At 62.4% G+C, this 57317-nt stretch carries 54 protein-coding genes and 1 pseudogene (2 of these 55 running past the window's edge); 30 read left to right on the plus strand and 25 right to left on the minus strand.

All coding sequences use genetic code 11. From position 1 onward, the window contains the following. A protein-coding gene (locus BW940_RS06330) for a PAS domain S-box protein (protein WP_076608351.1) crosses the window boundary here: on the minus strand, window positions 1-254 show its start. Its footprint begins 3238 nt before the window's first position; the window shows 254 of its 3492 coding nt (coding positions 1-254); the start codon lies at window positions 252-254; its stop codon lies off the left edge, out of view. A 182-nt stretch (window positions 255-436) separates the two neighbouring features. Here BW940_RS06330 and BW940_RS06335 point away from each other — a divergent pair, with 182 nt between their 5' ends. Next, window positions 437-1372, plus strand: coding sequence for a J domain-containing protein (locus BW940_RS06335; RefSeq protein WP_328586620.1), 936 nt, complete (start codon window positions 437-439; stop codon window positions 1370-1372). A gap of 3 nt (window positions 1373-1375) precedes the next feature. Here BW940_RS06335 and menD read toward each other — a convergent pair whose 3' ends face one another. The 3 genes from menD to BW940_RS06350 are packed head-to-tail and all read right to left on the minus strand — an operon-like array spanning window position 1376 to window position 5222. Then, a complete protein-coding gene (gene menD, locus BW940_RS06340; RefSeq protein WP_076608352.1) occupies window positions 1376-3181 on the minus strand; it encodes a 2-succinyl-5-enolpyruvyl-6-hydroxy-3-cyclohexene-1-carboxylic-acid synthase in 1806 nt (601 codons plus the stop codon). 4 nt (window positions 3182-3185) lie between these two features. After that, a complete protein-coding gene (locus BW940_RS06345; RefSeq protein WP_076608353.1) occupies window positions 3186-4535 on the minus strand; it encodes an isochorismate synthase in 1350 nt (449 codons plus the stop codon). Between the two features lie 48 nt (window positions 4536-4583). Then, complete coding sequence (locus tag BW940_RS06350; RefSeq protein WP_076608354.1) at window positions 4584-5222, minus strand: sulfite oxidase-like oxidoreductase; 639 nt, start codon at window positions 5220-5222, stop codon at window positions 4584-4586. A gap of 220 nt (window positions 5223-5442) precedes the next feature. Here BW940_RS06350 and BW940_RS06355 point away from each other — a divergent pair, with 220 nt between their 5' ends. Next, entirely contained in the window at window positions 5443-5742 is a 300-nt protein-coding gene (locus BW940_RS06355) for a hypothetical protein (RefSeq protein ID WP_076608355.1), read from the plus strand. A gap of 212 nt (window positions 5743-5954) precedes the next feature. Continuing rightward, complete coding sequence (locus tag BW940_RS06360; RefSeq protein ID WP_076608356.1) at window positions 5955-6176, plus strand: ribbon-helix-helix domain-containing protein; 222 nt, start codon at window positions 5955-5957, stop codon at window positions 6174-6176. A gap of 30 nt (window positions 6177-6206) precedes the next feature. Here the strand turns inward: BW940_RS06360 and BW940_RS21720 are convergent, their stop codons facing one another. Beyond that, on the minus strand, window positions 6207-6368 hold the full coding sequence (locus BW940_RS21720; protein ID WP_173834852.1) for a DUF7550 family protein: 162 nt from the start codon (window positions 6366-6368) through the stop codon (window positions 6207-6209). A 144-nt stretch (window positions 6369-6512) separates the two neighbouring features. Here BW940_RS21720 and hisF point away from each other — a divergent pair, with 144 nt between their 5' ends. Together hisF and BW940_RS06375 are read left to right on the plus strand one after the other, a co-directional pair. Then, a complete protein-coding gene (gene hisF / locus BW940_RS06370; RefSeq protein WP_076608358.1) occupies window positions 6513-7328 on the plus strand; it encodes an imidazole glycerol phosphate synthase subunit HisF in 816 nt (271 codons plus the stop codon). A gap of 93 nt (window positions 7329-7421) precedes the next feature. Further along, window positions 7422-8249 carry a hypothetical protein gene (locus BW940_RS06375; RefSeq protein ID WP_076608359.1) on the plus strand — a complete coding sequence of 276 codons (828 nt, stop codon included), beginning with the start codon at window positions 7422-7424 and terminating at the stop codon, window positions 8247-8249. A 116-nt stretch (window positions 8250-8365) separates the two neighbouring features. On the opposite strand, the gene BW940_RS06380 is transcribed toward BW940_RS06375, so the two are convergent. Next, window positions 8366-8650, minus strand: a complete 285-nt coding sequence (locus BW940_RS06380) for a DNA-directed RNA polymerase subunit L (protein WP_076608360.1) — start codon at window positions 8648-8650, stop codon at window positions 8366-8368. A 114-nt stretch (window positions 8651-8764) separates the two neighbouring features. Here BW940_RS06380 and BW940_RS06385 point away from each other — a divergent pair, with 114 nt between their 5' ends. From BW940_RS06385 to BW940_RS06400, 4 genes are all read left to right on the plus strand, one after another. Continuing rightward, window positions 8765-10591, plus strand: coding sequence for a rhomboid family intramembrane serine protease (locus BW940_RS06385; protein WP_076608361.1), 1827 nt, complete (start codon window positions 8765-8767; stop codon window positions 10589-10591). 331 nt (window positions 10592-10922) lie between these two features. Continuing rightward, window positions 10923-11666 (plus strand): ABC transporter ATP-binding protein, encoded by a 744-nt coding sequence (locus BW940_RS06390; protein ID WP_076608362.1) that lies wholly within the window; start codon window positions 10923-10925, stop codon window positions 11664-11666. Next, a complete protein-coding gene (locus BW940_RS06395; RefSeq protein WP_076608363.1) occupies window positions 11656-12933 on the plus strand; it encodes an ABC transporter permease in 1278 nt (425 codons plus the stop codon). The genes BW940_RS06390 and BW940_RS06395 overlap by 11 nt, the downstream gene beginning before the upstream one ends. Further along, window positions 12930-14177: an ABC transporter permease gene (locus BW940_RS06400; RefSeq protein ID WP_076608364.1), complete on the plus strand. Its 1248-nt coding sequence runs from the start codon at window positions 12930-12932 to the stop codon at window positions 14175-14177. Before BW940_RS06395 ends, BW940_RS06400 begins: the two co-directional genes overlap by 4 nt. Here BW940_RS06400 and BW940_RS06405 read toward each other — a convergent pair. Further along, window positions 14174-14803, minus strand: a complete 630-nt coding sequence (locus BW940_RS06405; RefSeq protein WP_076608365.1) for an METTL5 family protein — start codon at window positions 14801-14803, stop codon at window positions 14174-14176. The genes BW940_RS06400 and BW940_RS06405 overlap by 4 nt on opposite strands. A 135-nt stretch (window positions 14804-14938) precedes the next feature. On the opposite strand from BW940_RS06405, the gene BW940_RS06410 reads away from it, so the two are divergent. Continuing rightward, window positions 14939-15136: a TFIIB-type zinc ribbon-containing protein gene (locus tag BW940_RS06410; RefSeq protein WP_076608366.1), complete on the plus strand. Its 198-nt coding sequence runs from the start codon at window positions 14939-14941 to the stop codon at window positions 15134-15136. A gap of 60 nt (window positions 15137-15196) precedes the next feature. On the opposite strand, the gene BW940_RS06415 is transcribed toward BW940_RS06410, so the two are convergent. After that, the gene (locus BW940_RS06415) at window positions 15197-16228 is read right to left on the minus strand and encodes a disk-shape morphogenesis protein volactin (protein ID WP_076608367.1); all 1032 of its coding nucleotides are present in this window, start codon (window positions 16226-16228) and stop codon (window positions 15197-15199) included. A gap of 96 nt (window positions 16229-16324) precedes the next feature. After that, on the minus strand, window positions 16325-17230 hold the full coding sequence (locus BW940_RS06420) for a cell division protein CdpA domain-containing protein (protein WP_076608368.1): 906 nt from the start codon (window positions 17228-17230) through the stop codon (window positions 16325-16327). A gap of 274 nt (window positions 17231-17504) precedes the next feature. On the opposite strand from BW940_RS06420, the gene dph2 reads away from it, so the two are divergent. The 5 genes from dph2 (at window position 17505) to BW940_RS06445 (ending at window position 23276) form a co-directional block, all read left to right on the plus strand. After that, on the plus strand, window positions 17505-18554 hold the full coding sequence (gene dph2, locus BW940_RS06425; RefSeq protein ID WP_076608369.1) for a diphthamide biosynthesis enzyme Dph2: 1050 nt from the start codon (window positions 17505-17507) through the stop codon (window positions 18552-18554). Window positions 18555-18834: 280 nt separating this feature from the next. After that, window positions 18835-19581 carry a DUF7344 domain-containing protein gene (locus BW940_RS06430; RefSeq protein WP_076608370.1) on the plus strand — a complete coding sequence of 249 codons (747 nt, stop codon included), beginning with the start codon at window positions 18835-18837 and terminating at the stop codon, window positions 19579-19581. Between the two features lie 76 nt (window positions 19582-19657). Next, window positions 19658-20491 (plus strand): MBL fold metallo-hydrolase, encoded by an 834-nt coding sequence (locus BW940_RS06435; protein WP_076608371.1) that lies wholly within the window; start codon window positions 19658-19660, stop codon window positions 20489-20491. 70 nt (window positions 20492-20561) lie between these two features. Further along, window positions 20562-22280, plus strand: coding sequence for an AAA family ATPase (locus tag BW940_RS06440; RefSeq protein WP_076608372.1), 1719 nt, complete (start codon window positions 20562-20564; stop codon window positions 22278-22280). A gap of 57 nt (window positions 22281-22337) precedes the next feature. Then, complete coding sequence (locus BW940_RS06445; protein WP_076608373.1) at window positions 22338-23276, plus strand: hypothetical protein; 939 nt, start codon at window positions 22338-22340, stop codon at window positions 23274-23276. Between the two features lie 293 nt (window positions 23277-23569). Here BW940_RS06445 and BW940_RS06450 read toward each other — a convergent pair whose 3' ends face one another. From BW940_RS06450 to BW940_RS06495, 8 genes and pseudogenes are all read right to left on the minus strand, one after another. Beyond that, window positions 23570-24607, minus strand: coding sequence for a tyrosine-type recombinase/integrase (locus tag BW940_RS06450; protein ID WP_076608374.1), 1038 nt, complete (start codon window positions 24605-24607; stop codon window positions 23570-23572). Beyond that, window positions 24600-24989, minus strand: coding sequence for a DUF5805 domain-containing protein (locus BW940_RS06455; protein WP_076608375.1), 390 nt, complete (start codon window positions 24987-24989; stop codon window positions 24600-24602). The genes BW940_RS06450 and BW940_RS06455 overlap by 8 nt, the downstream gene beginning before the upstream one ends. Before the next feature lie 1413 nt (window positions 24990-26402). Then, window positions 26403-28217 (minus strand): annotated as a pseudogene (locus tag BW940_RS06465) (transposase). Between the two features lie 1591 nt (window positions 28218-29808). Next, complete coding sequence (locus BW940_RS06475; RefSeq protein ID WP_076608378.1) at window positions 29809-30042, minus strand: transcriptional regulator; 234 nt, start codon at window positions 30040-30042, stop codon at window positions 29809-29811. 275 nt (window positions 30043-30317) lie between these two features. Next, complete coding sequence (locus tag BW940_RS06480; RefSeq protein WP_076608379.1) at window positions 30318-31736, minus strand: class II fumarate hydratase; 1419 nt, start codon at window positions 31734-31736, stop codon at window positions 30318-30320. 54 nt (window positions 31737-31790) lie between these two features. Beyond that, entirely contained in the window at window positions 31791-33431 is a 1641-nt protein-coding gene (locus tag BW940_RS06485) for a PH domain-containing protein (protein ID WP_076608380.1), read from the minus strand. 8 nt (window positions 33432-33439) lie between these two features. Beyond that, window positions 33440-33901, minus strand: coding sequence for a PH domain-containing protein (locus BW940_RS06490; RefSeq protein ID WP_076608381.1), 462 nt, complete (start codon window positions 33899-33901; stop codon window positions 33440-33442). A 71-nt stretch (window positions 33902-33972) separates the two neighbouring features. After that, window positions 33973-34218 (minus strand): BolA family protein, encoded by a 246-nt coding sequence (locus BW940_RS06495; RefSeq protein ID WP_076608382.1) that lies wholly within the window; start codon window positions 34216-34218, stop codon window positions 33973-33975. 123 nt (window positions 34219-34341) lie between these two features. Here BW940_RS06495 and BW940_RS06500 point away from each other — a divergent pair, with 123 nt between their 5' ends. From BW940_RS06500 to BW940_RS06510, 3 genes are all read left to right on the plus strand, one after another. Next, window positions 34342-34833: a DUF7523 family protein gene (locus BW940_RS06500; RefSeq protein WP_076608383.1), complete on the plus strand. Its 492-nt coding sequence runs from the start codon at window positions 34342-34344 to the stop codon at window positions 34831-34833. A gap of 85 nt (window positions 34834-34918) precedes the next feature. After that, entirely contained in the window at window positions 34919-35779 is an 861-nt protein-coding gene (locus BW940_RS06505) for an SDR family oxidoreductase (protein WP_076608384.1), read from the plus strand. Beyond that, the gene (locus BW940_RS06510) at window positions 35772-36797 is read left to right on the plus strand and encodes a patatin-like phospholipase family protein (protein ID WP_076608385.1); all 1026 of its coding nucleotides are present in this window, start codon (window positions 35772-35774) and stop codon (window positions 36795-36797) included. The genes BW940_RS06505 and BW940_RS06510 overlap by 8 nt, the downstream gene beginning before the upstream one ends. A gap of 18 nt (window positions 36798-36815) precedes the next feature. On the opposite strand, the gene BW940_RS06515 is transcribed toward BW940_RS06510, so the two are convergent. Beyond that, window positions 36816-37067, minus strand: a complete 252-nt coding sequence (locus tag BW940_RS06515; protein WP_076608386.1) for a DUF7861 family protein — start codon at window positions 37065-37067, stop codon at window positions 36816-36818. 130 nt (window positions 37068-37197) lie between these two features. Between BW940_RS06515 and cysS the strand changes: the two genes are divergently transcribed. From cysS to BW940_RS06530, 3 genes are all read left to right on the plus strand, one after another. Beyond that, the gene (gene cysS / locus BW940_RS06520; RefSeq protein ID WP_076608387.1) at window positions 37198-38691 is read left to right on the plus strand and encodes a cysteine--tRNA ligase; all 1494 of its coding nucleotides are present in this window, start codon (window positions 37198-37200) and stop codon (window positions 38689-38691) included. Between the two features lie 82 nt (window positions 38692-38773). Then, window positions 38774-39919, plus strand: a complete 1146-nt coding sequence (locus BW940_RS06525; protein WP_076608388.1) for a PAS domain-containing sensor histidine kinase — start codon at window positions 38774-38776, stop codon at window positions 39917-39919. 113 nt (window positions 39920-40032) lie between these two features. Continuing rightward, window positions 40033-40824 (plus strand): DUF6517 family protein, encoded by a 792-nt coding sequence (locus tag BW940_RS06530; RefSeq protein WP_235847775.1) that lies wholly within the window; start codon window positions 40033-40035, stop codon window positions 40822-40824. Between the two features lie 31 nt (window positions 40825-40855). On the opposite strand, the gene BW940_RS06535 is transcribed toward BW940_RS06530, so the two are convergent. The 4 genes from BW940_RS06535 to BW940_RS06550 form a co-directional block, all read right to left on the minus strand. Continuing rightward, on the minus strand, window positions 40856-41908 hold the full coding sequence (locus BW940_RS06535; RefSeq protein WP_076608389.1) for a presenilin family intramembrane aspartyl protease PSH: 1053 nt from the start codon (window positions 41906-41908) through the stop codon (window positions 40856-40858). 75 nt (window positions 41909-41983) lie between these two features. Next, the gene (locus tag BW940_RS06540; protein WP_076608390.1) at window positions 41984-42235 is read right to left on the minus strand and encodes an H/ACA ribonucleoprotein complex subunit GAR1; all 252 of its coding nucleotides are present in this window, start codon (window positions 42233-42235) and stop codon (window positions 41984-41986) included. Between the two features lies 1 nt (window position 42236). Further along, window positions 42237-42518, minus strand: a complete 282-nt coding sequence (gene srp19 / locus BW940_RS06545) for a signal recognition particle subunit SRP19 (RefSeq protein ID WP_076608391.1) — start codon at window positions 42516-42518, stop codon at window positions 42237-42239. Between the two features lie 62 nt (window positions 42519-42580). Beyond that, complete coding sequence (locus tag BW940_RS06550; RefSeq protein WP_076608392.1) at window positions 42581-43648, minus strand: PGF-CTERM-anchored ABC transporter substrate-binding protein; 1068 nt, start codon at window positions 43646-43648, stop codon at window positions 42581-42583. 60 nt (window positions 43649-43708) lie between these two features. Between BW940_RS06550 and btuC the strand changes: the two genes are divergently transcribed. From btuC to gatE, 4 genes are all read left to right on the plus strand, one after another. Next, complete coding sequence (btuC, locus tag BW940_RS06555) at window positions 43709-44806, plus strand: vitamin B12 ABC transporter permease BtuC (protein ID WP_076608393.1); 1098 nt, start codon at window positions 43709-43711, stop codon at window positions 44804-44806. Beyond that, complete coding sequence (locus BW940_RS06560) at window positions 44803-46200, plus strand: heme ABC transporter ATP-binding protein (RefSeq protein WP_076608394.1); 1398 nt, start codon at window positions 44803-44805, stop codon at window positions 46198-46200. The genes btuC and BW940_RS06560 overlap by 4 nt, the downstream gene beginning before the upstream one ends. A gap of 182 nt (window positions 46201-46382) precedes the next feature. Beyond that, the gene (locus tag BW940_RS06565) at window positions 46383-46934 is read left to right on the plus strand and encodes a cupredoxin domain-containing protein (RefSeq protein ID WP_076608395.1); all 552 of its coding nucleotides are present in this window, start codon (window positions 46383-46385) and stop codon (window positions 46932-46934) included. Window positions 46935-46997: 63 nt separating this feature from the next. Further along, window positions 46998-48866 carry a Glu-tRNA(Gln) amidotransferase subunit GatE gene (gene gatE / locus BW940_RS06570; RefSeq protein ID WP_076608396.1) on the plus strand — a complete coding sequence of 623 codons (1869 nt, stop codon included), beginning with the start codon at window positions 46998-47000 and terminating at the stop codon, window positions 48864-48866. Window positions 48867-48984: 118 nt separating this feature from the next. On the opposite strand, the gene BW940_RS06575 is transcribed toward gatE, so the two are convergent. Continuing rightward, complete coding sequence (locus BW940_RS06575) at window positions 48985-49467, minus strand: Lrp/AsnC family transcriptional regulator (protein WP_076608397.1); 483 nt, start codon at window positions 49465-49467, stop codon at window positions 48985-48987. A 181-nt stretch (window positions 49468-49648) separates the two neighbouring features. Here BW940_RS06575 and BW940_RS06580 point away from each other — a divergent pair, with 181 nt between their 5' ends. After that, window positions 49649-50704 carry a DMT family transporter gene (locus BW940_RS06580; protein WP_173834853.1) on the plus strand — a complete coding sequence of 352 codons (1056 nt, stop codon included), beginning with the start codon at window positions 49649-49651 and terminating at the stop codon, window positions 50702-50704. Window positions 50705-50809: 105 nt separating this feature from the next. After that, a complete protein-coding gene (locus BW940_RS06585; protein ID WP_076608398.1) occupies window positions 50810-51466 on the plus strand; it encodes an HTH domain-containing protein in 657 nt (218 codons plus the stop codon). Between the two features lie 53 nt (window positions 51467-51519). Here the strand turns inward: BW940_RS06585 and BW940_RS06590 are convergent, their stop codons facing one another. Together BW940_RS06590 and BW940_RS06595 are read right to left on the minus strand one after the other, a co-directional pair. After that, the gene (locus tag BW940_RS06590; RefSeq protein WP_076608399.1) at window positions 51520-52527 is read right to left on the minus strand and encodes a hypothetical protein; all 1008 of its coding nucleotides are present in this window, start codon (window positions 52525-52527) and stop codon (window positions 51520-51522) included. 104 nt (window positions 52528-52631) lie between these two features. Further along, window positions 52632-53405 (minus strand): RNA methyltransferase, encoded by a 774-nt coding sequence (locus BW940_RS06595; RefSeq protein WP_076608400.1) that lies wholly within the window; start codon window positions 53403-53405, stop codon window positions 52632-52634. Window positions 53406-54498: 1093 nt separating this feature from the next. On the opposite strand from BW940_RS06595, the gene BW940_RS06600 reads away from it, so the two are divergent. From BW940_RS06600 to folP, 3 genes are all read left to right on the plus strand, one after another. Continuing rightward, window positions 54499-55737, plus strand: coding sequence for a Cdc6/Cdc18 family protein (locus BW940_RS06600; protein WP_076608401.1), 1239 nt, complete (start codon window positions 54499-54501; stop codon window positions 55735-55737). A gap of 99 nt (window positions 55738-55836) precedes the next feature. Then, a complete protein-coding gene (locus tag BW940_RS06605) occupies window positions 55837-57018 on the plus strand; it encodes a class I adenylate-forming enzyme family protein (RefSeq protein ID WP_076608402.1) in 1182 nt (393 codons plus the stop codon). A 75-nt stretch (window positions 57019-57093) separates the two neighbouring features. After that, window positions 57094-57317, plus strand: the 5' end (the start) of a protein-coding gene (gene folP / locus BW940_RS06610; RefSeq protein ID WP_076608403.1) for a dihydropteroate synthase. Its footprint extends 970 nt past the window's final position; only the first 224 of its 1194 coding nucleotides appear in the window; it begins with the start codon at window positions 57094-57096; its stop codon lies off the right edge, out of view.

The following is a 57317-nucleotide window of genomic DNA, read 5'->3' on the forward strand; positions in this document are numbered from 1 at the left end:
GTATAGAGGATAAACGGGCACGTCGGCTGGTGCTCACGCACGCTGGTCAGCAGTTCGAGTCCGTCCGTCCCGTCCATTCGGTAGGCCGAAACGACCCAATCGATCGCCCCGTCCTCGAGGACGTCGAGGGCCACAGCAGGGTCCGACGTCGAGCGGACGGTCAATCGATCATCCATGGACTCGAGTCGGGCGGCAGTCCGTTCTAGCCGGCCGACGTCGTCGTCGACATGGAGAATCCGAACGTCAGCGGTCATTGTAGGGCATACCGACCGTTGCCAATTGAATCTAGTGTTTCAGCGACTGTCTCGAAATTCGGAGAGAACGAAATTCTGTATTGCGATTATTGATTTATCTGTCGCCGTTCCACCGGTAGCACAGACGCTGGAATACGTCCACGTTCGACAGGTCACTGTGACAAGACTTTCCCCGTCGCCGAGTGACGGCACTCGTGTCGATGGGCGAGACGTACTACGACGTTCTCGAGGTGGGTTCCGATGCCACACGAGACGAGATTCAGGCGGCGTATCGCGAGCGCGTCCTCGAGACCCATCCCGACCACAACGACGCCCCCGACGCGGCCGCACAGTTCAAGCGGGTCGCAAGGGCGAAATCGGTGCTCACCGACGGCGACGAACGAGCCAGATACGATCGCCTCGACCACGACGCCTACGTCCGACTCGCCCAGCAGTCGACCGCCTCGAGTGAGGCGAAAACGACGGACGAGGCGAACGAGAGTCACCGAGACGACGGTCGGACACGGACCGAAACTGACCGAACACGCTCGCGGACGGCGTCGGACCGAACCGATCGGGCTGCGAGCCATCACGCGCGTCACCGGCGTCAGCGACAGCGAAGGCAGGCCCGCACACAGGCGACAGATGAGTGGCCGTTCGACCGCGACGAGGCAGCCACGGCCACGGGTCACACGCATGCGACGGCCAACGATACCGAGCCATCGAGAGCGAGCGAGTCACCCGCAGACTCGACGGCCGACTTCCGGTATGCCGTCCACGATTGGGACGGCAACATCGACCTCGAGTGGGACGGCCGGCTGATCGATCACACGACGGCGGTGACACTCGGCTGTCTCTGGCTCCTGTATCCGATCCTCGTCGCGGCGACTCTCACCCCGCTGTTCCCGACGGTCGTCAACGGTATCGTCGCCGCGTGTACGCTGGTGCTTGTCGGGGCGGTCCTCACGAAACCCTGGATCGCGACCGCGTTGTTCGGGTTCTGGAGTCTCGTGTTCCCGCTCGTGATGCTCCGGAGCACCGTCGTCGAATCGGTGTCAGTTACCGGACTGCTCGCGCTCGGATTCGTCTGGGTGCCGTTTGGCTACGCGCTCGGACTCTGGTGGGCACTCCGGCCGTGAACGCTACGGACGTCCCGCGCCGATTTCGTCACGGACCCGCTCCCGAAGCGCGTCCCGTCGCCGGTGGTTCGCGTCCGACTCGAAGTCGACAGCGAGCACTTGAGTCCCCTCGGACTCGAGCGATTGACGGTACGCGGAGACAAACTCCACGGGAGCGACGCGCTCGAACTCGAGGCCATACAGGTCGCCCAGTGGCTCGAACTCGAGGCCGTGGGGCGTTTTGAACTGGTCGGTAAACGGCGGCTCGAACTCTTCGATCGGCAGTTTATGGAAAATGCCGCCGCCGTCGTTGTCCAGCAGAACGATCGTCGCATCGACGTCACAACGGTCGACGGCGAGCAGGCCGTTCGAGTCGTGATAGAAGGCCAGATCCCCGGTGACGAGAACGAGCGGCTCGTCAGTCGCGCTGCCAGCGCCCAGTGCTGTGCTCGTGATGCCGTCGATACCGCTTGCGCCACGGTTCCCGAGCACCGTGAGATCGGTCGATTGTGGCCGACCGAACCGATCTGCGTCCCGAATCGGCATACTGTTCGAGACGAAGACGGTCGCCGGATTCGGTGCGTTCTCGAGGACCGAAGCGAGGATCGCCCCCTCGAACGGGTCGGCCTCGAGCGTCTTCGGCGCGAGTGCGTCGTCACGAACGCGCCAGTGAGCGCGTTCGGCGGCGTCGAATCGGGCTCGCCACTCGCGTTCGTCAGCGTCCGTTTCGGTCGTTGCTCCGTTGTCGAGCGCCTCACACAGCCTCTCGAACACGGGGCCGGGAGCGGCCGCGAGCAGTTCCGTCGCGGTGAACGTCGCCTCGCGCCACGCCCCGGCGGGGTCGAGCAGGAACTGGCGGGCATCGCTGTCACGTAGTGCGTGGCGCAGCGGCTTCGAGGTCGGCGAGGCACCGAATCGGACGACGACGTCCGGTTCCGGCAGCTCGCTGATGTAGCCGTCGTAGCCGCCGTAGACGCGGCGTTCGTCGGCGTCGGTCCCGACGTGAGGGCCGAATCGAAGGTTCGAGAGCGGATCGGCGAGGATCGGTGCGCCGATGTGGTCGGCCACCGCGACGACGTCGGCTGGCTCGAGCCCTGATAGCGCTGCTGGGTCAGCCGGTCCAGCCACGATCAGCGGGCGTTCGGTGTCTGCGAGCGCGTCAAGGAGCGGTCGAAGCTGGTCGACCTCGAGCGTCACTGAACCGGTCGTGGTCTCGACGAATGCTCCCTCCCGCCCTGTGCCGGCCAGCGTCTCCGAAAACACCTCGGGAACGTCTCCCGGAACCTCGAGTGGCTCGAGCGGCTTGCGGAACGGACAGTTCAGGTGGACGGGACCAGGATCAGGACCGCCGGTTTCGGCGAGTGCCCGTGCGGCGGTCGTCCGGAGGCTCCGTACCTTGCGCTCGTCGGCTTCGGGGTCGGGGAGTTCCGCATACCACCGAACCGTGTCACCGTATAGTTTGACCTGATCGACCGTCTGGTTCGCGCCGCTGTCGCGGAGTTCGGCAGGGCGGTCGGCCGTCAACACGAGCAGCGGCACGCGGGCCTGATCGGCCTCCATTACAGCAGGATGAAAGTTCGCCGCCGCCGTCCCCGAGGTGCAGACCAGTGCCGTCGGCTCGCCGGTCCGGCGTGCGCGCCCGAGCGTGAAAAAGGCCGCCGAGCGCTCGTCGAGATGCGAGTAGACGTCGACCTCAGGATGGGCGGCGAAGGCGACCGTCAGCGGCGTCGAGCGACTGCCAGGGGCGATGCAGACGGCCTCGAGGCCGCCCGTTGCGAGTTCGTCGACGAGGACGCGACCCCACAGCGTCGCGCGATTTGGTGCACTCATCGGATCACCGCAGTTCGTCGAGGATCGGTCGGAACTTGAGCTGTACCTCGTCCCACTCGTCGTCGGGGTCGCTGTCGGCGACGATGCCGCTGCCGGCAAAGAGCGTCACCGTGTCGTCGCTTGCGACCCCGGAACGGAGGCCGACCGCGAACTCGCCGTCACCGGCGGCGTCGAACCAGCCGACGGGCGCGGCGTACCAGCCACGATCGAATGTCTCCGTATCGCGGATCGTTTCCCAGGCCGCTGCGGGCGGCACGCCACCAACGGCGGGCGTCGGATGCAGGGCTTCGACGAGTTCGAGGACGTGTCGATCCGCCTCGAGGGTCGCCGTAATCGGTGTCTGCAAGTGCTGAATCGTCGCGAGCCGTCTGATCGTCTGCTCGGCGACGGCGAGTTCGGACGCGAGTGGCTCGAGTTGGTCGCGAATCGCCTCGACGACGAGGCCGTGTTCGCGCTGGACCTTCTCGCTGTCGCGCATCTCTTCGGCGTGGGCGTCGTCTTCTTCCGGCATGTCGCCGCGTGGCACGGAGCCGGCAAGTGCCTCCGTCTCGACGCGGTCGCCGCGTTTCGAGACGAGGCGTTCGGGTGGCGCACCGAAGAAGGTCTCGTCGGCGTCGGGGCCGATCAGGAACCGATAACAGTTCGGATACTGCCGGCGCAGGCGCTCGAGCGTGCCGGGAACGTCGATTGACTCCTCGAGGCTGACCGACAGCGATTGGGCGAGGACGACCTTCGTGATCGTCCCTCGGTCGATGCGCTCGAGGGCGGCTTCGACCTGCTCGGTCCAGGCCGCCTGCGAGGTCGTCCGCTGTGTCGATTCGACGCCGGGGCCGGTGCCACTCGGCTGCATCGCCGGGAGGTCGGCCAGCCGGTCGTACCAGCGCTCGAGGCGTTCGGTCGCCGTCTCGGCATCGGTTGCAACGGCCGTCAACCAGGTTCCCTCCTCGCTGCGGACGACGAGCGTCCGTGGGATCACGAACGAAGCCGCGTCGAAGCCGGTCCAGGGTGGTCCCGGCTCGTGCTCATCGTGAAACGAAAACCCGCCGAACGCTCGCGGCCGAGCCACGCGCGGCCCGCTATGGTCTACTCCGGCAAACGTTCGATCGGCAGCCGCTCGAATGCGGTCGAACCGGTCCGGCCCGCGAGCGGATAGTCGTGCGGCGATGCCCCGTCCGACGACCTCGAGGCCGTCGGGGGTGGCCCACAGAACTCGAGACTCGTGTTCGGCATCGACGATCGCGCCGAACGACACGTCCTCGAGTTCGCGGCTATAACTAACGAGATCGGTCGGTTCGTCGGCTGGCGGTGACTCCGTCTCAGCCGTCAGTCGACGCCCACCCGACGATCCATCCATTGATCGCATCTCAGGACTGCCGCGTCTTCAGCCTAACTATTCCGGGTGCTAGCTGTACCGTTCTTCCTGCCACGGGTTTGCCGTCCGGGAGTAACCACGCCGCTCCCAGTAGCCGCGTTCAGGCTCCGTCAGGAACTCGATGCCGTCGACCCACTTTGCGCCCTTGTAGGCGTATCGATGCGGGGTGACGACCCGCAGTGGGCCGCCGTGGTCGGCCGGCAGCGGCTCGCCGTCGTACCCCCACGCGAACAACACCCCCTCACGCAGACAGTCCTCGAGCGGGAGGTCGGTCGTGTAGCCGTCGAGTGCCGAGAACATGACGTGGACGGCCTGCCCCGAGTCCGTCGGGTTGCCCGTCGACCGTCGCTCGTCGACGTCGTCGATGACCCCCGCACGCTCGGCGAGCTCGAGGAACGGAACACCGGTAAACGCACAGTCGAACATGCTCCAGCCGGTGACGCAGTGAAAGTCCTGTTGCTGAGTCTCGCTCGGCAGATCCTGAAACTCGTCCCACGAAAACGTGAGTTCGTTTTCGACGGCCCCGGTGACAGTAAATTCCCACGTCTCTGGGTCCCACTCCGGCGTGGGCCCTTTCGAGAGGACCGGAAACGCCTCGGTTTCGCGCTGTCCCGGTGGAAGCCGCTCGTCGCCGAACTCCTCGTAGAGTTCCGTGACGTCCTTGTGCATACCCGTTCGTTCGTGTCGACGACTGTAGCTGTGACGCCTCCAGTCGACATAAGAGCGCACGATCGCCCCGAGTGAGACGACTGGCAGAACCAAGACCGGATTTCCGGGACGGCACCGTGATCGAAACGGATCGAAACGGTTCGTTTGACGACACACTTCGCGCCCTTTCTTGTGAAACCCTCGCCACCTCTTAGTACCGTCTCGCCGATACTCGTCCCGTATGGCGAGCAAACAGCAGCTCACGGAACGAGACGTCTCCGGACAGATGGTAGAAGAAGCTGGCGAGCAGGCCCTCGGCCCGGCAGCCCTCGCGTCGGCCGCATCGGTCGGACTGTCGTTGTACTACTTCTTCGTCCGCGGGGACCGCCAGCTCGGCGCGTTCGTCGGCCTCTGGCCGCCGACCATCCTCGCGTTCGCGAGTTACTTCAACCAGCGGAAGATGCGCCGACAACTCGACTCGATCACCCAGCCGGGGACGACGCTGAAGAACGCGCTCGATTCGATGATGGGGAATAAATAAGCTGACCGCAACACCCACGACGAGCGCGCCGATCGCCGTCCTGAAACCGGTCTCACGATCGATTTCGCCTGGTTTTCCGTCAGCGAATTACTCGAGGGAGAGACAGTGACGGCTATGAGACGCTACTCCATTGATCTCACCGTGACTGATTCGCTCACGCAGTGTGGTGTCCCCGTCAAACCTAAATACCCCCTCGCCGAAAGCCGAATCAGATGCCGAAAGTAGAGATCACCATACCGGAGCACCTCGAGATGCAGATCGCCCAGATGGTCGAACGCGGCGAGTTCGTCAACCGGGAGGAAGCGATCGAGGATCTCCTGTCGACGGGCATTAAGGCCTACAAGACCAGTGGACCGATGGACGAAGAAGAGGGTACAGGTACCGGCCTCGAGGACGACGGCATGATGGGCCACGACGACGAGTACGTCTTCTAATTCCTGCGTTTCGCGGTGACGATCGTTGTTTTATAGTGCAATCGTTAGGAGCGGGATCCCGAACGCGATTGCCACGCCGATCGCCGTGACGACAAACCCGATGCCGACCGCGCTCGAGGAGTAATCGCTCATCGGTGCCGTCGTTCGTTCGGCCGAGTCCTGAGCCGCCGTCTGGTCCGTGTCGGCTGTCATATGAGCGTGTTGTCCACTCGCCACAATAAAGACATCCATCATCGGCACTGACGGCCGTGTCCGATCGATCGCACGAGCGGGGGAGCGATTGCTCGATCCAGACGGCTTTACTACCCGGGGTGCAAACCCTCGCGTAACAACCACATGACGCTGACCAAACGAATCATCCCGTGTATCGACGTCGACCTGGACGAAGATGGGAACCCGGCGGTCTACACTGGCGTTCACTTCGAGGATCTCAAGTACACCGGCGATCCGGTCGAGATGGCCCGCGCGTACAACGAACTGGGGGCCGACGAGTTCGTCTTCCTCGATATCACCGCCTCAGCGGAGGGGCGTGAGACGATGCTCCACGTCGTCGAACAGGTCGCCGACGAGGTGTTCATCCCGCTGACCGTCGGCGGCGGCATCCGCACCACAGACGACATCAAAGAGACTCTGCGCGCTGGCGCGGACAAGGTCTCGATCACGACAGGCGCACTCGAGCGCCCCGAACTGGTCAACGAGGGTGCGAAAGCCTTTGGCAGCCAGTGTATCGTCATCAGCGTCGACGCCCGACGCCGCTACGACGAGCAGGGTGAGAACTACATCGAGATCGACGGCGAATCCTGCTGGTTCGAATGTACCAAGAAAGGCGGCCGCGAAGGGACGGGAATCGACGTCCTCGAGTGGGCCACAGAGGCCGAGTCCCGCGGTGCGGGCGAACTGTTCGTCAACTCGATCGACAAAGACGGAACGAAAGACGGCTACGACATCCCGCTGACGACGGCCGTCACCGAGACCGTCGATACGCCAGTCATCGCCTCCTCGGGCTGTGGCGGCCCAGAGGATATGTACGAGGTGTTCACCGAGGCCGACGCCGATGCCGGACTCGCCGCGTCGATCTTCCACTTCGACGAACACTCGATCAAGGATGTCAAACAGTATCTCGACGAACGGGACGTTCCAGTCCGGCTTTAGGCCGCACGCGAACACGGCGATACGAGACGTCTTGACTGCTTTTCGTTCCGATTTCCAACACGCTTATACCGACACAGTTGTGCTCTACAACCAGTGAAATGGCGGTGTACGTGGTGTGGCAAACCACACGCGGAAAACGACCCACCCTGTGACAACTGCGGGCACAACACCTTCGAAGAAGCCGTCGTCCGCGAGGGAGACGAGCCGACGGTTTCGCCGACCGAAACGGTCGATACCGGGACGACGTACGTCTGGCAGTGTCCGAACTGTGGTCGCCAGCACGTCAGGAACAACCCACCCTGTTCGCGCTGTGGCAATCCCGACCTCAAGAAGACCGAGCAGACCTACGACGACGTTGCTCGCGACCTCGAGACCCCGAGTTGGCTCGAAGTAGCCAGACCCTACGCCCCGATCCTCGTCGTCTTCGCGGTGGTCGCTGCACTGTTTGCGACCGGCATCGTCCCGCTATCGATCATTCCCGGCGTCGGCGCGCCGTCGCCACCCGACGCACCCGGCGAGGGCACCGAGGCGGCCGGGATCGACCTCGAGGCGACCGAACGCGAGGTTCACGAGCGACTCGAGGCCGACCGCGCTGCAGACGAGTCACGAACGTACGACAACGACCTCGCGGCGTACGCCGAATACCTGAATCGCGCGCTCGTGGCGATCGAATACGACGATGCGAGTCCGGCACAGGTAACGCCGAGCGATTTCGGTGTCGACTGCCAGCGTGATCCGATCGTCGGGCAAGCGGAACCGACGCTCACGCTCTCTGACTACGATGATGAAGCCGCGCTCGCCGATGCGGTGGCCGACGCCTTACAGTCGAGCGACAGTCTCGGTGGGGCAGACCGCACCGCCGAAGGAATCGACATCCACGTCGTCGACGAGTCAGTCTACGTGTTCTACGCGGCGTGCTAGTGGGCCGGTTTTGAATGATCACGAAACTGGTCGCTGACCGTGGCAAGCCGGACTCGAGCGTCGAGTCCGAAATCGAAGAAACGAGAGAATCGGGGCTCGGCCCGGGGCTGTCGCGTTTATGCGGCTGCTTCGAACGCGTCCCGGAACGAGGTCGCTTTCTCACGAACGTCGACTGCAGCCTCCTCGAGTGCCTCGAGGGGGTCGACGCCGGCTTCGGTTTTGATCGTCAGGATCGGTTCCGTCTGGCCACCTGACTGTTCGGGATTCACGTCGTAGGTGGCAGCGCTTACGTCGTCGTGCTCGAGCAGTGCGCCCTTGAGGACGTTCATAAAGGTGTGGTCCTCGCCGGTGATTTCGATCGAGAGTTCGTTCTCGCTGCTCTCGGTGACCCGCAGTTCCATAGTCTCGTTTCCGTTCGTCGGCTGCTTGTACCTTTCCTTTCGGTCGAGTTCGGTCCGGGTGAGTACCCGAATGGGAGAGGAAATCCATATACAGTCTCGCCCGAACCAGAGGATATGGTCCCGACTGGGGCGCTTTTGGAGACGATGCTGCCGCTGCTGACGGTGCTGGCGCTGCTCGTCTCGGTGGCGACCGTCAGGCGACTCCACCGCCCCGAGCGTCGATGGGGAGACGTCGCTCGCTCGCGCCTCGTGATGGGGGTGCCCTGGGGCTCGCTGGTCGTGATTGGACTCGTCTGTGGTGTCTATCTCCTCGTTCAGGATGGACTCACGGCGTTCGACGACCCGGTGACGATCCCCTACCGGGCGTACTCGTACTTCTATCCGCTCGGAATGTTGACGGCGTCGTTTTCCCACGCTGGGCCGAATCACCTCATCGGCAATCTCTCCGGAACGATCGTCGTCGCTCCCATCGCGGAGTACGCGTGGGGTCATTATCCGACCGGACGGGACGAGGCATCGTCCGGCTCGTGGCGCACCGATCCGTGGGTGCGGGCGCTGGTGATCTTCCCGCTCGCCGTCGTTGGGATCGGGACGCTGACGAGTCTGTTCGCACTCGGCCCCGTCATCGGCTTTTCGGGCGTCGTCTTCGCGTTCGCTGCGTTTGCACTCGTCCACTACCCGATCGCCACCATCGTCGGCGTCCTCGGCATACAGGGCGTCCTCGTGACACTCTACCGCGCGCTTCAGACACCCATCGGCGTCTACGTCGCCGAGTCGAGCCCGCCCACAGCGCCGTCGTGGGCCGGAATCGCCATTCAGGGCCACGCGCTCGGCTTCCTGATCGGGCTCGTTCTCGGGATCGCCGTGCTCCGCAAACGTGGGCTCCAACCCGATCCGCTCAAATTCTGGCTCGCAACCTTGCTGTATGGCTTCGCACAGGGGCTATGGCAGATCTACTGGTTCGGCAGCGAGGACACCTTCATTCTGTTTCAGGGACCCGGTGTCCTCATCGTCACCGCGCTTGCGCTCGTGATCACACTCGCGGTCACGGCCTCACGAAGGCCCGTCGCCCCACGGCGGCTCGAGGGCCTGCTCGCTCGAGTCCGTCGAAAACGCTCCAAATCGTCCGTCGAGCGCTCGCTCGAGATCGCTCACGCTGCCGGCAACCGGGCGACGGCGACGACATCGCGACTCGAGCGCATCAGCGCACTCGCATCGGCGGAGCGATCGCGCGGGTCGGGCCGGCTCTCGGCCGTCGACCAGCAACGGGCCGCGTCCGTGGTCGTGCTCCTCGTGCTCGCGATCGTCGCCGGAATGGCGATCCCGGTCAATCTCTTCGTGCTCGCAGACACCACCACGACCGCCGACACCGCGATCGAGATCGAGGATTACACGGTCCACTACGCCGAGGGCGTCGAAAACGAGCTGACGGCCCCGGTCAGAGTGGGGCCGCTCGAGGACGCCGTGTCGATCGAATCGAGCGGCGTGATCGTCGCCAGCGAGCGGCGCCAGCTCTGGCTAGAGTCCGTACCGGCCCGGCAACTCGCGTTCACGGGCGAGGAGTCCGTCGTCGTCGGCGGTCCCGGCTGGCGCGAGACCGTCCACGTCGAGCGGACCGGGTGGGAGCCAGTCGGCAACGACACCGTCTATCGGATCGACCTCTGGGCCGACGGCGACGACCGCCAGCTCGCCCACGAGTCCAACGGGTCACGCGCCGACGTCCGCATCGATAATCGGACCGTAACGATCACGGTCGAGGACGGGACGTTCATCCTCGAGGTCGAATCGCTCGAGACCGACACCGTCGAGACGACGGCGATGCCCGAAGACGGGGAATCGACGGCTGCCGGTGGGCTGACGTTCGACCGCGACGAGGGGACGGTCTACGCGCGTTCGGATGGGACCCGGGTCGCCGTTGCAAGTGCGGAGACGTACGACTGAGACGGTCTGCTGTACCGATCACCAGCGGCAGGAGTCGGTAATCGGCGGTCAGTGACGACAGCAGTCCGTATGAATGCTGTCACCGCTCGGACGCCGGCAACGTGTATCGAAAACAGAGCGTCATCAGTACGTGTACGTTTCACCCACGCCGACGCTGGTTGTCGGTGCCAAACACGTTGCTGTACAGGACGGTCGCAACTCGCGTACAGTAGCGGCTGCAAACCAGTTCGTTGCACACGGGCAACGAAGTTAACGGCGTCCTTGCTGTGGGAAGCCGGAGAGAAACAATGGCCGGCTGTGCCATCGGTCCGAGCGAGTTGAATCCGGACAGATGAGCAACCACGCACTGGAGCAGGCGACCGCCTCGAGCGGCCAGCGGAGTACCGACGCCGAATCGACGGCAGCCGTTCGCCTCGAACGCGTCACCCACGAGTACGGCTCGAGCGGCGACCGGGCAGTGACGGCGCTCCGGAACGTCTCCGTCACGGTGCAGACGGGCGAAATCGTCGGCCTCGAGGGCCCAAGCGGGAGCGGCAAGTCGACGATTCTCCACGCGGTCACCGGGCTGTTGGTCCCGATTGACGGCACCGTCGAACTGCTCGGAACTGATCTCACTGGACTCTCAGATCGGAAGCGGACGCGACTGCGGCGACAGCACATCGGCATCGTCTTCCAGCGGTTCCATCTCCTGCCGTCGCTGTCGGCGCGGGCGAACGTCGCGTTGCCCCTCGTGCAGGCAGGGGTTCCGACGGCGACGCGACGCGAGCGCGCCGAGACATTACTCGAGCGAGTTGGACTCGCAGATCGCACGGGTCACCTGCCGGGCGAGCTCAGCGGTGGCGAACGCCAGCGCGTCGCCATCGCGCGGGCGCTCGTGACCGATCCCGACGTCATCGTCGCCGACGAGCCGACGGGTGAACTCGACACGGCGACCGGCGCGGACGTGCTCGACCTGTTGACGGACATCGGCCGCAACCGGGCCGTCCTCGTTGCCTCACACGACGACGCGACGCTGTCGGTCGCCGACCGCGTGGTCGGGCTGCGCGATGGACGGGTGGTCACGGATGGGCGGTGACGACGAGTTCGACGTGAGTTCGGGCGGCACACGCCGCGCTCGCTGGCGCGGGCTCGTCGGCATCTCGGTGATCCGGCTGTGGAAACGCATGGTCACGACCAGATCCGGCCGCCTTGTGGCGACGATCGGTGCCGTCGCGCTGACGATCGCGCTGCTGGTGGTCGTCACGGGTATCGCACTGGGGCTTGCCGACGGTGGTGCAGTCGCCGATGACGACGCTGACGTTCGGATCGCCCCCGAAGAGAGCGCCACGCTGTCGGCCGTCGACGGCGTCGAAGGGCCACGGCTCGGCGCGACGAACGACCGCGCCGAAACGATCCGCGCCGAGGACGGCGTCGCACACGCCTCGCCAGTCCTCGTCGAACCCGTCCAGCTCGAGTCGACCGACGGCGACCCACGGACACTGCTGCTCGTCGGTGTCGTCCCCGACGACGAGCCGCGGACCGTCGGCGGACTCTCGACCGAATCGCTCGAGTCGGGCGGTCCCCGCGACGCGGACGACTCGTCCGACGGGCCACCGGCGGGCGAGATCGTCCTCTCGGCGACTGCTGCGGATCGCCTCGAGGCGGACGCCGAGGAGACTCTCACGGTCACTGGACCACACCGATCGGACGAACGACCGGCACCGTCGTTTACCGCGAGCGCTGTCGAAACGGCCGGCGACGATGACCTCGAAACGCCGATCGCGCTCGTGCACCTGCGAGATCTCCAGACGGTCGCCGGCGCTGACGGCGGCCAGCTCGCCGACCATGTCCTGATCTGGGGCGACGCCGACGCGGCGACGGCGGCTGCCGCCGAGGCGTATCCCGACGCGACGGTCCAGGCGACCGACGGCACCGATCCGTCCGCGCTGTTCGGCGACGGGCTGGCGTTTGCGACGAGCCTGCTCGCGCTGATCGTCGGCGTGACGATCTGTGCATCGTTCGTCGCGACGACAGCCGGGATGACGGTTAACGAGGATCGGCGAACCCTCGCCGTCCTCGAGTCGGTCGGCTACCCAACGCACAGTCGCCTCACGATCATCGCGGTCTCGACGCTGCTCACCACACTCTGTGGGGCGCTACTGGGGATCATCCTCGGCGTGGGTGGCATCCATGCGCTCAATACTGTCGCCAGCGCGACCGTCGCCCCTGGAGCCGTCGCAGCGGTGCACCCGGTGTTTGTCCCCTACGCTATCGTCGTCGCGCTCGTCTCGGGGCTCGTCGCCGTGCCCTACCCGCTCGCGGTCGCCGCTCGCACGTCCGTCCTCGCGGAGGTGGGCCGATGAGTCTGCAGCGCATCGCCGTTCGAACGCGAGCCGTCGTCGGCCTCGCGCTCGCACAACTCCGCCGTGCACCCGGCCGGACCGCACTCACCGTCGTCGCCGTCATGCTTGCCGTCCTCTCGGTGACGCTGCTTGCCAGCCTCGGCGTCGGCGTCGTCCAGACGGGCGAGGACGGCCTCGAGAACGCCAATCGAGATATCTGGATCTCGAGCGATCCGATCGATCCCGCCGCCAGCGGGACGGCAAACCCGATCGTCGGGTCGCACGGTGTGTCGGCCGATATCACCGAGCGCGACGACATCAGCTCCGCCTCGCCGATCGCGATGCACGAGGTCTATATCGGGACCGAATCCGGCGACCTCGAGCGGACGTCGGCCGTCGGCGTTCACGAAACCCACGACGGGTTCGACTTCGAGGCCGGTGGCGGGTTCGAAACCGTGCTGAACGTCTCGGCGGGCGAGCATCTCGAGCACCAACGTACTGGCGAGCCGACGAACGAGGAGATCGTGCTCGATCCCAACACGGCCGAGACACTCGACGTTTCGGTCGGAGACACGGTCTTTCTCGGGACCAGTCGAGAGACAGCGCAGGATCACGAGTTTACCGTCGTCGGGATCGCGGCGTACTACTCGCAGTATCTGGGGTCGGACGCGGAAGCCGTCCCGCTGACCGACCTGCAGGCCGTCGCCGGGACCGCTGGCACGGATCGAGCGACGTTTATCACCGCAAGCGTCGAGGACGGGGCCGATCGGGACGCCGTCAGCGACGACCTCGCTGCCGAGTATCCGGCCTACGACGTCCGCACCAGCGACGAGCAGGTCGGCGCGATGTTCGAAGAACGATCGCTCGTACTCGCCAGCGGGGCGACGCTGGTCGGCCTCGCCCTCGTCGGCGGCATCGTCCTCACGATCAACCTGTTCGCGCTCGTCGCCTACCAGCAACGGGACGAACTCGCGGCGCTCCGGGCGATCGGCCTCTCACGATGGGTGCTCGCGGGCACGATCGGCGTCCAGGGGCTCGTCATCGGCCTTTTCGGCGGCCTCGCGGGTCTCGCAGCGACACCCGTCCTCACGATGGCACTCAACCACCTCGCGTCGTCGGTCGTCGGCTTCGATTCGCTCCTGCAGACGCCACTCGAGGTCTACGTTGCCGGCCTCGCACTCGCGATCGTCGTCGGAACGGTCGTCGCCGTCGTCACCGGCTGGCGAGCCGGCCGCTACGCGCGTCTCGAGCACCTCGAGGGCTAAGCCCACTCGATCCGGAACACTTCCGCCTCGAGCGTCTGCTCCGCTTCGGTGTGAAAGTCGAACCGCTTTGCGATCGGGAACTCGGCGCTGAACGCGTGTGTCACGTTGCCGCCTTCGTCGGCTGCGAACGACTCGACAAATTCCTGACTCCCCTCGTTGTGGATCGTATACGAGACGCTCGCGATCGAACTGATCGCCTCGAGAAAGTCGCGGTCGGCGTGGCGGTTGCCACGCTGTGCGCCAAAGGGCGGGTTCGAAACGACGGTGGCGTCGGTACACGAGAACGGTGGTCGGGTCGCGTCACCACGGAGCCACTCGAGCATCCCATGGCCCGCCTCGTCGATCCGGGCTGCGTTCTGTCGGGCCACGGCGAGCGCGTCGGGATCGATATCGATCCCCACGACACGATCGGCTCCCGCGAGCGAGGCGGCGATTGCCAACATTCCCGTCCCGGTACCGAGATCGACGACCCAGCCCTCAAGATCGTCCTGCAGGCGGGCCTGATGGCAGATGTGGGCGGCAATCTCCGGCGGCGTGAGATACTGCTCGAGGGCGGCGTCGGGATCCGAAAAGTCCGCAAGCGTCTCGAGCGCTCGAGCGAGCGTTCGTCGCGACGGGCCGGCCATTTCGAGAGGGTTGCGCCTCGAGTGTCATAGCTCCGTCGGGTTCACGGCTCGCGCTGGCGGCTGTTCGTCGACGCGGTGTTCTGTAGACATGACAAGTTCGAATAGAGTTAAGAAGAGGCCGTCTAACAGATGAGTATGGAGTGTCCACGGTGTCAGCGCTCGCTCGAGGAACTTTCGCTGGGTGACGTTTCGACAGTGGCCTGTCCACACTGTGGATTCGCGGACGTTCCCGTCGACCACGTCAGCGAGGACGACGAACCCGAGACCTGGCGGGACGCGTTCAACCGGTTTTACGAGGACACCGTCGGTCGCGAAGACGCCACTGAACGCTGAGGACTGCAGTATCCGAAACCGCGAACGTCGCAGTGGACGTCCACGGAGACTATCGCGAACTTACTCGTTTGCAGCGGCCGCTTCCGCTTCGTCGTCGCTGGTGTCGTGGTCGACGTCCTCGTCGGATCGGGCGGCGACAAGGCCACCGCGTGCCACACTGTAGAGTGGCTCGTTGGCGTGGGTGACGCCGCTGATCGAGAACGGAATGTTCGCATCACTGAGATGGTCACGGAACAGCGCCTCGAAGCCGCTTGGGCTCGAGGTGCCGCCGGTGACGACGACGGGCACGTCGAGCCCTTCCTCGACGTCTTCCTCGTCGACTTCCTGGACGATTTTGTCGATGACGTAGTCGAGCAGGTTCTCGTAGTAAATCGAGAGCGCCCCTTCGACGCCGCCGACGTCGGTCGTAAAGTCGAGTTCGAAGTCGTCTTCTTTGATCGAGGTCACCTTGTCGACTGGTGTCCCGGTTGCACGGGCTGCCTGCTCGTCGACCCAGTCGCCACCGCGGGCGACGGAGAACTTCATGACGGGCACGGCGTAGTAGGACAGACAGACGTTCGTCATTCCGGCACCGAAACTGATGCCGAGTCCGGTGAAGTTGTTGTCCGCGAGTTCGCTGTAAATGACGGACATCCCTTCGTTGATCGGTTCGGCGTCGTATCCCATGTCATTGAGGAACGACTCGATCGTCTTCTGGTGGTACAACGTCGAGAGATCCGAATCGATCGGATCCGCCGGGGAGGAGAAGTAGAGCTTCTCATCCGGATAGGCCGGTTCGCCAACGACCTGTTCGATGATGAGTTTCATCATCGGGATCGCGCTCTTCTCGTCGTTCGAGAGGATCCCGTGTTTCATCGGGCGGCGGGTTTCCTTATTGAAAATGTTCGCAAAGTTGAGTGCGTCGTCGCCGACGACGTACACCTTGTCGTCTTTGCGGATGTGCAGCACCTCGCTTCGCGAGAGCATCTGCTCGGCCATATCCGAGTACTCGATCTCTACGAAGGAGTTGCGCTGTTGTACGAACACCGTATCGTTGCCATCCTGTTGGGCCGACAGGATGTTCATCGTCCCAACGTCTAGGCCTTTTGCCATAGTCGAAAAAGGCCACCGATGGATTATAAATCTATGTGGAATATCCACATCTCAACTAAGAGACGATATGCCTATTTTAACCGCATAAGAAGGGAATTACTCTCGGCGAAGGAGCGAACGGAATCGCTCGAGTAGCCCCGAGATCGGCGTCGACGAGCCGTCGTCGTCTGCCGTCGCCAGTTCATCGATCCGCTGTTGTTCGCGCAACTCTTTGAGTTTCGCCGTCTGGTCGTCGACCGTCGACTTCGAGGTGGTCTGTTTCGTCTCGCCGCCTTTCAGTCCCTTGAGGCCGGCGACCTGTGCGTCGACGCCGGTCGATCGGGTCGTCTTCGCCGCGCCGTCGGTGTTGACCGACACCTCGTCGAAGTCGTCTTCGGAGAAGCTGAGTCGCTTGTGTTCGGTTTTCTCGACGCCACCCCAGGAGAGTTCGACGTCTTCCATCGCGTCGTCGATATCCTGCTGGACGTCGAACTCTGGCTCGTCGTCTTCGTCCACCTCGTCGTCGGCGTTGGCCTGCGTGACGGCACGCGCCATATCGAGGTAGTGGGCAATCAGTGCCGCACCGGTCGAGGCAGTGAGCCCGGCGAGTCCGATGGCGTAGACGGCGACAACCTCCGCGGTGTAGTCGTTCCCGTAGCCGTTCCAGTCGTCGGGGTAGGCATACAGGAAGCCAGCAACGGCCGCGAGCGTGACGGCGACGCCGGCGATCGACGCGTACAGGACCCGACGTTCCGACGGCAACAGGACCACGATCCCGAGCATCAACAGCGGCAGCGCGACCATGGCGATCCCGTACGCCGGCTCAGCCCACGTGACGTGGGCGATACTACGGGCCTCGAAGGTGCCGCTCCAGAAAAAGAGCACCAGCGCGACGAGCGCGAGGCCGATCCCGCCGAGGAACAGACCGAATCCGACGTAGACGTCTGTGCGGTCTTCCGGTTCACCGATGTATCGACGGTAGAGGTCGAAGAGATACCCATCTGCAGGCTGTTCCGCTGACATTAGCCCCTCGTTTAGACTCCAGTACTATGACTGTTGGGACAATTGTAACTCTCCACGGAACTGACTTGACCGAGAGTCAACACGCTCGAGCGACCACGGACGCTCGATCGTCGCTCGACCGGCCCGCCGTCAGCTCGCCACAGTCGGTCTCGAATCCCCGGTTGGCAGCGAGCGATGCCCTCGAGTGACGGCGACTCTCGGCTCCCGATGTCTCTCGAAGAGCCGAGGTTGGCAAAGCGCCGCCGTTATACGTTCGTGGCCGCTAGGACGGCCAATGAGTCAGGAGTCGGAGTACACCGAGGGCGACCTCCGGAACACCGGAATGCGTCTCAAACACGATCGCGAGTGGGACTACGAACTCGAGCAGATCGTCGACGCAATCGAGGAGCGAGACGCCACAAAGGTCGGGTTGCAGTTCCCCGAAGGATTGAAACGACGTGGCCCTGCTGTCGCCGACGACCTGCGCGAGCTGGCCGGCGACGACGTGACGTTCATGCTCTCGGGCCAGCCGTGTTATGGGGCCTGTGATCTGGACACCTATCTGATGAAACGCACCGACGTGTTCGTCCACTTCGGTCACTCGCCGATGAAGAACACGGACAAGGTCATCTACGTGCCGCTGTTCTCGAACGTCGAGGTCGAGCCGATCATGGAAGAGGCACTCGAGACGCTCGAGTCACCCGAGGAGACCGCAGACGTCGGGCTCGTCACCACTGCCCAGCACATGAACCGCTACGAGGAGATGACCGAGTTCTTGGAAGCACGCGGCTACGAGGTCCACAGCCGTCGCGGCGACGAGCGCCTGACTCACGAGGGACAGGTACTGGGCTGTAACTACGCGAGCGCAGACGTGCCCGCAGACCAGGTGCTCTACGTCGGTGGCGGGAAGTTCCACCCGCTCGGGCTGGCGATGGAACATCCCGACAAACACGTCGTCATCGCCGACCCGGTCAACAACGTCGTTACCGTCGCGGATACGGACAAGTTCCTCAAACAGCGCTACGGCGCGGTCCACCGCGCGATGGACGCCGAGAAGTGGGGCGTTATCTTCTGTACCAAAATTGGGCAGGGCCGCTGGGAGCAAGCCCAGAAGATCATCGACGACAACGACAACGCCTATCTCATCACCATGGACGAGGTGACGCCCGACCGCCTCCGGAACTTCGATATGGATGCCTTCGTCAACACCGGTTGTCCGCGAATCACGACCGACGACGGCCCGCAGTTCCACAAGCCGATGCTCACCCCCGGCGAGTACCGAATCGCCGTCGGCGACGAACCCCTCGACAGCCTCTCGTTCGACACGTTCCACGGCACCTGGTAGTCGATTCTACCGTCTCGAGCAGAAATCCGTTCGGGAGAGTCATAGTCAGACCGGCCGCTGTCGCTAACGCGCCAGTGGAGCCATCTACTGCCCAGACAGTCCCATCAGAAAGACACGCATTTAGAATTGAATATCTATCTCTTATATCGAAATACGGTACTACTCTGCAGTATTATACAGTTAAGAGTGACAGAATATCAGTCATACACCGGTAATTAGCGACTGATCCCAAACCAGTTTGGGCAAGTTCTTTTGCCCGGGTAGAATAGAACAGTAGCTGATGAGTAGCCCAGACGGCTCCGGACGACCGAGATACGATCGAGACGGGCTCTTCAGCGCGCTCGCCGACGAGACCCGGCGCGAGGGCCTCCAGATCACCCACGAGCAGTCGCCGACTGGGCTCACAAAAGCCGAACTCGCTGCCGAACTCGTCTCGAGAACCGCTGTCGACACAGCCGCCACGGTGACCGACGACGATCGACAGCGTGCGCTCGTCGACTGTCACCACCGGCTGATTCCCGCGCTGGCCGACGCTGACCTCATAACGGAGTTCGATGACCGAATCGTAGCGACCGACCACTGGGCGTTCGACGACGCCGAACTCATGACCGTGATCGCTGGGCAGACAACCGATTACGGAACTGATCTCGACGCGTTGTTCGAGGCACTCGCCGACGCCAGACGCCGAACGACGATCACCGTCCTCGAGGATCGACAGCAACCGCTTTCAGTTGACACGCTTGCCCGTGAGATCACAGCCAGCGAGGCGACCCCGTCCGACGGCGAGGATCCACAGGATCGGATCGAACAGACGCTGTCGACGCTGACGCACGTCCATCTCCCTATCTTACACGATTCGGGGCTCATCGGCTACGACGCTCCAGCGCGCCGCGTCTCGTATGAGGGCCACCCGATGTTACATGCTGGCTGGCTCGAGGAGACACACGAACGCGGATCACACGCGGACACTCGGGATCGGTTGCCGGAACCGGGACCGGAACTCGTCCGATCCGGTATCGAACGGTAAGGGCGACTCGCGATCGGGTCCACGGCCCAGAACGGATACAATAACACTTACCCACTCGCTCCTCTCACCCTCGCACATGATTGAAAGCGACTGGGGAGACTGGCTCGTTCGCGACGTCGAAGACGCAGCCCCCGAGGGTGTCGCCGTCTGGTATCTCGGCTGTAACGGCTTCGTTCTCAAGGGGTCCGAGGGAACGACGATCTACATCGATCCCTACCTCGGGCTGGGCGATCCGCCACGAACCGTCCGGATGATTCCCGTGCCGTTCGATCCCGAGGACGTCGCCGAGGCCGACGCAGTCCTCGCGACGCACGAACACACGGATCACGTCCACGGCGCAAGTCAGGCCCCAATCCTCGAGTCGACGGGGGCGACCTTCTACGCGCCAGACGACAGCCTCGCCGTCGCCCGTGAGGAAGAAGCGTGGGAAGACGAGTGGGATCTCGAGGCCGATCAGTTCGCCGAAGTGAGCGAGGGTGACACCGTCGACATCGGCGAGTTCACCGTCCACGTCGAGGTGGCCAACGATCCCGACGCAACCCATCCGGTCAGCTACGTTTTCGAGCACGATGCCGGAACGTTCTTTCACGGCGGCGATACGAAGCCGACCGACGAGTTCGAGCGCATCGGCGATGCGTACGACATCGACCTCGGTGTCCTCGCGTTCGGCACCGTCGGCCGGATTCCGGACAAACAGACGCGCGAACCGAAGCGGACCCGCTGGTACAACGACGAAAACCAACTCGTCGAGGCCGCCTCGGCCCTCCAACTCGAGCGAGTGTTGCCGAGCCACTGGGATATGTGGCGCGGGCTCACGGCGGATCCGAAAGCGCTCCATCACCACGCAAAGAGTTTCGCGTCGCCACAGCGACTGGAACTCGTCGAGATCGGTGATCGGGTCGACCTGTAGCGATTGACGAATAACTTGATCGTGAGATTGTCCGCACAATTTATAGTAATGGTGTGGTAACGTTGGCCTCATGAGTACCACCGCTGACACGGACGACGTGATCGAGGTCAGTGCTGATGGATTGTCGGTCGAAAAAACGTTCACGGCGGATGAGTTTCCCGTGCCTGCGATCCGGTTCGAGATCGACTCGGACCACGACGAGCAGGTCGCATTCCGACTCTCCGAGGAGGTTCCCGAGTCGTTCCCGATGGACAAAGTCGGATTTCACCCTGACTACCACAGCGACGACTGGACGGCGTTTCAGGACAACCACGTCGAGTTTACCGGCCGGATCGAGCCGGACGAACAACTCGTAACAGTCTATGGCATTCGTATCGACGACGAGAGCGACGCCGAACCGTTCATGACGGAGCCGGAAATTGTCGAGGTCAGCCCCGACGGCGAGGGTGGCTCCGACGCTGAAACGCTCGATGACGACGTCATCGGCAACATCGTCGAAAACGATCGCAACCAGCCCGTCAAGGACATGATCTCCGGTGAGTCGGATACCGTCCCCGGACTCGAGGACGAGGAGAGCGAGGAAACGGCCGCCGACGATGCTGCTGCTGCGGCTGAAGCTGACGAGCAGACCGACCTCGAGAATGAAGACGGCGGTCTCGACCTCGATCTGGATCTCGGCGACGTGGAGACGGAGCCCGAGCCGGTCGACGACGAGGACGAGCCGGAAGACGACACGCCGGACATCGATCTCGGGTTCGGTGAAGACGACATTCCGGGTTCCGACGACGAGGATGAATTGAGTGCGACTGGCCTCGAGATCGACCTCGGTGACGACAAAGACGACGAGGACGACCTCGACGAGGAAGACGAGGAAGACGTCAAACCGGACCTCGACGACGAAGAGACGGACGAGACCGATGACGTCGAATCGGATCTCGACGAGGAAGACGCCGAACCGGACCTCGACGACGAAGAGACGGACGAGACCGATGACGTCGAATCGGATCTCGACGAGGAAGACGCCGAACCGGATCTCGACGACGAAGAGACGGACGAGACCGATGACGTCGACGAGGATGTGCTCGAGGACGACGTCGAGGACGATCCTGAGGACGACACTGAGACTGCTCTCGAAACGGCCGCCGCCGAGTCGACACCGGATGCAGACGAGTCGACACCGGACGCAGACGACAGCCCGGTGGCTGAGACGGCTGCCGAACCGGCACAGCCAGCGGCCGACACGACGGCTGCGACGACAGCGACGACGTTCAATGGCTCCGTTGTCGACCAGCTCGTCACGGAACTCCGTGACGGCGACCTCGACGAGGACGAGCGGGAGGCTCTCCGGTCGGCACTCGATCTCGAGCCGTCCGGCCCCGAGATCGCGAAAGTCGAGCATCTCCAGTCTCGCATCGAGGAAGTCGCTGCCTACACCGACGCCCTCGAGCAGTTCCTCGAGGACAACGGCACCGGAAAACAGCTCATCGAGGACGTGCAGGCGGATCTCGAGTCCATCGAAGCCGACCTCGACGAAATGGACGACCGTGTTGGCGGTACCGAGGATCGTCTCGATGACGTCGAGGACGAACTCGAGGCTGTCGACGACGACGTCGACGCCCTCGAAGACGACGTGACTGACCTCACGGACGATGTTGACGATCTCGAGGCAGACGTCGAAGCCCTCGAAGACGGCCTCGAGGATGTCGAAGACGACATCGAAGACGTGCGCGCGGACGTGACGGACATTCAGGAGTGGCGCGACCAGCTTGGCTCGATGTTCTCGAACTAACGCGGTATCGTTCCCGAAACGCAACTCGTTTATCCGTTGCCGGTCGAGAATCGGTCGATGGGCGAGACGATTCCGATCGCAGTTCCACGGAAAGGACGACCACTCGAGTCGGTACTCGATCGACTCGCCAGTCGGCTCGACGTTCCCGAGCTCGCAGACGATATCACGTCGACACTTCGTCACGAGAAAGCACTCACGAAGGGAACGATCGAACCCGACGGCGATGCAGCTGCAAATGACGTCTACCATCGTCTCGCCACGTACAGCTCTGTCCACGACCCCACCGAACCCGAGTACACGCTCTTGCGAGACGACCGCGCCGGCAAACCCCGTCGGATCGTCTTCGACAGCGTCACGATTCCGCTTGAGGGTATCGAAGGTGTCGACGACGACGCAGCGATCCAGCTGATCGGTCGCGAAGAGCCGTTTCGAGCGCTTCGAACCCACGAGTTTGCACTCGGGTTCGACAGTGCCGATCTCATCCTGGAGGAAGTCGTCGAACTCCGTCCGGAGCCGCTCGGCAGAATCGAAGACATTAACGCCCGGATCAACCCCTCTGATACCGACGTTCGCGTGATTACGGGGCTTGGCGACACTGTCTACCATACGCTGATGGCGACCCCCGAGATCGCCCCTGCTGTCGGCTCGCTCGATCGGACGTTCCTCGAAGGCTACGAGGGACCGCTGTGTATCGAACCCCGGTATGAACGGCTCGTCCAAGCCGTCCTCGGGACGCAGACGCTTGATGGGGTCCAATTCGTGTATCCCGAAAACGGCCGCGAGGAAGAAGCCGCGATCGCTGACACTGGACTTGGCGTCTACCTGACGGTGACGGGCTCGACGGCTCGAGACCACGGCCTGTTGCTCGGCGAGCAGCTGTTCCCGAGCGAAACCGTCCTGTTGGAGAGCACGCCGACGTTGACCGAGACGATGACGGCCGTTCGCTCGTTGTTGAACGGGGCCGACCTCGAGACGGAACTGACGGTCGAACAGTAACAAAGCGGCTGCAGGTTTGTAACACAGCCAGCAAAGAGTGACAACTCGAGACGCTGGTCCGTTTTCGATCCCACTCTTAGACCGTGTGCCGAGTGGACACTGGAGTCAAAACGCTCGCGAGCTACTCCGAACCGGCCGATAACCCGCGAATGAGGTTGTGTCGAACGAACGGGAACCAACCGATTTTGATATATCAGTATGAGGTTTATTTGCTCGAGTAGAGGCAAATATATTGAGTGAAAAGTGAGTAACTACCAGAATAGAGGAACAGAACACAGCGAAAACCATACTCGCTACACGGAGAGCGAATAGATGTGCTCGAGATACGTTTCCCGGACTCGGTCGCCCCAGTTGTGAGTATAGGTATCGATCACGTCACTGGCGACGTCCCCGCGAAGATACTGGACGATCCCGCGATCACCCGTTCGGTCCCGCAGGTGTGTCGTAAAGAAGTGTCTGAAATAGTGTGGGGTGACGTTCTCGGCAGCGCCGCCGCCGGTTCGGTACCAGCCTCGCTCCCGGGCATACTGCTCGACGACGTGGTGGACGACGTTTGGCGTCAGTCGCTCACCCCAGCTGTCTGCCGTTCCGACGAACAGTGGCTCTGTCGCTGCACCCGTCGTCGTTCTCGAGGGCGTATCCGGTCGCACTGCAAGCCACCGGACTAACACGGCTTTCAGTTCCTCGTCGATCGGGACAACGGTCTCGCGTTTGCGTTTGTTCGATGCCGTCCGCAGTTCGCCGCCGGATTCACGTCCATAGGTGTGCTCAGTGGCGACAAATAGTGAGTCCGGACGGCCCGCGATATGCGCTCGTGGCTGCCACGTCTGGGCCTCATGTGCGAGGTTGAGGTCGATCAGATCGAGGTTGCAGAGTTCGCCGGCTCGGATCCCGGTTTTCAACAGCGTAGTCACGAGCGCTCGGTGGAGTGGATGGCGAATATCCGTGACGAACGATCGCATCTCGGGCAACGTCACGTCACGCCGGGTCGGGTTCGATTCGATCGATTCGGTCATCTCCTCCAAGACGACCGTCATCGGATTCTCCTCGACGTGTCCAACTCGCTCGAGATAGCTGTAAAACCGGTTGAGATACGACGCATACGTCGCGACGGTGCTCTCTGAGTGTGTGGTTCGAAGCTCGTGTACCCACGCCATACAGTCCCGGTAGCTGGCTGCTGGTGGCGTCTTGTCGAAGCGGTCGTCGAGGAACTGCTCATATTCCGAGAGCACGCGCTGATAGGCCGCTGCAGTGCGCTCGTTGCGGCCGTGGTGTTCGATGTCCTGCAGGAAGTATTCGACCGTGCCCGACTGCTGGTGGCCCTCAGTCATTGTTGGTGACCACGTAGCCGCCCTCACGGCCGCTGTATCGGATCGTGTTCTCGTCCTGCAAACGCTGTAGCTCCGCGTCGAGATCTGCTTCGACGTCGTCGATAAGCGCCTCGACCAGCCCATCCCAACCGAGGACGCCCTTTCGCTCGAGGACCTCGAGAATCCGATCTGCGAACTCGTCGTCAGGTGCGGACCCGGTGTCGGTTGGAGCGCCGGCCGAAGACTGATCGGCTGGGATCTCGAACTCCTGGCGTCCCGCCTGTACCATCGTTCTGACGAACTCGCTTTGACTCATCTCGAGGGCGTCGGCTTGGGCCTCCCAGATTTCCTTTTGATACTGTGGCACGTACGTCTTTACAGCGACACGGTCGTCGTCGGCCATACGCTGGTGCTCACAGCGAAGACACTTCAATCTAACCTACATTCACAAATAAGGGCATTTATTTGGCTCTGCAGTGCCCCAGTTCGGCCGGTGATAGTCGATTATATTGATATACAGGACTGCAAAATATCGGATAGTAGGACTATATATGAGTCTAAACAGAGAGGGCGACGTCGATGCCAGCATCGGTTGAGGGGACACATCGCCGATCAGAACTGAAAGAAATTCTATATTCATCCCACTGCAATCTCGTGCGGTATCGATGAGTGTCCTCGACTGAATGACGCCAATCAGCACACAAAAGCGGCAATATTTGAGTGACTATCTCGAGGCCCAGACCCTAGGGGTCACGGACCGAAAAGAGGAGTCTACAGATCGCCGTCGCACGCCATTTTTAGTATGTTATTTGATACGATATCGGAGGGTGTGTCACAGTCTGTGTAATTGGGTAGCTAGGTCTCGGGTTGTCGATCCAACCGCCACTGCATGAATCGTTGTGGCCTGACGAATCGTGACCATCGCTCGAGTCAGTGGGTTGCCCCAGCGTCGGTCGCAGATCGCCAAGACACGATTCGACGGCTGCCAGTCTTCGAGATGCACGGATGATTCCAGCGGGTCGCTTACAGAACGACCGAGTTGCCTAGCGTGGTACATCTCACCGATCGCTGCTCGAGAGAAATCGTTGTTCTCGAGGAACTCACGGATCGTCGCTGTGATCGGGTCAATGAACGCGTTCACGTATCGAGGGCTGGTGGTGCCGCGGAGACGTCGTCGGCCTCGGTTTCCGATCGTGTCGGCAGCCGATCTCGAACTGGTAGGCGAGCCACGTCTCGTGGTATGCTATGTTACAGAATCTACTGTCCGAACCGCTCACGGACCCGCTCAAGGCACTCGTCGAGTGTGTCTCGAATGCGTCGCCCGGGAGCCTCGCATTGGTGTCTGTGGACCACGTCACGGACTGCTTCAGGCGACCGAACGCCGTCGGTATCGCTGACAGACGCATCGCTGTGCGTGTATCCGAGAATCCAGTTGTCGCTGATCAAAAGATCGAACACCCGAAAGCCATCACAAGACCGCTCAACGCGCCGTGATCGATTGCGATGAGAACGCAACACGAGGCCCGCGTTGGCAGCGTTTCGAAACGCTCGTCGGCCAGCGATGTACCAGCCGGTTTGAACGAGGTTGAACACATATATTGCATGCTGCTATATCTAAATCTCCCGTGCTGATGTTGCGAAGATAGTTCTATAATGTACAGGTTCCACTCCAAACAAGCCTGAAAGAATCGGTTGTTAGAATTTGAGAAGGGTGATTTGAGAAACTCATCGGAAACCAATCACGAACGGTCGGAGAAAAGACCGATCAAGACAGCGCCGCCGCTACCGAGCAGGCACACCCAAAGGGAAGAACCCGTTAGTCAGGCGGGTCCAGTCCGTAGCTTTTCTTCGCCAGCGTCAGGAACGAGTTCGCCGAGACCGACGGTTCGTGGCCGACTTCGCCGTCGAGGTCCAACTGTACCAGAATGTCCACGAGACGCCAGCAGTTGTACAGCACACACGCGAAGGCGAAATTGAAGTACCGATACCGGTGATCCTTCGATTTCGTCTCTGCGAGGAACGTCTTCAGCTTCTTGAAGCCGTTTTCGATACCCCAGCGACGGCGGTACTTCGCCATCATCCGACCGATCTGGTGCTTCATCTCCGTCTCGGTCGCCGGGTCGACGTCGACGAGTTCATAGTTCGTCTCAAACGGTACGACCGGCGCTTCGGCCCGCTCTGGCTCGTCGATCACCTCCTTGTCGTGAACGTCACCGAGAAGATCGTTGAGTGGTGAGTCACCGTCACGATCTTCCGAGAGGGGCGTCGCGTCGACGACCTCGGAGAACTCATCCAACAGTTCCTGACGGACCGTCACGTCTGTTCCATCATCGTTTTGGTCCTTACGTTCCCACTCGCGTTTGGGCAGATAGATCGCCTTCCGCGTCGGGCCGTCGTCGAGCCGCTGTTGTGCGACGACGTCGAAGTCCTTCTCCGAGTTGGCGAGGCGAGCGATATGTCGCTCGTACTCGCTGCTTGAGCGGACGATAACTGGATTCAGGTACGCGACACCGTGGTCTTCGCACGCTTCTTTGACGCCATCATTGGCGAACTCGCGGTCCATCATCACGAGATCGATGTTCGGGACGATATTGGTCGCGCCATCGAGGAGATCGTCCACGATATCGGCTCGCTTCCGACCACGTTTGACCGGGACCGCATCGAGAATCAACGGGACATCGTGGCCAACAATCTTGATCACGGCCCACTGGAAGAACGGTTTGTCCTCGTCCTTGTAGCCAAGAATCCACGGCTCTTGGCTGTTTCCGTCACTGTCTCGTTCGATTTTGCCGCCCCATGGCCTCCCCTTCGTAATGTCAATCGCCGCCATCACTTCCCGACCCATCTAGTCTTCCGACTTCGCTTGAGTAACGAGCGTTTGAGCACTTTTGCGGAGCATTTTCCGAACACGCTCGACACCCAGCGTTTTCGTCTGGAGTCGGTGCGAGTCGCCGGACGGCGTTCGGTCTCTCGTCGAGTCTTCGGCGAACGACTGTGCGCCGTCGTTGGCGTGCATATCCGTCCGCATCCCGAGGTAGGTGTGCTGTTCCCAGAACGCACCTTCTGGAATTGAGGCGTTCGGTCCTCGATCGAGGTAGAAACAGTCCTCGACGATCGGCTTCGTACCCTTCCAGACCTCACGGGCTTTCTCCCGCGCGAGAGTGTCCTTGCTCTTCGATTTCGTGACCGTATCGGTTGGCTGGTCCGGCAGGAACTCCGGCTCCGGCGCGGGAATGTCGTGGTAGCGAGCGATGTCCACGACGACCTCGGCGGCGTCCCGAACAGCCTCCTGTACCTCAGCGAGGCGGTCCTCCCATGCTCGCCAGAGTGTTGACTGGTCTGGGATGTCTTCGAATCCCAGCTGCGTACAGAGGAACGGCTGCTGCTTGGGGTACTTCCAGAGCTTCGTTTCGTTCTTCCAGCCTTTCACACACCGAAGAACGTGCGCCCGGAAGACAGCTTCCCACGGCTTCGGGTCGCCCTGTTCGTGGTCGTAGGTGTCGTAGAAGCGGAGGTAGCACGTAGGCACCTCTGCGACGAGATCTTCCAGCGAGACAGAGCGGTCGTGCCGGATCTGTTGCTGGTACGGGTAACTACTAAGAGCTCCATCGACCATCTCCCGAAAAGTCATGTCGAAGGACCGCGCTTCGACAACCTCGCCGGTGTCTGCGCCGTAGAGGCCTTCTACTTCGTAGTCTTTCGGTGTGGATTCGTAGCCCGCGCTGTCGAGATGCCTCGCCGGACCGAGGCGCTCCCACCGTGACCCCGTTGGGGTCTGTCCCGCGCGTGCTGTCACTACTCAGGAATTATGTATCTTCGTATATAAATACCAAGAACACGTAGAAGACAACCATCCACTATGTCAGTTATAGTGAATACGATTTCTTTATTCACGAGATTAGCTGAAACAGCTGTTCAGTAGAGGCGGAGCAGTGTGCACTCACCGCGAGCGACTGAAAGGAGCGAGCGGGCCGACGACCGACCCGTAGGGGAGGGAGGAGTGCTTTTCATCGAAGTTTTTCCGAGGGCGCGACTCCGTCGCGCCCGCAGCGCAAAAGTTCGGTCTGCACACGTAGTTGCCGTTCAGTACAGGGCGTACAAGTATCACCTATTCCAATCGCTCACACAGAAAGTTTATACGAATATGTTGTGGATCTAACTATGTGCTCTCTCGTCGCGCTACCCTCCGAGCTACACTCCCTCTACTCGCTGGTACGCTTTCGGGATGTACCGCTTCAGTTCTTTCTAACAGACATCCTCGTCTCAACTGTATCGAACTGATAAATTTAGACACACAAGCGCATACCGTTCGTCTGCGTGTCGAGTACGAGAATGAAGAAATCCTCTCCGATTCGTATACTATTGATGGCCGTGAAGAAGATGGTCGCGCTGAACAACGATGGATTCAACAGGAGTGGCCCGACGAGACGAGGCCATTCTGTGTCCACTTTCGGATGAACACCCATTCAGAGTGGGTAACAATCGAATCTGAAGAGGAGTTGGGCGAGTATGCTATCCAGATAGCATATCGGATTGATTCAGATGGCCACGGCATACCCTTTTGGGAAACACGTGATGCTGATGACGACGAGCGAGGTTGTAGCGAATCGCTCGCGAACCCAATTGAAATTGACGGCTGAACCAATGGTTCAGACTGGATGTGGCTTCTGTGCGCTTTCCACCTATAGCCGGTCAGTTTGCACGTGTAGTGAACGGGTGGATCACCGGTTTCGGCGTGAAACAACCGATGTCGTCGTGCTGGACTAATCCTTTACATCTTGCACGCCATTTGTACCAAGTCCCATAGAAAACAAGACCGACTACGATACGCGTATCCCCGATTAATCGGACAGTGGCTACGACTTCGTGAATAGAATTGCAGTATGCACGATAACTGAGGTCGTAGACAAAACCCAGAAGGCAGAGACAACGCTATAGCGTGCGGAGCAGATTCACGGCAACTAATTCTTTTCTTTATTCTGATAAAAGTGGGCTATTCACTTGTGAGCAGGGGCACGCGAGACCACTCAGTCCGGAGAGTGATCGCTGTCGGACCTATGCATTATTCCCTATCTTCGCAACACGTCCTCCCGTGTCCAATCCAACAATTCACTTCTGTCACACGAACCTCCCCGGTGGACCGGTAGTAGATCATGAGGACGAACGCGTACGTCCCAGTGGGCAGTCGAAAGCAGAAAATCGTCTCGAGGCCGTCAGTTAGTTCAGTGTGTTGCGGTCCGTACGTCGTCGACACGATACAGGTCGTCTTGTAGTCCATCACCCTCACAGCCCTCGGTTGGACACTCGTAGTGCCAGCCGTCCTGGGTTGCCTCGCCTTCTCGGAATCGGTCGCCGCAGACCTGACAGAAAAGCTGTCCCTTTTTGCATGTATCTCGGTGTAACTCGAGGGCGAGCTCCGTCTGGAAGGACTGGTTGCAGTTGCGACAGGTGTGCATGTTTCATTTGACGCGAGCATCCATCAAAACTGCTTGGGTTCTTTTATTACGTCGATATCGGGCCTGATTCGGCTCCACTGTGTCGATTTAGCGCCGACGGTCAGGGAAGAAAGAAGGGACTGATTCGCTAGTTACTCAGAATCGGATTCTTTGTTGCCTGTCAGATCCGACCACGAGTGCCTCGTGTGATTCAACCGCACGGTATTATATACGGTGTTCGACAGGAGCCGGTTCGGAGAGGGGGACCGAGTGTCGTCTCGCAGCAGTGACTCGAGTTAGTCGTCCTGTCCGAGGATGCCGCGCTGGGCCATCTTGCGGGGGTCGAGCACCTCGTCGGCTTCGTCTTCGCTGAGGTAGCCTTTCTCGAGGACGACTTCGCGGACCGTTTTGTCCTCTTTGAGCGCGGTCTTTGCGACTTCGCTGGCCTTGTCGTAGCCGATGTGGACGTTCAGCGACGTCGCCATCGCCATCGACTGTTCGACCTGCTGTTCACAGTAGTCGGCGTTGGCCTCGAGCTTCCGGACGAACCGATCGCCGAACACCTGGCTCGCGTTCGAGATGAGTTCGGCGGACTCGAGGAAGTTGTGGGCCAGCACGGGCTTGTAGAGGTTGAGATCGATCTGGCCTTCGGCAGCGCCGGCGGCAACGGCGGCGTCGTTGCCGACGACCTGCTTGTGGACCTGATTGACGGCTTCGGCGACGACCGGGTTGATTTTGCCGGGCATAATCGACGAGCCGGGCTGGTTTTCGGGCTGTTCGATCTCGCCGAGGCCGTTGCGCGGTCCGGAGGCGAGCAGGCGCAGGTCGTTTGCGATCTTATTCAGCGAACCGGCGACGACGCGGAGTGCGCCGTGGGCCTCGCTCATCGCATCGTGGGCGGCCTGGGCCTCGAAGTGGTTGTCGGCTTCGCGGAACTGGACGCCAGTCTCTTTCGTGATGTACTCGGCGGCGCGGCCGGGGAACTCCTCGTGGGTGTTCAATCCGGTCCCGGTCGCGGTGCCACCGAGGGCGAGTTCGGCGAGGTGGTCACGGGCTTTGTCAACGCGCCCGAGTCCTTTTTCGACTTGCGTTCGGTAGCCGCTGAACTCCTGGCCGAGCGTGACCGGCGTCGCGTCCTGAAGGTGCGTGCGGCCGGTTTTGACGACGTCGTCGAACTCGTCTTCTTTGGCCTCGAGTGCCTCACGAAGCGTGTCGAGTGCCGGGATAACGTCTTTCTCGACGGCCTCGAGGGCGGCGACGTGCATCGCGGTCGGGATGACGTCGTTACTGGACTGGCCGTAGTTGACGTGGTCGTTGGGGTGGACGACGCGGTCGCCGATCTCGGCACCCATGAGCTCGGCGGCGCGGTTGGCGATGACCTCGTTTGCGTTCATGTTCGAGGACGTGCCGGAGCCGGTCTGGAAAACGTCGACCGGGAACTGGTCGTCGTGTTCGCCGGCGATGACTTCGTCGGCGGCCTCGATGATGGCCTCGGCGACGTCGTCGTCGATCAGGCCGAGATCGCGGTTGGCCTGTGCAGCAGCCTTTTTGACGACACCGAGTGCGCGGACGAAACGGCGACTGAACGAGATGCCCGAGATCGGGAAGTTCTGGATCGCACGCTGTGTCTGTGCGCCCCAGTAGGCGTCCGTCGGAACCTGCATCTCGCCGAGACTGTCCTCCTCGATACGGTAATCCGTGTCTTCGTCACCCATAGCTAAGCGTTGGAGCGTGTCAGGTAAAACCCACCGAAAAACCCGCGGGGGCGTTCAGGTGAAGTCGACCGACAGTCCGAGATCGTCATCGCGTGCACGCTCGCGAAGCGCCGATTGGAGGCGTTTGCGACCGGTCGTGTTCACGTCGCGAGCGTCCTCGAGGTCGACGTCGTAGACCGTCGGCGTCGCCCAGACGAACGTCTGCGAACTCGCAGTGTCGACGACCAGCGAGGCCAGTCCGAGGCGGCGCTGGAAGATCGACCGGCGCGTCGAGACCGTCTGGATCCGATAGTAGGGAATCACGGTCGTTCGGCGCTTCCAGAAGCCACGCCGGATGACCAGATGATCGTCGCCGACGAAGTACCCGAGGTGGACGTATTTGAGGTGTGCTGCCGGCGGGACCGCCGCGAAGACGACCGCGGCGAGATACCAGCGCTCGAGGGGCGTCACCTGTGCGAGGGCGAACACGGCCGCGACGACGAGGGTGGCGACCAGCGAGTAGCGAACCAGATACCGCCGTCGGGCTAGCGTCGGTGGGCTGTGAAACGTCGGCGTCTCGACGTCGGTGAGGTTTTCGGTGAACTGGTGGACACGGCCCTGTTTGGCGAGCGGAACGGCCGACTGGCTGCCACCGCTGCTTTCGGGGCCGTAGCCGGCCGTTTCGACCCACAGGCCGGCGTAGCCGATCAGTCGCTGCAGCGGGTTTTCAGTCACCGTTACTGACTGCACTTTTTCGACGGGGATCGAGCCGCTGTAGCGTTGAAGTAACCCTCGTTCGTAGACGAAGTCGTCGTCTGCACGGCCGAGTTGAAAGCCGTAGTACGTCCCGAACGTGTAGGCGACGCTCAACAGATACGTAATGAGGATCCCGTTTATCGCCGAGACCACCGTTAGAATCCCGTAGCTGGTCGGCGTTCCCTCGCCGAGTGCTGCCGGGCCACCAAGTGGCTGGGCCGTGATCACGAACAGGTCGATGATTCGGTCAGTTGCGAGGAAGAACACGAACAGGACGGCTGCCACGGCAGCGGGTCGGAACGAGGTAAACGAGTACAACAGGAGTTCCCGTGCCTCGAGGTCGAACAGGCGCTGTCGATGTGGTCGCCTCGGTTCCGAAACGCCGTCCTCGAGCGATGTCCCGTCCTCGTCTCCGAGGGCGGCGTTGTCGCCCTCGATACCGTTCGGGGCGTCTGCAGCCGATTCCTGTCCGTCGGCGGCCACCGCCTCCCGATCACGCTTTCGTCGGCGGTCTTTCACGTCGGCAGTTCGTCGGCGGATCTGTTCCTGAAGTCGGTTCGCGTCCGACTCGCTGACAAAGTTCAGCGACGCCTCGGTGTTCCCGCCGCCGGCGGTCTCGATCGAGACGATCGCGAGGCCGAGCAGTCGCTGCAGGACGCCCTGTTTGACGTCGACGTTCTGGATTCGACCGTAGGGAATCTCTCGAGACCGGCGGGCGACGACGCCCGAGGAGACATCGAACGTATCGGGCGTAACACCGTACTCGAATCGGTAGTAGTAGACGATTCCATAGACCGCGCCGGCGAGGAATCCGAGCGGGGCGGCGATGGGAGTCCAGGCCGGACTGATCGGGTCGAAGATCCCGCCGAGGACGAGCACGAGGACGACCGGGACCCACAGCCACGTGAACCCGTACTGGAGTGCGTAGGTGACTGCGCTGAGTGGGTGGAGTCGGTTCATGATCGAAGTTAGACCGCGTCGTCGGCTTCACTTTCGACGGCGAGTTCTCGAAGCGTATCCTGCAGGTCCCGGGCACGGGCGGGTGTCAGCCCCGGGATCCGAACGTCGGCGTTGCGTGTTCCTGCCGTGTAGACGACCACACTCGAGAGGCCAAGCACCCGCTCGATGGGGCCGAACTGCGTGTCGACGTGTTGAACACGAACGAACGGGACCGCCGTCTCGACGAGCGTGACGACACCGCGCTCGAGGTAGAGCGCGTCCGGTTGGAGTTCGAACGTCCAGACCTGATAGCGCCGAACGGCGTACGCGATTCCGATGACGAACGCGACGGCAACGACCCCGGCGATGGCAGCCCTCGGAACGTCGGTGAGCCATCGGTCGACAGCAGCGAGGACGACGCCGAGAACGATCGCTCCGATCGCCCAACTGGCGATCCAGAGCAGCCTGATGCGGGGATGAAGCGATTCCATACAAATATCCTATCAGGAGCGAAGGATAAAGCTGCGGTTCCGGTGGGCAGTACTGGTTTCGAAACAGACTGTTACCCGTCGTACTCGTCGGGTGTGTACGTCGAGAGTTCGAGTGCGTGAATGTCCGTCGTCATATGCTCGCCGAGGGCGTCGTAGACTGCCTGATGTTGCTGGACGAGCGGCAGGTCCTCGAATTCGGGCGAGACGACCGTCGCCGCAAGATGATCGTCGTCGTGTTTGTCGCGCGCGTGTGTGACTGTCGCGTCAGCGTCCTCGAGTTCTGTCTCGATGAGATCTTCGATGGCAGAGAGGTCCATACTCGAGAGTTGGGCGCTCGCGGCAAAAGCGCCGCGGTCCCGGTCACACAGACACGCGGTGACCGCTCGGTAGGCGAATCCGTGGCCGCCGAACTTATCTCGGCAGCGTCCGCTTGCTTGGATATGTCACTGGCAGCCGAGACCCGCCGCATCGCGGATTCGCAGCCGTTTCTTGTCACCGCATTGCGGGCTGGCGTCGTCAACTACACCGCCGCGGCCCGGTTTCTCGAGGTCGAGGGCGAGACCGACGCGGTCGCGACGGCGCTGCGCCGCTATGCCGAGGCGTTGCCGGCGTACGAAACCGAGTCGCGTGACGTCCGAGTCACGATGAAAAGCGGGATCGGACCGGTCGAGACGGGAGCCGACGCGCTCGTCGCCATCGGTGGATCCGGGTTCGGTCCAAACGGCGGCGACCAAACGGCACTTCTGGCGACCGGTGGCGTCGACACGGCCGCACTCGCCGAAACGCTGCAGCGCCTCGCCCTCGAGGATATCTCGCCGCTCGCGGCCGCCGTCGCCGACGGCTCGATGGTGTTCATCGTCGACCGTCTCGAGGGGGCCAATGCGCTGCGGACGGTCGAGAACGCCCTCGATGGCGTCGCCCGGACACCGTAGCCGTTTGCCGTCCGGTTGTACCGACGGAGTCAGTCACGGGCACGCTGAAGCTATTTATACTGCCGCTGACAGTGTTGTCGTAGAGATGTCATCGACTCCCGAACTCGAACCACCGGAACTGACCGCGGATGACTTGCTCGTACTCGAGGACCCGGCCTTTGAGCCGGACACCGTCGCCATCGTCACCGGGGCAGCGTCGGGAATCGGCGAAGCGGTTGCGGTCGCACTCGCGGTGAACGGTCTGACTGTCGTCGGGGCCGATATCGACGACGCCGGGCTCGAGGAGACCGCAGCTACCATCGAGTCGTTCGATCCCGACGGCCGATTCCTCTCGGTACCGACGGATCTGACCGACGACGGCGACGTCGAGGCGGTGGTCGATGCGGCCGCCGAGGAAGGCGACCTCTCCTTTGTCGCCAACATTGCCGGGATGCAACACATCGATTCGATCGCCGCGTTCCCGGTCGAACAGTACGATCTGCTCCAGTCGGTGATGATCAGAGCGCCGTTCTTGCTCTCGAAATACGCCATCCCCCACATCGAGGACAGCGGCGACGGCACGGGCGCTATCGCGAACATGTCTTCGGTCCACGGCCACTACGCGACACAGGATAAGGCTCCATACATCACGGCCAAACACGCGCTCAACGGATTAACGAAGTCGATCGCTGCAGAAGGTGGCGGTGACGTTCGCGGGTTCAGCGTCAGCGTCGGCTACGTGTTGACACCGCTGATGGCCGACCAGATTGCAGATACGGCTGCCAGCCGCGGACTCTCCAAAACGGACGTCGTCGAGGACGTGATGCTCGGGCCCGCACGCACCAAGACGATGATGACGCCCGCAGAAGTCGCGAACCTCTTTGTCTTCGGCTTCTCTACGCACGCAACGCATCTCAACGGCGGCGATCTGCTGTTCGATGGGGGCTATACGACCACGTATGAGTAACCCGGACACCGAACGCGATCCTGACCGGCCGACACAGGTCGCGATCGCGTGTCAGGGCGGCGGCAGCCACACGGCGTTTACAGCCGGCGTGCTCCGGGCGCTCCTCTCGGAGGCGGACTGGGACGACGAGTTCGAACTGGTCGGGATCAGCGGCACGTCCGGCGGCGCGTTCAACGCTCTCGCGGCGTGGTACGGGCTCGTCACCGCCGACGAAGCAACCGCAGTGGAGTTGCTTGAGGGGATCTGGGCCGACATGGCGGCAAGCGACTACGCCGACGGCGTGCTCAACCAGTGGGTCTCGCTCGTCTCCCGATTCCAGAGCGAGGGTGTCGGCGTGCCACAGGTCAGTCCCTACCACTCGCCGGGATCCGACTGGGGCAAACAGCGAATCAGGGACATTCTCGAGCGCCACATCGACTTCGACGCGCTGCCGGCCCTCTGTGCGTACGAGGAGCCAGAACTCGTCGTCGGCACAGTCAACGTCTCCGACGGCGCCTTCGAGACGTTTACAAACGAGGACGTCACCGTCGATGCGGTGCTCGCCTCCGCGGCAATCCCGACGCTGTTCGAAGCGGTCGAGATCAACGGCGAAGCCCACTGGGACGGGCTGTTCTCCCAGAACCCGCCGGTAAAAGACCTCATGTCGGTGCCCGGCGAGCGAACGCCCGAGGAGCTATGGGTCATCCAGATCAACCCCCAAGACAGGGACGAGGTGCCGACCAGACTCGCCGAGATAACCGACCGACGAAACGAGCTCGCGGGTAACATCTCGTTGAACCAGGAGCTACGGACCATCGAACGGATCAACGAGTGGATCGAGAACGGCCATTTCGACCATCCAGAGTATACGACGACGACGATCCGCCGTCTTCAGTTGCGGGGGTATCATCATTCGAGTAAACTCGATCGTGACCCCGAGTTCCTCGCGGAACTGATCGAACAGGGCCACACGCAGGGCAGAGCGTTTCTCGAGGGACTCGATCTCGAGGACGACGTGGAGTACCCCGCCCGGAACTGAGGGCGCTGGCCCGAGTCGTCAGGCCTGCCCGCCGTGTTGGCGGTACCAGACGCGTTCACCGACCGGCGACTCGTGGCTGTCGATCGAGAGTCGGCTCAGGAACAGGTCTCTGATAGCGAGGGTGACGACGAGTTCGACCGTCTCACCGGCCTCACTGTCGACGGCGACCACACAGTGTCCATCTTGCGTGTCGATTCGCTGGATCGTCCCGACCGACCACCGGTCGAGGTCGTGTGTCGGTTTGCGGGCATGGATACGGTCGTGGGTCACAGTCGTTCGACGGGTGCCAGCGACGTATACATCACGCTCCCATCGGCTCGCGATGGAGTCACTGGGCTTCGCTCGAGTCCGAACCGTCGATTGGCAGTGTTTAACTGCGGGCCGGAGGTACACGTTCGTAATGACCCTACACGTGACGAACACGTTGACGGGCGAGAAAGAGCCGTTCGAGCCACAGGATCCCGAGAACGTTCTGCTCTACTACTGTGGCCTGACGGTTTCCGATCCGCCACATCTGGGCCACGCCCGCTCGTGGGTCCACGTCGACGTCATGCACCGTTGGCTCGAGTATCTCGGCTACGACGTCCGTCACGTCGAGAACTTCACCGATATCAACGAGAAGATCGTCGCCCGCGTGGGCGAAGACGATCTCGGTGAGGACGAGGAAGCCGTCGCGAAGACCTATATCGAACACACCCTCTCGGATATGCGCGCGCTCAACCTCCTGCGTGCGGAGGTGTACCCGCGCGTCTCCGAGCACGTCCCCGAGGTCATCGATCTCGTCGAGACCCTGATCGAGAACGGCTACGCCTACGAATCCAACGGCTCGGTCTACTTCGACGTCACCAGCTTCGAGGAGTACGGCAAACTCTCGAATCAAGAACTCGAGGAGATCGAAACCCAGGGCGATCCGGACGAACGCTCCGAAAAGCGCAATCCGGCGGATTTCGCGCTCTGGAAAGCCGGCGGCGTCGATGAAGACGCCGTTGCCGAACACCGCCACGAGGGCGTCGATCACGGCTGTGCGACACCGACGGGACAGACCTGGGAGTCGCCATGGGGCCAGGGCCGACCGGGCTGGCACATCGAGTGCTCGGCGATGAGCATGACCCATCTCGGGGAGACGCTTGACATCCACGTCGGCGGGCGGGACCTCGTCTTCCCGCACCACGAAAACGAGATCGCCCAGTCCGAGGCCGCGACGGACCAGCGCTTTGCCAACTACTGGCTGCACTGTGAGTTGTTCCAGATGGGCGAGGAGAAGATGTCCTCGAGTCTCGGCAACTTCGTCACCGTCGATGACGCCGTCGATCAGTGGGGGACGAACGTCCTGCGAACGTTCCTCACCGCGGGGTCGTACAACAGCCAGCAACTGTACAGCGACGAGACGATCACCGAAGCCGAGGAGCGATGGGACCGACTCGAGCGCGCCTATGAGGCGGCCGTCGAGGCACTCGACTCGCCCGACGCCCGGACGAAAGTCGACGACGAGGCGCTCCGCGACGCGGTCGACGACGCCCGGACGTTGTTCATCGAAGCGATGAACGACGACTTCAACACGCGAGAGGCGCAGTCGGCACTGCTGTCGATTGCGACGGCGATCAACTCCCACGTCGACGCTCGCGGCGAGTACGACTACCGTGGGCTGCGACAGGCCGTCGGGACGCTCGAGGAGCTCGGTGCTGTTCTCGGCCTCTCGTTTGGCGGCGAGACGACGGGAACCGCCGAGCTGGCGGGCGACGTGGTCGACCTCGTCCTCGACGTGCGCGAACAGGAGCGCGACGCGGGCAACTACGAACGCGCCGACGAGTTACGCGACGAACTCGAGGGGCTCGGCATCGAGGTGCAGGATACGGACGACGGCGCGACCTACCGGCTGCCGTCCGCCGAGTGAGCATCGAGCGGCTGCACTCGCGGGTCGGTCAGCTGATCTGGTAGCGAAATCGTTCAAGTAGCATGGGTTCCTGTATTCGGTAATGGATACCTCCGGCTCGTTCGTTGGTGCTGGATTCGACGCGCTTCCCGCACACGTCGCGATCCTCGACGACGACGGCACCATTCTATACACCAATCAGTCGTGGGATTCGTTCGGCGACGAACAGGGGGTGGTAGCGGGGGCAGCCGGTGTCGGCGTCAACTATCTCGACGTTTGTGATGCCAGTGCGGGGGACGACGCGGCCGACGCCGCACGTGGTATCCGAGCAGTCATCGCCGGCAAACGCGAGACGTTTTCCTTCGAGTACCCCTGTCACACACCCGCGGAAAAACACTGGTTTACGATGGACGCGACGAGATATCACCACGACGGCGACCGGTACGTCCTCGTGATGCACGTCGAGATTACCGAGCGACGACTCCTCGAGCAGCAGGCTCGAGAACAGGCCGACCGGATGGAGGCGTTCGCCACGTTACTCTCACACGACCTTCGAAACCCGCTTTCGGTTGCTCTAGCGACGGCACAGTCACTCGAGGACGACACTGCCGATTCCGAGGACCCAGACCTGGCCAGCGACGACACCACCGGTCAGGTACTTCGTTCCTCGCTCGAGCGCATGAAGACGATCATCGACGATGCGCTGGTGCTCGCGACAGCCGACGACGTCGAGCAACCGGAACTGGTCGATCTCGCAAGCGCGGTCGAGGACGCGTGGTCACACGTGCAGACGGACGATGCGACGATTTCGATCACGGATTCAGTCACCATGCAGGCGGATCCGGCCCTGCTGGAGCATCTCCTCGAGAACCTGTTTCGGAACAGCGTTGAGCACGGCTCAACGAGCAGTCAGCCACAGGCCGACGACGCGGTAGAACACGATAGCGAGGCTCCGACGATCGAGGTCGGGTTGCTCGAGTCAGCGGCCGGGGACCAGCTGTCTGTCGATGGGTTTTACGTCGAAGACGACGGGCCGGGGATTCCACCCGCAGATCGAGACCGGATCTTCGAGTCCGGGTATACGACCGAGACGGCGGGAACCGGCTTCGGGCTGGCAATCGTCAAACGCGTCGTCGACGCACACAGGTGGTCGATCACCGTAACGGACGGCGAAGACGGCGGTGCCCGGTTCGAAATCCGAACAGAGACGTCCCTCGAGTCGGGGGCGAGCGATCGCTCGAGCCAGTGACCGCAGCGTGTCGGATGATGCGGTCTCGAGCGGGTGGACGGGCGAGCCGGCGGATTGCACGCCCTGATAACGACCACGAACGTTATGCTCGAGAATGCGGTCGAACTGGATAGATGAACCGACGACTGTTCGTTGCCACCGTTACAGCCGGCGCCGTGAGCGCGTCGGCGGGCTGTCTCAGTGGCGTTCTCGAGGACATGATCGACGAGGAAACGACGTTCGAAGCGTCACCGATTCGCGTCTCGGAGACTGCGGCAGAGGAGGCCGGCTACGAGTATCTGGGAACCACAGAACAGACCGAAGAACGGGATTTCGGCGGCCAAACAGTCGAACTGACGAACTACCACACCGAGTACACTCGGTCGATCGAACTTCCGCTCGAGGGCGTCGAAGGGGAGACGGAAGCCGGCGTGTTCTCGCTCATTTCGACGCCCCAGATCCGCGTCGCAGAGGAGGAGTTCAACCCCGTCGGTGACCTCACCACCGAGGAGTTGGCCGGGCAGATTCAGGACCGGTACGAAAGCCTCGAACTCGGCGACAACATCGGCGGCCGGGCCATCGAACCGGAGGGACCCAACACGATGGTCTCGTTCGATACCTACGAGGCAACGGCAACGCTAAGCGGCGGGACCGAACTCGACGTCTACCTCGATATCGCCCTGCCGGAACACGACTTCGAGTATCTCGTCGTCGCTGCGATCTATCCCGCCGCCGACGCGGTTTTCGAGGACGAACGCGACCGGGTCAACACCATGGCCACCGGCCTCGAGCACGGCGAGACCGTCAGTGTCGACCTCGTCGACGAATTCGGCAGTGGGAGCGGTGGCGACGATGACGACGACGGCAGCGGCGGCGAGAACAGTTCCAATACTGACGGCAACGAGACGGACGGAGACAGCGAGTAACTCGAGCGATTGCCGCGTACTCGAGGGTCGATCAGAGGCCGAGGGCCGTCACAAGCGACAGCCCACTGGCGACCGCGCCGAGCAGGTAGCCGCCAATCGCACCGCCGTTTAACAGTGGTAGCCCCGCGTGTGGCTTTCCTTTGAGGACCATGTGCATGAGCACGAGCAGCCCGGCGATCGTCCCGAGGATCGCGCCGAGCGCAGGGACGTTCAACGCGACCCCCGGGACCGCGATCGGTTCAATCTCGAGGAAGTACGCCGCACTCGCGACGAGAATCGTCGGGATCACGGCGTCTCCGAGGCCGATGAAGAGGGCGTCGCGCTCGAGCGCACCTGCGTCCGTCTCCGCATCTGTCTCCGAGTCGTCAGTACCCGCAGCCGCGTCGTCGGTGTCGGCGTCGGTCGACGAGTCGGAAGTCGCGTCGGCTTCGGCATCGCTCGAGTCGCTCTTATCATCGATGACCCCGTCGGTACTGCCCGACTCGAGGTAGGAAAACGAAAGCGACGTCGGGATGACGAGGACGACGGGGATTTTGAGATCCATGACGCCCTCGGCGAGGTCGAGCATGTGCTCGGTGCGGTAGACGCTGATGGCATCGTAGACGGCGAGGACGGCGAGCAACAAGATTGCAGGTAACAGACCGAAGCTGATCCCGAACAGAGCCGCAGCGCCGGCCCCCATCACCACGCCGGTGCTGTCGATGACGTACCACTCCGGATAGAACAGCAGGCCTGCGCCAACGGCGATGGCCCCGAGGGCGGCGACGATGTTGACTGAGCCGACGGTCACGACGGGCGGGACGAGTTCGGTAAAGACGAACCACGCGAGCATCACGCTGACACCGATGATCAGGGCCTTGATCAGCCACTGGGCGTCGTATTTGAACGTCACGAGCATGAACGCGGTCGCGACGAGGATAATCGCGAAGTAGACCACACTGTTGGTCGGGTCGTCGGGGTTCTCGACGGCCTGGCGCTCCGATTCGTGGAAGGGCTCGATCAACGCCAGCGCACCGAACTGGACGCCAAGAAAGAGCACCACGGTCACGCCGACGGCGAGGAGGACCCGTGTCCGATGGTTCATAGACCTGCGTTTGTCCCCCGCTCGTATGGGTGTTTTCGTCTCTACCGGGCGACCGCAAAACTGACGACGACGACCTCAGCGGGCGTACAGCGTCGATCCGACGAGCGACGGGAGATGGACGCCTGCATCGGGTGTCACCGCGAGATAGGGGCGTTCAACCGGGCCGAAGACGTCGACGACACGGCCGACCTCCTCGAGGGAGTCGTTGAGGACCATCGTGCCGATCTCGTGGCGGAGTTGATCGTCCGACTCGGCGTCGTCGCGTTCGTCCGCCCGCAACACGGCAAGGCCCTGTGCGGTGCGGACGACTGAGCCAACGCGGCGCATGTTACTCGCGCATCGCGACGACGTAGGCCGCGACGGCTTGGACGAGGTCGTTTTTCGTCGAGTCATCGGCTCCGCGGACGACAACCCGGCCCCGATCGGCCCAGGGCTCCCGAGAGTAGGCTTTGTCCCGTTCGATCGTGGCGTCGTACCCGATCTGTTGGACTGCCTTGGCAATTTCCTCGACCGTCGGTTCTTCGACTGCGAGTTCCTGGGACACGCGCCGTCCCTCGGCCCGGGACAGCGCCGCATCGAGATAGGCGGGCCAGATGACGTTCTCGACCATACTGCCATCTCAACGGGCCGACGGGTAAACGCTTTTCAAAAAACGTGGCTGTACGGTGGTGGTTAGCGACGACGTGCGAGGAACGCGACGGCGATCAGCGCAGCGACAGCCACTGGCACGCCGAAGCCGGGAATCGAATCCTCGTCATCGGTCTCGTCGTCGCCGCTTTCGTCGGTCCCGTCTGCGTCGTCGAGTCCTTCAGCCGCTTGCTCGTAGGCGTCGGGGTGGACCGTCTCGACGATATCGATGACGGCGTAGATGACCTGTGGTGCAGGCTGGTTGAGCTGGTTCGCGTTGACCGAAAAGACGTTATCGTTTTGGTAGGCAGTCGTCGCCTCGGCCGCGTCGGGAATCGGCACCTCCGCCCTGTCGTCGGAGTAAATGATCCACTCTGGGTCTTCCTCGATGATCGTTTCGCTACTGAGTGGCTGGTAGAAACCGATATCTGCCCGTTCGGCGAGGTTCTCGACACCAGCGGTCGTCAGCACTTCGTGAATGAACGTGTCGGTTCCAGCAGTCATGCCGTCCTCACCCATCGCATAGTACGCGAGTGGGCGGTCTGCATCCTCGAGTGCCGTTTCGACGACCTCGAGACGGTCGTCCATCCAGTCGACGGTTTCGGTGGCACCGTCACACTCACTGGTCAGTTCGCCCGTTCGAAGCACGTTATCACGGACGTCATCGATCGACGCTGCATTGTCAAAGTGGTAGACGGTCAGCCCAGCTTCGCGAAGGGTCTCGACGTCTTCCTCAGCGGTAATGTTCGCGGCCAGAACGACATCGGGGTCGAGGTCGATCACGCGCTCGTGGACAATGGCGTAGTTGTCAGTCACGTCCACGCGGTCGCCCATCTCGAGGTCGCTCGTTGCCTCCTCGTCCGGCATGCCGACGAGTCGGTCTTCAGCACCGATTTCGAAGACCGTCTGTGCATCGCTTGGCTGCAAGGCGACGATGGAGTCGGGTGCTTCCTCGAGTGTGATCGTTTCGCCAGTCGCATCAGTCAGTTCGATCGGGTACGTACAGTCTGCTGTCGCATCGGGTGTTGCCGACGCGCTGCTGGCCGCAGCGACCGGGGCGACCAACGAGAGCGTGAGCAACGCAGTGAGTAAAATTACGAGTTTCTGTCGCATCGTCCGCTAGGTAGAGATTCTTCAACAAATATTTGTCTAACCCAATCGTGGTTGTAGTGTATGACGTACTCGGCCCGGACCCTCTCGTGGTCGGCGGGGTTGACAGCGCTACTCGTCGCCGTTGTCGTCGCCAGTGCCGCGCTCGGGCCAGTCAGAGTCGACCCGACAACGGTCGCGCTATCGATTCTCAACGCTATCGTCGTTCCCTCGAGCGTCACGTCCGGCAGTGCAACAGTCCCCGTCTTCGGTGTCGGCGTGCCGACCCCGAGTTTTCAGTACACGTCGATATTTGCGTTCGACGTGCCGAACACCCACCAGATCATCGTCGCAGATATCCGACTCCCGCGAATCGCGCTCGCGGCGACGGTCGGGTTCGCACTCGCCGCCGCGGGGACGGTGATGCAGGGGTTCTTCCGGAACCCGCTTGCCGATCCATCGATCATCGGCGTCTCGACAGGTGCCGCCGCGGGTGCCGTCGCCGCCATCGCGTTTCCCATGCTCGTTCCGTTCGGGAGCCTCCATCTCTCGGCGTTTGCCGGCGCGCTGCTGACGGCGTTTCTCGTCTACTCGATCGCGACCGAAGGCGGCCGCACACCCGTCGCGACGCTATTGCTCGCCGGCGTCGCCATGCAGGCATTGCTCGGCGCAGTCATCTCGTACATGCTCGTCCACAGCGGCGACAGCCTCCGGCAGGCCGTCGTCTGGATGATGGGCCATCTGAGCAACAGTACATGGGGCGACGTCGCCTTTGCGCTTCCGGTGACGCTCGTCGGCGTTCTCGTCCTGGGGAGCTACACGCGAGACCTGAACGTGCTCCTGTTGGGCGAGGAGGACGCCCACCACCTCGGAACCGAGGTCGAACGGACGAAGTTCCTCCTGCTTGCGGTCGCGAGCATCGTCACCGCTGCGGGCGTTGCCGTCGCCGGCGTCATCGGCTTCGTCGGGCTCGTTGTCCCCCACATCATGCGGCTTATCATCGGCCCGGATCACCGGATTCTACTGCCGACCAGTGCGCTCGCGGGAGCCTCGTTTCTCGTCGTAACGGACACCATCGCTCGAGCGGGGCCCGCCGAAGTGCCGGTCGGCATCATCACGGCCTTTGTCGGCGCGCCGTTTTTCCTCTTCTTGCTCGTCCGACGGGAGGTGAATTCGGTATGAATCCCTTCGAGAGGGACGACGGCGAGTCGGACGCTAACGGAGGCGACGGTGTCGAGCCGGCGGCGATCACCGTCGAGGACTGCTCGCTCTCGTTCGGCGAGCTCTCGGTGCTCGAGGACGTCTCCGTGCGCGTCGAGCCCGGCGAGTTCGTCGGCTTCGTCGGTCCCAATGGTGCGGGGAAGACGACGCTCTTGCGGGCGATCAGCGGCGCGCTCGAGCCCGATTCTGGAACGGTATCGATCGACGGCGTCGATATTCACGACGTCTCCTCGAAACGCTCGAGCCAGCTCGTCTCGGTCGTCCCACAGGACACGACGCTCTCGTTTTCGTTCCCAGTCCGCGACGTCGTCGAAATGGGGCGTCATCCCCACCGCTCGCGGTTTTCCTCCCCGACGCGCGAGGACCACGAAGCGGTCGAACGGGCGCTCGAGCGAACGCGGACGACCGACCTCGCCGAGCGGCCGATCGACGCGGTCAGCGGTGGCCAGCGCCAGCGGGTTGTCCTCGCGCGGGCAGTCGCCCAGGAAACGCCCGCGATGTTGCTCGACGAGCCGACGGCGAGTCTCGACATCAACCACCAACTCGAGACGCTCGAGTTGGTCCGGGAACTGGTCGACGAAGGGCGGACTGTCGTCGCGGCGATCCACGATCTCGATCTGGCTGCGCGCTACTGCGATCGACTCGTGCTGCTCGCCGACGGAACCGTACACGAGTCGGGGCCCCCGTCGTCGGTGCTGACCACCGAGACGCTCGGCGAGGCGTTCGACGCGAACGCGGTGGTCACGCCGAACCCCGTGACGAACAGCGAGACGGTGACCACGCTGCCGGACGACGGCGTCCGACGCCACTCGTCGTCGCGGACGACGGCGTCGCCCACCGACCGCGAGTCGGGATCGCTTCCGCTTCCCGATCGCGTTCACGTGGAGGGGACCGGATCGGCCGCCGCCGGCGCGATCGCTCGTCTCGAGGCGTCGGAAGCGGCGATCGACGTGACGCTCGGCCCGGTCTCGAGCGGCGACGTCGCCGCCGAGACGGCGCAGTCGATCGGAATCGACGCAATCGAGGTCGAGCCGTTCGCCCGGCTCTCGGCTGCGAACCGAGAGCGCGCCGAACGGCGGATCCATGCGGCCGACGTGACGGTCCTTGCGGATTTCGTCGTCGGCGCTGGGAACCAGACGCTGCTCGACGCACTCGAGGACTCGGCGCTCGTCGTCGTCGAAACGAAGCCCGTCGCCGAGCGGAACTTCGCGGGCACGGCCGCTCGAGAGCGCTACGTCGCCTGTCGGGAACGAGCGGTGACGTCGTCGGTTGAAGGGATACTCGAGGCGGTCGTCGAGGCGACCGCGGACGAGTCGCGTTCGCGATCACCGCCGATCGATTCGGCTGACGATTGAAGTCAACCAAGCCACTATTACGGACTCGAGTCGCGCGTTCGGTGTCGACGATCCGATCGGCAGCGGGTTCGATCCCGCAGTACGGATTCATCGCCGAGCTGCGATCCAGTCCGGTAAATAGCACTCTACCGCGAGAAACGGGAGTGTAGGTTTTTCTCCACCGAGCCGGTCTCGAAGGTCGCATGAGCGAGCTCGAACTAACACGGCGAACGGCGCTCGGCCTCGTCGGAACGACGGCCGCAGCCACCGGCCTGACGACGGCGACGGCGGCGCAGGACACGGAGAGTGACGAACCGACCGACGATGACGGACAGGCCGACGGAGAAACCGACCGGCGACCGATCATCCTCGCCGGTCGAAGCGAATACTGGTACGGCATCGCACCCGAGGAGATCGAAGGCGAGGAGAACCCGACGCTGAGCCTCGAGGCGGGGGAAACGTACGACCTCGTCTGGATCAACGTCGACGGCGCGGAACATGAACTGATCGTCGAGTCCGACGCCGGCGAGGAACTCGCGGTTTCCGACGAGTCTGAGACGGCGGGCGAGACCGTCTCGATGACGTTCGAGGCGAGCGAGGACGCCGCCGAGTACTACTGTGAGTACCATCCCGACGCCATGCGCGGGACGGTCGAACTGAACGGAGGATTCGATCTCTCGTCCCACGGACACGACGAGCACGGGCACGACCACGACGGGAACGGCCAGTCGAACGGCGGGGACGGCGGATACTGACCGTCGGTCGAGCCCGGCGCGGACTGGACGGTTTTTTACCCCTCCGCCTCCGAGTGGCGGCCAATGAGCGAGTACGATTACGACGAGCTCGGACTCGTCGCCGGGCTGGAGATCCACCAGCAACTCAATACGGCGACGAAGCTGTTCTGTCAGTGTCCAACCGAGCGTCGCGAACCCGAGGAGTCGACGCGGCGATTTACGCGCTATCTCCATCCCACACGGAGCGAGCTGGGCGAGATCGACCAGGCCGCCTTAGAGGAGAGCCGCGTCGACCGCGAGTTCGAATACCTCGCGTACGATACGACGTGTCTGGTCGAAGAAGACGACGAGCCGCCGGCCACGCTCGATGACGAAGCCCTCGAGACGACCCTCGAGGTCGCCCAGCTGATGGACATGAATCCGGTCGATCAGGCCCACGTCATGCGCAAGATCGTCGTCGACGGCTCGAACACGACGGGCTTCCAGCGCTCGTCACTGATCGCCACCGGCGGCGCAATCGAGACCAGCGAGGGGGCGGTGGGAATCGAAGACCTCCTGCTCGAGGAAGAAAGCGCCCAGCGCGTCGAGGAAACCGACGACGGCGTGCGCTTCGGCCTCGATCGACTGGGCATCCCGCTCGTCGAAATCGGTACGAAGCCGGATATTTCGACGCCCGAACAGGCCCTCGAGGCCGCCGAACGGATCGGCATGCTGCTTCGCTCGACCGGGAAGGTCAAACGCGGCCTGGGGACGATCCGCCAGGACGTCAACGTCTCCATCGCCGACGGCGCGCGCGTCGAGATCAAGGGCGTCCAGAGCCTCGATGATATTGACGACATCGTGCGCAACGAGGCCGCCCGGCAGGTCGAACTCGTCGAGATTCGGGACGAACTCGAGGCCCGCGAGGCGTCCGTCGGCGAGACACAAGACGTTACCGACGTCTTCGAGGGCACTGACAGCGGCGTTATCGGTGGTGCACTGAGTTCAGGTGGCTCCGTGATGGCCGTCCCACTGTACGGCTTCGACGGGCTGGTGGGACGCGAGATCGCTCCCGACCGCCGCCTCGGCACCGAGTTCTCCGACCACGCCAAACGCCACGGGGCAGGCGGGATCTTCCACACGGACGAACTGCCGGCTTACGGCGTCACCGAGGACGAAGTCGCGGCCCTGCGGGCGGCCGTCGGAGCCGGTTCCGAAGACGCCGTGGCGATCGTCGCCGCCGAAACGGATGTCGCCGAGGCGTCGATCGACGCCGTCGCTGAACGCGCTGCCAGTGCACTCGAGGGCGTCCCCGAGGAGACCCGCGACGCCCTCGAGGACGGCGCGACACGCTATCTCCGCCCGCTGCCCGGCGCGGCACGGATGTACCCCGAGACGGACGTTCCGCCCGTCGAACCGGACCCGAGCGAGGTGCCCGAGCCGGAGCTGCTGACCGCAAAAGTCGAGCGCTACCAAGCGGAGTTCGACCTCAGCGCGGGGCTTGCTGAACAGGTCGCCTACGGCACACACATGCCGCTGTTCGAGTCCGTCGTCGCCGACGGGATCGACCCGACGCTGGCCGCGACGACGCTCGAGTCGACACTGACCGAACTCCGGCGTGACGACGTGCCCGTCGAGAACCTCATCGAGACGCACATCGAGGCCGTCCTCGAGATGGTCGAAGACGGCGACCTGCCGAACGAGGGCGTCACGGATCTGCTCGAGGCGCTGGCCGAGCAGCCGGATCGAACGGCCGAGGAGGCAGCCGAAGACGCCGGTCTCGGCGGCGCGGACGAGGACGAGGTCCGCGAGGCCATCGCCGAAGTCGTCGAGCGGAACGGAGCACAAGTCCAAGAAGAAGGCATGCAGGCGTTTTCGGGCCTCATGGGCGAGTGCATGGGCGCGCTGCGTGGCAAGGCTGACGGCGACCTCGTGAGCCAGTTGCTGCGCGAGGAGATCCAGAAGCGAGCCTAACGCAGGCGACTGACCCCTATGAGCCTTTTTACGAAACCTTCAGTATGAATACGCGTGGACAGTCTATGCAAACCGCTCGCAGTTGTGGCACACACGTTCCTCGCGAACACTCACAGCCCTATTCGTCGACCAGTTCCTCGAGTAACGTCTCGAGGTTATAACTCTGTAACGCGTCGCGTTCTTCGATCGCCGAGATGACGAACGTGGAGTCGGTTCGGTCGACGCCCTCGAGTTGCTCGAACGCGGCGATCAGGCGCTCGACCATCTCACTGCTGCTCAGGCGGGCGACGACGATGAAATCGGTCTCGCCCATCGTGAAGTAGACGTTCGTGACGCCTTCAACGGTCAGCAGTCGGTCCGAAAACTCCTCGTAGGAGCCCTGGTAGTCGGCATGGATCTCGACGAGGACGGTCACGCCGAGGCCGAGTGCCTCGAGGTCGACGTCGTAGCGGTCGTTCGTGATGATGCCTTCCTCCCGAAGATTGGAGAGTCGGTAGTGGATCGTCGATACCGGAATGCCGGTTGCGTCGTGAAGTCGCTCCGGGCTCCCCGTCTCGAGTTCGGAGATCGCCTTGAGAAGTCGCACGTCGCGTTCGTCCATGAACGAGTGCTCGGGACGGATGAAATAAATGTCCTTCGTCTGATGAACTTGGAGATATCTACAAGTGGCGAGTTCGGTGTGGTGGGCAATTCGGATCAAATCCATATGTGTGGTTCTGAATTCAGCGATAACGGGTTGCTTGTAGAAGGATCTAAATACAACCGTCCGTTTCGAACTGGATATGATTACACTGAGCGCTATTCCATCGGAGTACCGCCAATCGGTGCTCTTTTCGATACTCGCCCTTTGCTGGGGGAGTTCGTTCGTGGCGATCGAAATCGGCCTCGAGCACGTCCCGCCGCTGCTGTTCGCTGGCTCTCGCTATGCGCTAGCGGGTGCGATCGTTCTCGGCTACGCAGCCGTCGTCACTGACCGCGTCCGTCCCACGGGTCGAGCAGAGTGGCTCGTGGTCGTCGTTGCCGGCGTGTTCGTCATCGCGCTCTATCACGGCCTGTTGTACATCGGCGAACTGTACGTCTCGGGTGCTGTCGCCGCAACCGTCGTCAGCACGGCACCGATTCTTACGGTCGCGTTCGCTGGGGTGTTGCTCCCGAACGAACGACTCGGGCTCGTCGGTGTCGTCGGCTTTGTCCTCGGCCTGATCGGCGTAATCCTCGTCGTCCAGCCATCCCCGAAAGCGCTCGGTGGCGATATGGTAATCGGTGCAGCAATCGTCTTCGCCTCCGCCATCGCGTTCGCACTCGGGAGCGTACTCGTGCGACCGATCGAATCTGAGCTGCCGCTCGAGACGCTCCAGGCCTGGGCGATGTTGCTCGGCGCCGGCGTGTTGTTCGTCTGGGCTGGCCTGCGTGGTGAATCGGTGGCCGCGATCGAGCTGACGACGACGGCACTACTCTCGTATGCCTACCTGACGTTCGTCTCCGGCGTCTTCGCGTTCTTGCTCTACTTCGAGTTGCTCGAGGAAAGCGGCGCGACACAGGTCAACCTCGTTGGGTACGCCGAGCCGGCGGTCGCGATCGGTGTGAGCTGGCTCGTGCTCGACTCGGTCGTCGACTCGCTGACGCTCGTCGGTCTGCTGACGATCCTCGTCGGATTCGTTGTCATCAAGCGAAACGCGTTTCGCTCCCTCCTTCGATCCAGACTGGAGCAGACACCGGACGAGCGACGGCTCCCCACGGATAACCAGCCCGAACCGCGAACCGACGGTGGGGTCCCGGTCGAGTCGGAGTCACACGAATCGGCTGACGGTGGTCCGCCGGACGACGCTCGAGCGTAGCACGACCACGCGAGTACTGGCCGCTTCGAAACTCAGAATCCCGTTCGAGTTGTGAAATGGGAACTCGAGAAAGAGTTATTTGTGAGAACGTGGCCGCTGTGAACGATGCCAGAACCGACAACAACAGTCGTGTGTCACGTGCGCGCGCCACTGCTGCTCGAGCCAGTCGACAGGCAGGTGGAAACCCTTCGCGCCTGCGAGTCAGAGGGGGCGATCGACGACCTCTTGTTGCGCAGTTGGCCCAAAGAGATCGCACTGACCGACACCAGCCCCTACCAGGAGGCCCTCGAGAGTTTCGAGCGATTCGAGGCGTGGGCGGACGAGCAGGGGGTGAGCATTCGACCGCCGTTCAAAAAACGGACGTCGACCTCTCAGCTCTCAGGCGAGACCAGAGAGTTACTCGTGATGCCACTCGTGTGTCTCGAAGTCTACGCTGATGATGAACTGGTTGGCGTGTTCCCCCACACCGACGAGGACCTCGAGGAGACATACACGACGGACGAAGTCATCGCCTCGCTCCGGACGGGCGAGATCCCAACACCGCTGAACAGCGCCCGGGAAGCCGACTCGGCGACGACGGCGGACGGCACGCCCGGAAACGACTGCCCTGAGTGTGGGGCATCGGTGGTTGACGGCCAGGGGCTGTTTGCCTGTGCTCGCTGTGGCTGGGTCGGAACGATCACCGAAACGGGTGCATACGTCTCACAGCCGGAACACTCATCGACGCACACATCGACAACGTCGACCGTGCAGACTCGCTGACCGAATCCCCTGACAGCGATCAAACGACGACGGCCATCGGCCTCGAGACCGCGCTACGAGTCGTCGACGAGTCCGCCAGCGTATTCGGCCTCGATTCGGACACTCGCCCCATCGTGATCGACCTCGCGGGCGTCGGCCTGGGTCCCGAACACCTCGAGGCGCTCGAGATCGACGCGGTCGTCGTCGCCATACCGGACGGCGGCAGTCGCCGTCGCACCGTCGTCCGTGATCAAGAGCTGCTGGTGGACGCCGGTCGCACCTTCGACGCCGCCAAACGCGAACTCGAGGGTGCCTGTGAGTTGCTGGTCGCCGAGCGTGTCGACATCGAAGGCGTCCGCCTCGGTGTAGCGGCCGAGAGAGATCCCGCCGGTCTCCCCGGCACGAAGTAGTCGCGCGAACTCGTCGTCGGTTTCGTGTTTCGGCGGTCGCTGCCCAGTGGCCGTCTCGACAGTTCGTTCGACGGCGTCGATCGGATCGAATTCCGGATCGGCCTGGTTCGGGACGGTAAACGCGAAGACGTCGTCCGTGATGCCGACGACTTCGCCGGAGTCGGCATCGGTGTAGACCGCATACGACGTGTCGTCGCGCTCGCGTGCGTATCCAGCATCCTCGAGGGCAGTGCCGATCGCGTCACGGTCGTAACTCCCCACCAACGCGTAGACGCCGTTGGCGTCGACGATTTCCCCCGCATCGGCTGGCGTCTCGTCGATTTCCTGGTAGATACCGAACGTTTTGGTCGCTCCGATCCGTCCAAACAGGACCGCCATGACGACTGGGTTCCCGAGGAGCGGATCGATCAGGTCGTCGCCTGCCGCGGCGTCTTCGGCGTCGACGAGTGATTGCAGTGTCGCGGCGTCGATCGCCCCGTAAGAGTACGTCGACCGGTCTGTTTCTGGAAGGAACGACGCATACGTCGGTACCTCGCCGTCGTCGTCGGCAGGCGAATCGGTCCCGTTACCGCTCGAGCCGTCCCCATCGTCGGACGTCTCCGAACAGCCGGCCAGAAGCGCCATTCCGGCACCGAACAGGCCCAGGGTCTGTCGTCGATTGACGTCGGTCATCCTGTAATCGTGGTTGACACCATCATATGAGACTGTCGGACGAACCGACACCAGTCATCAGCAATCGCGTGTTCGGATCGCAGTGTCGCAGGCACCGTCTGCGGTCACTGTTCGGCTGGCCGTTCCGTCGCCCGACGGAGCAAGCCGAGCAACGTGTTCGCCTCGCCCGTTGTCAGGTCGGCCCGGCCGTAGACGCGTCGAAGCATGCGCATCGTCTTTTCGCGTTTTTCGACGGGATGGTTGAGTTCCTCGAGCAGCGCCGCCCACTGGTCGTAGACGCGATCGATCGTCGGTTCGGGGGCTCGCACGCGCTCTACGTCGGGTAGTTGTGTCTCCTCGTCGGCGAGGGTGAGCGAGCGCAGTTCATAGAGCGTGATGGTCGCGGCCTGTCCGAGGTTGAGAACGGGGTAGTCGGCGGCGGCCGGAATCGAGCAGATCTCGTCGATCTGGGCGAGCTCCTCGTTGGTGAGTCCGATGCGTTCACGGCCGAAGACGATCGCCGTTGGTGCTTCGACGGCGGCCAGTCGGTCCGGAAGTTCGGCGGGTGTCGTGTACGGAAACCGAACGTGGCTGTGGTCGTCTTCGTTGGTCACCGCCGTACAGCCGATTGTGAGATAGGTGTCGACGAGGTGGTCGAAGGATACCTCCGTCGCGTTCGGCAGGATATCCTCTCGAGCGTGTCCGGCAAAGCCGTAGGCGTCACCGTCGGGATCGAGCGCCGGCGGGTCGACGAGCAGGAGGTCTTCGAACCCGAAGTTCTTCATCCCGCGAGCGATCGTCCCGACGTTCCCCGGCGACTGGGCATCGACGACGGCGACCGCCGGCGGCGTCCGTGACCGATCTGTCGATCCGTCGGTGTCGGATGTGTTAGCGGTCATTGATTCTCGATCGGGTCCGACTCGAGAAGGGAACTGTTCGTCTCAGCGCGGTCCGTCCAAAGTCTCGAGCCGAAACGCTCGGTCGACAGACTGGATGTGATGGAGCCCATACCGAGAGGACGAGCTGGCCGGTCAAAAGAGACGTGTTCGCCGAGGACGGGAAGTTGAGGGATGATCCATCGGTGTGGATTCTGTGTGTGGATTCCTGTCTAGTTCACTGTGTGGGCGTCTTTCGTGAGCGAGTGTGATTCTCTGCTGGTTCTTCTACGACCTTCTCTGCTAGTTACTTCTAGTTACTTCTAGTTCTAGATACAATACTAGTACTAGAACTAGGGTACTAGAGTTATACACAAATCTATGGATGGAAATGAAAAACAACCAATTACTAGAGTGATTCTTGAGTTTTATTATTAGGACTTACAGCCCGAGCGGCTGTTGTGACACCCTCACAGCCACTGTTCGGCAAGTACTACGCGTCTATCCGGTAAACTCGAGATGTACCGGCGCCCATATCGATACCGATGGAGGGGACACACACCCCCCTCGCGTTTGTAACGGCCCGAAGGAGGGGGGGTCTCTACGTGGAACACACCATGGTCGCGGATGTAAAATCGGGCCTGTTGGATCTCAATCGACAGAAAATCGGGAATAATCGAACACCCACCCCACCCATTCGGCGTTACAAACGCGAGGGGGGTGTGTCCCCCCTTCAGCAATCGCAAATCCCCTCGAGAAATCGGTGTTCTCTCCTGCGTCGACGAGTTGGACAACAAACGCCATTTCTAGTGACATCTAGTTGACCGTGGTGAGTTCCCGTCTCGTTCCATCTCGTCCGACAGTATCACGTCACTACCGGGCGCTCGCCGGCGATCGTTCCCCGCCGTTACAAACGCGAGGGGGGTGTCGGTGGTTCACATACTCGAGTCGCAGTCGACTCGACCCCCCGGCGTTAGAAACGCGAGACCGCTGTCATGGACCGATCTCGCAGATCGGACGAAGTCTGCGGGTATTGTGGCCTCTTATCGGGTGTTTACATCCGCGATCGATCTCCATAGCTTTATTTCAATCGAGTGGAAAGCCACGGGGTAACGAAATGTCCGCCAACGACGATCGTGATCCACTCTTTCGGTACGACGATCCGGTCTTTGCCGACGAGCGGTTGCTCGAGATCACGCACCTCCCCGGTCCGGACCGGATCGTCGGACGCGATGAGCAAATGCAACGGGTGGCGGACGCCCTGAACCCCGCGATTTTCGGGAGCGAACCTAACCACCTGTTCATCTTCGGTAAGACTGGCACCGGCAAATCACTGATCTCCCGATCGGTCACCCAACGGGTGATCTCGGAAGCCCAACGCGACGACGTCACCGTCAAGTACGCCTTCATCGACTGTGGCGAGCAAAACACCGAGGCGTCGATCGTCAAGACGATCGCCCAGATCGTCAACGATCCCGACGAAAGCGGTGTCACCGTTCCCGACCGCGGCCTCGGCACCGGCGACTACTACAAACGCCTCTGGCAGGCCGTCGATCACTGCACCGACGTTACCATCGTTATCTTAGACGAGATCGACATGCTCGAGGACGACGAAGTGCTCCGAAAGCTCTCCCGTGCCGGCGAGAACCGGCGGATCTCGGACTCGAGTATCGGTATCATCGGCATCTCGAACAAGATCGATTTCCCGGACCATCTCTCCGAACGCGTCAAGTCGAGTCTCTCCCGGGACGAACTCGTGTTCTCGCCGTACGACGCCAATCAACTCGTCGAAATCTTAGAGAAACGACGGGACGCGTTCCACGACGAGGTGCTCTCCGACGACGTCATTCCGCTGACGGCCGCCCTCGCAGCCCAGGAACACGGTGACGCCCGCAAGGCGATCGACATCCTTCGAAATGCCGGTCGCATCGCAAAAAAACAGAACGCGTCACAGGTCACTGCGGACCACGTCCGCGACGCCAAAGAGAAGACCGAAGCCGATCGGTTCAACGAACTGATCGAGGGCTCGCCCCAGCAGGCCAAAGCGATCCTCTACTCGCTGACGCTGCTGACCGAGAACAGCTCGGAAAAGGAGTTCCCGACGAAGATCATCTACAACCAGTACAAGGAGGTCGCTCGTCGGCTCGATTTCGACGTGCTCTCGGAGCGTCGCGTCCAGGAAATCCTTCAGGAGCAGAACTTCCTCAACGTGATCCAGTCCGAACGCGAGGGCCGTGGACGCGGCCGCGGTGCCCACGCCAAACACCGACTGCTCGAGAATCCCTCGATCGTCAGGAAAGTACTCCTGCGCGATTCACGACTGGCCGTCCTCGAAGGGGACACAGATGCCGAGTAACCCAATATTCTAGGGGATATTCACACATTCGTCTATTGACCAGACTGGGATACTGTATTGAGTAAACGTTCAACAGACAAGACTCAAAACTTGCCAGCGATGGCGAATATCATCAAAACGCTGCAGGAAGTCACGATGGAAAATCAGGCAGTGACGGCGATCAGCGGCGACGACTCGCTGACGTTCTCGAAGTTTTGGTCGTTGACGGACGGGTTCGCTGGCGGCCTTCAGGACCGTGATATCACTGCCGGTGATGCCGTCGCAATCCGACTTTCAAATCCGCGAGCGTTTCTCATCGCCTTCTACGGGACGCTTCGAAACGGCTGTGTCCCGGTAACGATGCCGACCGACTACCGCACCGACGACATCATAACCGTACTGAACGAAACCGGCTGTGCGGCGTTTCTCACCGACGAGACGCCGTTTCTGACGATCCTGAACCGGGCCGAGGAAACACGCGTCGCGATCACGGCCGACTGTGATGCACGGATGGGGGTGGCGCTGTCGGCGTTGCTCGACAACGACGGGATGAACAGCGCTGGCTCCCGGACCGGGATCGACATCATGCGACAGTCGGACGGGAATCATGGACTGATCGCGTACGTCGGACACGACGATGGCGCGCCACTCGGAGTGAACTACACACACGCTGCGCTTGCGGCCGCTGCCAGCGCCGGTCAGTCGATCCTCGAGCAAGACGGCGCGCTGTGTCATCTCGGGAGCCTCCCGCTATCGAACCCGCTCGAACTCCTGTACGGCGCAACGGCCACCCTGCTCGACGGCGGAACGTACATGTCGCATCCGAACTGGGATCCCGAGACGGTCCGATCGTTGTGCTATACCGACCGCGTCGACCAAACGTTCGTCTCTCCCTCCCAGTACGAGACGCTTGCGGCACTCGAGGTCGATGCTGACGAGACTGTCGCCGTTCTCGAACCGACGACGGCACTTCAGAAGCGCGAGGGCGCTGTGACGCGTCTCCGTGGTCGTCCGGAGACGGGACTAACGCACGTGCAAACGCCGGCGACCGCCGACACCTCGCCACGCTGGGAGACAGTTCCGATGGTCGAGAGCTGTGTGCTCGAGGACGGTGCTGACAGCGAACTCGCCGTCAGCGGCCCGGCAGTGATGGATGGCTACGTCGGCCGTCCGGCGATGACCGACGAGACCATCGAAACGAGCGATAGCACTCGGTGGATCCGAACTGGTGTTACCAGCGACGAGCCGGCCCTGTTCAAGCCTGGGGACAGGACCGACCTCGCTGGCAGCCTCTCGAGTTGATGTGATCGCCCGGTGAACGCCTGCCCAGTTCTCCGCAATCGCGGTACATTTCAGGCTGCTCTCCGCAGGCAGTGTATGAACAGTGTCGACGCGGCGGGGTTGGGAATCGGCGACGACTACCCACCCCGGATCATGGGTGTGTTGAATATCAGCGAGGAGTCACCCTATGATCCGAGCGTCTACGACGATCCCGGGGAAGCGGCCCAGTACGTCGACGAGGAACTGATCGGCGAGGGTGCCGACATCGTCGATATCGGCCTCGAGTCGGCGAACAAACGCTTCGACGTGCTCTCAGCTGA

The organism is Natronorubrum thiooxidans, assembly GCF_900156475.1.
GTDB lineage: Archaea > Halobacteriota > Halobacteria > Halobacteriales > Natrialbaceae > Natronorubrum > Natronorubrum thiooxidans.

Coding starts and splice junctions, on each gene's coding strand:
- gatE (WP_076608396.1), top strand. CDS start 46,998: ATGAGCGAGTACGATTACGACGAGCTCGGACTCGTCGCCGGGCTGGAG.
- BW940_RS21720 (WP_173834852.1), bottom strand. CDS start 6,368: ATGACAGCCGACACGGACCAGACGGCGGCTCAGGACTCGGCCGAACGA.
- BW940_RS06510 (WP_076608385.1), top strand. CDS start 35,772: ATGAGTAACCCGGACACCGAACGCGATCCTGACCGGCCGACACAGGTC.
- dph2 (WP_076608369.1), top strand. CDS start 17,505: ATGAGTCAGGAGTCGGAGTACACCGAGGGCGACCTCCGGAACACCGGA.
- hisF (WP_076608358.1), top strand. CDS start 6,513: ATGACGCTGACCAAACGAATCATCCCGTGTATCGACGTCGACCTGGAC.
- BW940_RS06355 (WP_076608355.1), top strand. CDS start 5,443: ATGGCGAGCAAACAGCAGCTCACGGAACGAGACGTCTCCGGACAGATG.
- BW940_RS06410 (WP_076608366.1), top strand. CDS start 14,939: ATGGAGTGTCCACGGTGTCAGCGCTCGCTCGAGGAACTTTCGCTGGGT.
- BW940_RS06590 (WP_076608399.1), bottom strand. CDS start 52,527: ATGACCGACGTCAATCGACGACAGACCCTGGGCCTGTTCGGTGCCGGA.
- BW940_RS06485 (WP_076608380.1), bottom strand. CDS start 33,431: ATGAACCGACTCCACCCACTCAGCGCAGTCACCTACGCACTCCAGTAC.
- BW940_RS06580 (WP_173834853.1), top strand. CDS start 49,649: ATGATTACACTGAGCGCTATTCCATCGGAGTACCGCCAATCGGTGCTC.
- BW940_RS06420 (WP_076608368.1), bottom strand. CDS start 17,230: ATGTCAGCGGAACAGCCTGCAGATGGGTATCTCTTCGACCTCTACCGT.
- cysS (WP_076608387.1), top strand. CDS start 37,198: ATGACCCTACACGTGACGAACACGTTGACGGGCGAGAAAGAGCCGTTC.
- srp19 (WP_076608391.1), bottom strand. CDS start 42,518: ATGGTCGAGAACGTCATCTGGCCCGCCTATCTCGATGCGGCGCTGTCC.
- BW940_RS06550 (WP_076608392.1), bottom strand. CDS start 43,648: ATGCGACAGAAACTCGTAATTTTACTCACTGCGTTGCTCACGCTCTCG.
- BW940_RS06345 (WP_076608353.1), bottom strand. CDS start 4,535: ATGGATGGATCGTCGGGTGGGCGTCGACTGACGGCTGAGACGGAGTCA.
- BW940_RS06480 (WP_076608379.1), bottom strand. CDS start 31,736: ATGGGTGACGAAGACACGGATTACCGTATCGAGGAGGACAGTCTCGGC.
- BW940_RS06400 (WP_076608364.1), top strand. CDS start 12,930: ATGAGTCTGCAGCGCATCGCCGTTCGAACGCGAGCCGTCGTCGGCCTC.
- BW940_RS06360 (WP_076608356.1), top strand. CDS start 5,955: ATGCCGAAAGTAGAGATCACCATACCGGAGCACCTCGAGATGCAGATC.
- BW940_RS06495 (WP_076608382.1), bottom strand. CDS start 34,218: ATGGACCTCTCTGCCATCGAAGATCTCATCGAGACAGAACTCGAGGAC.
- BW940_RS06395 (WP_076608363.1), top strand. CDS start 11,656: ATGGGCGGTGACGACGAGTTCGACGTGAGTTCGGGCGGCACACGCCGC.
- BW940_RS06530 (WP_235847775.1), top strand. CDS start 40,033: ATGAACCGACGACTGTTCGTTGCCACCGTTACAGCCGGCGCCGTGAGC.
- menD (WP_076608352.1), bottom strand. CDS start 3,181: ATGAGTGCACCAAATCGCGCGACGCTGTGGGGTCGCGTCCTCGTCGAC.
- BW940_RS06565 (WP_076608395.1), top strand. CDS start 46,383: ATGAGCGAGCTCGAACTAACACGGCGAACGGCGCTCGGCCTCGTCGGA.
- BW940_RS06380 (WP_076608360.1), bottom strand. CDS start 8,650: ATGGAACTGCGGGTCACCGAGAGCAGCGAGAACGAACTCTCGATCGAA.
- BW940_RS06560 (WP_076608394.1), top strand. CDS start 44,803: ATGAATCCCTTCGAGAGGGACGACGGCGAGTCGGACGCTAACGGAGGC.
- BW940_RS06350 (WP_076608354.1), bottom strand. CDS start 5,222: ATGCACAAGGACGTCACGGAACTCTACGAGGAGTTCGGCGACGAGCGG.
- BW940_RS06595 (WP_076608400.1), bottom strand. CDS start 53,405: ATGACCGCTAACACATCCGACACCGACGGATCGACAGATCGGTCACGG.
- BW940_RS06535 (WP_076608389.1), bottom strand. CDS start 41,908: ATGAACCATCGGACACGGGTCCTCCTCGCCGTCGGCGTGACCGTGGTG.
- BW940_RS06605 (WP_076608402.1), top strand. CDS start 55,837: ATGGCGAATATCATCAAAACGCTGCAGGAAGTCACGATGGAAAATCAG.
- BW940_RS06475 (WP_076608378.1), bottom strand. CDS start 30,042: ATGCACACCTGTCGCAACTGCAACCAGTCCTTCCAGACGGAGCTCGCC.
- BW940_RS06445 (WP_076608373.1), top strand. CDS start 22,338: ATGGGCGAGACGATTCCGATCGCAGTTCCACGGAAAGGACGACCACTC.
- BW940_RS06540 (WP_076608390.1), bottom strand. CDS start 42,235: ATGCGCCGCGTTGGCTCAGTCGTCCGCACCGCACAGGGCCTTGCCGTG.
- BW940_RS06600 (WP_076608401.1), top strand. CDS start 54,499: ATGTCCGCCAACGACGATCGTGATCCACTCTTTCGGTACGACGATCCG.
- BW940_RS06390 (WP_076608362.1), top strand. CDS start 10,923: ATGAGCAACCACGCACTGGAGCAGGCGACCGCCTCGAGCGGCCAGCGG.
- BW940_RS06500 (WP_076608383.1), top strand. CDS start 34,342: ATGTCACTGGCAGCCGAGACCCGCCGCATCGCGGATTCGCAGCCGTTT.
- BW940_RS06505 (WP_076608384.1), top strand. CDS start 34,919: ATGTCATCGACTCCCGAACTCGAACCACCGGAACTGACCGCGGATGAC.
- BW940_RS06585 (WP_076608398.1), top strand. CDS start 50,810: ATGCCAGAACCGACAACAACAGTCGTGTGTCACGTGCGCGCGCCACTG.
- BW940_RS06385 (WP_076608361.1), top strand. CDS start 8,765: ATGGTCCCGACTGGGGCGCTTTTGGAGACGATGCTGCCGCTGCTGACG.
- BW940_RS06405 (WP_076608365.1), bottom strand. CDS start 14,803: ATGGCCGGCCCGTCGCGACGAACGCTCGCTCGAGCGCTCGAGACGCTT.
- BW940_RS06455 (WP_076608375.1), bottom strand. CDS start 24,989: ATGGCCGACGACGACCGTGTCGCTGTAAAGACGTACGTGCCACAGTAT.
- BW940_RS06440 (WP_076608372.1), top strand. CDS start 20,562: ATGAGTACCACCGCTGACACGGACGACGTGATCGAGGTCAGTGCTGAT.
- BW940_RS06450 (WP_076608374.1), bottom strand. CDS start 24,607: ATGACTGAGGGCCACCAGCAGTCGGGCACGGTCGAATACTTCCTGCAG.
- BW940_RS06435 (WP_076608371.1), top strand. CDS start 19,658: ATGATTGAAAGCGACTGGGGAGACTGGCTCGTTCGCGACGTCGAAGAC.
- btuC (WP_076608393.1), top strand. CDS start 43,709: ATGACGTACTCGGCCCGGACCCTCTCGTGGTCGGCGGGGTTGACAGCG.
- BW940_RS06415 (WP_076608367.1), bottom strand. CDS start 16,228: ATGGCAAAAGGCCTAGACGTTGGGACGATGAACATCCTGTCGGCCCAA.
- BW940_RS06525 (WP_076608388.1), top strand. CDS start 38,774: ATGGATACCTCCGGCTCGTTCGTTGGTGCTGGATTCGACGCGCTTCCC.
- BW940_RS06490 (WP_076608381.1), bottom strand. CDS start 33,901: ATGGAATCGCTTCATCCCCGCATCAGGCTGCTCTGGATCGCCAGTTGG.
- BW940_RS06575 (WP_076608397.1), bottom strand. CDS start 49,467: ATGGACGAACGCGACGTGCGACTTCTCAAGGCGATCTCCGAACTCGAG.
- BW940_RS06430 (WP_076608370.1), top strand. CDS start 18,835: ATGAGTAGCCCAGACGGCTCCGGACGACCGAGATACGATCGAGACGGG.